This is a genomic window from Mycobacterium sp. 2YAF39, from assembly GCF_052114565.1.
Lineage (GTDB): Bacteria > Actinomycetota > Actinomycetes > Mycobacteriales > Mycobacteriaceae > Mycobacterium.
The window spans coordinates 225,487-280,887 of record NZ_JBFREZ010000006.1 but is presented as its reverse complement, the minus strand read 5'-3'; the positions used below and the strand labels follow the sequence as shown (position 1 = coordinate 280,887).

The 55,401-nt window shown below is 66.4% G+C and carries 60 protein-coding genes and 1 tRNA gene (2 of these 61 cut by a window edge); 30 read left to right on the top strand and 31 right to left on the bottom strand.

Features of this window, described 5'->3' with window-relative positions:
• A protein-coding gene (gene egtE, locus AB4Z42_RS19100) for an ergothioneine biosynthesis PLP-dependent enzyme EgtE (RefSeq protein WP_442010773.1) crosses the window boundary here: on the top strand, positions 1-746 show its 3' portion. The gene continues 388 nt to the left of window position 1, outside the view; the window shows 746 of its 1,134 coding nt (coding positions 389-1,134); its start codon lies beyond the left edge, outside the window; its stop codon occupies positions 744-746.
• Here the strand turns inward: egtE and AB4Z42_RS19095 are convergent.
• Genes AB4Z42_RS19095 through AB4Z42_RS19085 form a run of 3 tightly spaced genes read right to left on the bottom strand, consistent with a single transcriptional unit; the run spans position 723 to position 3,415 of the window.
• On the bottom strand, positions 723-1,142 hold the full coding sequence (locus tag AB4Z42_RS19095; protein ID WP_442010772.1) for a hypothetical protein: 420 nt from the start codon (positions 1,140-1,142) through the stop codon (positions 723-725). The genes egtE and AB4Z42_RS19095 overlap by 24 nt on opposite strands.
• Positions 1,143-1,156: 14 nt before the next feature.
• Positions 1,157-2,644: a glutamate--cysteine ligase gene (locus tag AB4Z42_RS19090; protein WP_442010771.1), complete on the bottom strand. Its 1,488-nt coding sequence runs from the start codon at positions 2,642-2,644 to the stop codon at positions 1,157-1,159.
• 9 nt (positions 2,645-2,653) lie between these two features.
• On the bottom strand, positions 2,654-3,415 hold the full coding sequence (locus tag AB4Z42_RS19085; protein ID WP_442010770.1) for a class I SAM-dependent methyltransferase: 762 nt from the start codon (positions 3,413-3,415) through the stop codon (positions 2,654-2,656).
• 99 nt (positions 3,416-3,514) lie between these two features.
• Between AB4Z42_RS19085 and glpK the strand changes: the two genes are divergently transcribed.
• Both glpK and AB4Z42_RS19075 read left to right on the top strand, forming a co-directional pair.
• Complete coding sequence (glpK, locus tag AB4Z42_RS19080) at positions 3,515-4,981, top strand: glycerol kinase GlpK (RefSeq protein ID WP_442010909.1); 1,467 nt, start codon at positions 3,515-3,517, stop codon at positions 4,979-4,981.
• A gap of 65 nt (positions 4,982-5,046) precedes the next feature.
• Positions 5,047-5,880: a class II fructose-bisphosphate aldolase gene (locus AB4Z42_RS19075; protein ID WP_442010769.1), complete on the top strand. Its 834-nt coding sequence runs from the start codon at positions 5,047-5,049 to the stop codon at positions 5,878-5,880.
• 12 nt (positions 5,881-5,892) lie between these two features.
• Here AB4Z42_RS19075 and AB4Z42_RS19070 read toward each other — a convergent pair whose 3' ends face one another.
• Complete coding sequence (locus tag AB4Z42_RS19070; RefSeq protein ID WP_442010768.1) at positions 5,893-6,678, bottom strand: DeoR/GlpR family DNA-binding transcription regulator; 786 nt, start codon at positions 6,676-6,678, stop codon at positions 5,893-5,895.
• Between the two features lie 97 nt (positions 6,679-6,775).
• On the opposite strand from AB4Z42_RS19070, the gene AB4Z42_RS19065 reads away from it, so the two are divergent.
• The 9 genes from AB4Z42_RS19065 to AB4Z42_RS19025 are packed head-to-tail and all read left to right on the top strand — an operon-like array spanning position 6,776 to position 16,704.
• Positions 6,776-8,101, top strand: a complete 1,326-nt coding sequence (locus tag AB4Z42_RS19065) for a D-tagatose-bisphosphate aldolase, class II, non-catalytic subunit (RefSeq protein ID WP_442010767.1) — start codon at positions 6,776-6,778, stop codon at positions 8,099-8,101.
• A complete protein-coding gene (locus AB4Z42_RS19060; RefSeq protein WP_442010766.1) occupies positions 8,098-9,231 on the top strand; it encodes an SIS domain-containing protein in 1,134 nt (377 codons plus the stop codon). Before AB4Z42_RS19065 ends, AB4Z42_RS19060 begins: the two co-directional genes overlap by 4 nt.
• A gap of 2 nt (positions 9,232-9,233) precedes the next feature.
• Positions 9,234-10,211 carry an N-acetylglucosamine kinase gene (locus AB4Z42_RS19055; protein WP_442010765.1) on the top strand — a complete coding sequence of 326 codons (978 nt, stop codon included), beginning with the start codon at positions 9,234-9,236 and terminating at the stop codon, positions 10,209-10,211.
• A 7-nt stretch (positions 10,212-10,218) separates the two neighbouring features.
• Positions 10,219-11,178 carry a DMT family transporter gene (locus tag AB4Z42_RS19050; RefSeq protein WP_442010764.1) on the top strand — a complete coding sequence of 320 codons (960 nt, stop codon included), beginning with the start codon at positions 10,219-10,221 and terminating at the stop codon, positions 11,176-11,178.
• Positions 11,175-12,494 (top strand): alpha-galactosidase, encoded by a 1,320-nt coding sequence (gene melA, locus AB4Z42_RS19045; RefSeq protein WP_442010763.1) that lies wholly within the window; start codon positions 11,175-11,177, stop codon positions 12,492-12,494. Before AB4Z42_RS19050 ends, melA begins: the two co-directional genes overlap by 4 nt.
• 11 nt (positions 12,495-12,505) lie before the next feature.
• On the top strand, positions 12,506-13,789 hold the full coding sequence (locus AB4Z42_RS19040) for an ABC transporter substrate-binding protein (RefSeq protein WP_442010762.1): 1,284 nt from the start codon (positions 12,506-12,508) through the stop codon (positions 13,787-13,789).
• 7 nt (positions 13,790-13,796) lie between these two features.
• Entirely contained in the window at positions 13,797-14,687 is an 891-nt protein-coding gene (locus tag AB4Z42_RS19035) for a carbohydrate ABC transporter permease (RefSeq protein ID WP_442010761.1), read from the top strand.
• On the top strand, positions 14,684-15,592 hold the full coding sequence (locus AB4Z42_RS19030) for a carbohydrate ABC transporter permease (protein ID WP_442010760.1): 909 nt from the start codon (positions 14,684-14,686) through the stop codon (positions 15,590-15,592). Before AB4Z42_RS19035 ends, AB4Z42_RS19030 begins: the two co-directional genes overlap by 4 nt.
• Positions 15,593-15,594: 2 nt before the next feature.
• The gene (locus AB4Z42_RS19025; RefSeq protein ID WP_442010759.1) at positions 15,595-16,704 is read left to right on the top strand and encodes an ABC transporter ATP-binding protein; all 1,110 of its coding nucleotides are present in this window, start codon (positions 15,595-15,597) and stop codon (positions 16,702-16,704) included.
• 7 nt (positions 16,705-16,711) lie between these two features.
• On the opposite strand, the gene AB4Z42_RS19020 is transcribed toward AB4Z42_RS19025, so the two are convergent.
• The 5 genes from AB4Z42_RS19020 to AB4Z42_RS19000 all read right to left on the bottom strand — a co-directional run bounded on the left by AB4Z42_RS19020 (position 16,712) and on the right by AB4Z42_RS19000 (position 20,331).
• Positions 16,712-17,590: an oxidoreductase gene (locus AB4Z42_RS19020; RefSeq protein ID WP_442010758.1), complete on the bottom strand. Its 879-nt coding sequence runs from the start codon at positions 17,588-17,590 to the stop codon at positions 16,712-16,714.
• Positions 17,591-17,636: 46 nt separating this feature from the next.
• The gene (locus AB4Z42_RS19015) at positions 17,637-18,347 is read right to left on the bottom strand and encodes a PadR family transcriptional regulator (RefSeq protein ID WP_442010757.1); all 711 of its coding nucleotides are present in this window, start codon (positions 18,345-18,347) and stop codon (positions 17,637-17,639) included.
• A gap of 92 nt (positions 18,348-18,439) precedes the next feature.
• Positions 18,440-18,670: a hypothetical protein gene (locus tag AB4Z42_RS19010; protein ID WP_442010756.1), complete on the bottom strand. Its 231-nt coding sequence runs from the start codon at positions 18,668-18,670 to the stop codon at positions 18,440-18,442.
• A gap of 41 nt (positions 18,671-18,711) precedes the next feature.
• Positions 18,712-19,677 carry an AraC family transcriptional regulator gene (locus AB4Z42_RS19005; RefSeq protein ID WP_442010755.1) on the bottom strand — a complete coding sequence of 322 codons (966 nt, stop codon included), beginning with the start codon at positions 19,675-19,677 and terminating at the stop codon, positions 18,712-18,714.
• A 27-nt stretch (positions 19,678-19,704) separates the two neighbouring features.
• Positions 19,705-20,331, bottom strand: a complete 627-nt coding sequence (locus AB4Z42_RS19000; RefSeq protein WP_442010754.1) for a TetR/AcrR family transcriptional regulator — start codon at positions 20,329-20,331, stop codon at positions 19,705-19,707.
• An 88-nt stretch (positions 20,332-20,419) separates the two neighbouring features.
• Here AB4Z42_RS19000 and AB4Z42_RS18995 point away from each other — a divergent pair, with 88 nt between their 5' ends.
• Positions 20,420-21,079, top strand: coding sequence for a DUF998 domain-containing protein (locus AB4Z42_RS18995; RefSeq protein ID WP_442010753.1), 660 nt, complete (start codon positions 20,420-20,422; stop codon positions 21,077-21,079).
• Between the two features lie 75 nt (positions 21,080-21,154).
• The gene (locus AB4Z42_RS18990; protein ID WP_442010752.1) at positions 21,155-21,649 is read left to right on the top strand and encodes an anthrone oxygenase family protein; all 495 of its coding nucleotides are present in this window, start codon (positions 21,155-21,157) and stop codon (positions 21,647-21,649) included.
• A gap of 6 nt (positions 21,650-21,655) precedes the next feature.
• Here AB4Z42_RS18990 and AB4Z42_RS18985 read toward each other — a convergent pair whose 3' ends face one another.
• Both AB4Z42_RS18985 and AB4Z42_RS18980 read right to left on the bottom strand, forming a co-directional pair.
• Entirely contained in the window at positions 21,656-22,621 is a 966-nt protein-coding gene (locus AB4Z42_RS18985; RefSeq protein ID WP_442010751.1) for a YVTN family beta-propeller repeat protein, read from the bottom strand.
• A 17-nt stretch (positions 22,622-22,638) separates the two neighbouring features.
• The gene (locus AB4Z42_RS18980) at positions 22,639-23,526 is read right to left on the bottom strand and encodes an RDD family protein (RefSeq protein WP_442010750.1); all 888 of its coding nucleotides are present in this window, start codon (positions 23,524-23,526) and stop codon (positions 22,639-22,641) included.
• A 27-nt stretch (positions 23,527-23,553) separates the two neighbouring features.
• On the opposite strand from AB4Z42_RS18980, the gene AB4Z42_RS18975 reads away from it, so the two are divergent.
• Positions 23,554-24,546, top strand: a complete 993-nt coding sequence (locus AB4Z42_RS18975; RefSeq protein WP_442010749.1) for a stage II sporulation protein M — start codon at positions 23,554-23,556, stop codon at positions 24,544-24,546.
• Here AB4Z42_RS18975 and AB4Z42_RS18970 read toward each other — a convergent pair.
• The 5 genes from AB4Z42_RS18970 to AB4Z42_RS18950 are packed head-to-tail and all read right to left on the bottom strand — an operon-like array spanning position 24,543 to position 29,877.
• The gene (locus tag AB4Z42_RS18970; RefSeq protein WP_442010748.1) at positions 24,543-25,865 is read right to left on the bottom strand and encodes a DUF58 domain-containing protein; all 1,323 of its coding nucleotides are present in this window, start codon (positions 25,863-25,865) and stop codon (positions 24,543-24,545) included. The genes AB4Z42_RS18975 and AB4Z42_RS18970 overlap by 4 nt on opposite strands.
• Positions 25,865-26,857, bottom strand: a complete 993-nt coding sequence (locus AB4Z42_RS18965; protein ID WP_442010908.1) for an AAA family ATPase — start codon at positions 26,855-26,857, stop codon at positions 25,865-25,867. The genes AB4Z42_RS18970 and AB4Z42_RS18965 overlap by 1 nt, the downstream gene beginning before the upstream one ends.
• On the bottom strand, positions 26,851-28,014 hold the full coding sequence (locus AB4Z42_RS18960) for a DUF4350 domain-containing protein (protein ID WP_442010747.1): 1,164 nt from the start codon (positions 28,012-28,014) through the stop codon (positions 26,851-26,853). Before AB4Z42_RS18960 ends, AB4Z42_RS18965 begins: the two co-directional genes overlap by 7 nt.
• Positions 28,011-28,664 (bottom strand): DUF4129 domain-containing protein, encoded by a 654-nt coding sequence (locus AB4Z42_RS18955; protein WP_442010746.1) that lies wholly within the window; start codon positions 28,662-28,664, stop codon positions 28,011-28,013. The genes AB4Z42_RS18960 and AB4Z42_RS18955 overlap by 4 nt, the downstream gene beginning before the upstream one ends.
• Before the next feature lies 1 nt (position 28,665).
• Positions 28,666-29,877 carry a glycerophosphoryl diester phosphodiesterase membrane domain-containing protein gene (locus AB4Z42_RS18950; RefSeq protein ID WP_442010745.1) on the bottom strand — a complete coding sequence of 404 codons (1,212 nt, stop codon included), beginning with the start codon at positions 29,875-29,877 and terminating at the stop codon, positions 28,666-28,668.
• A gap of 73 nt (positions 29,878-29,950) precedes the next feature.
• Between AB4Z42_RS18950 and AB4Z42_RS18945 the strand changes: the two genes are divergently transcribed.
• From AB4Z42_RS18945 to AB4Z42_RS18935, 3 genes are read left to right on the top strand one after another with little or no spacing between them, the layout of a single operon-like run.
• Positions 29,951-30,424, top strand: a complete 474-nt coding sequence (locus AB4Z42_RS18945; protein ID WP_442010744.1) for a GatB/YqeY domain-containing protein — start codon at positions 29,951-29,953, stop codon at positions 30,422-30,424.
• A gap of 36 nt (positions 30,425-30,460) precedes the next feature.
• Complete coding sequence (locus AB4Z42_RS18940; protein WP_442010743.1) at positions 30,461-31,447, top strand: LLM class F420-dependent oxidoreductase; 987 nt, start codon at positions 30,461-30,463, stop codon at positions 31,445-31,447.
• Between the two features lie 10 nt (positions 31,448-31,457).
• Positions 31,458-31,613 carry a hypothetical protein gene (locus tag AB4Z42_RS18935; RefSeq protein WP_442010742.1) on the top strand — a complete coding sequence of 52 codons (156 nt, stop codon included), beginning with the start codon at positions 31,458-31,460 and terminating at the stop codon, positions 31,611-31,613.
• A 3-nt stretch (positions 31,614-31,616) separates the two neighbouring features.
• Here AB4Z42_RS18935 and AB4Z42_RS18930 read toward each other — a convergent pair whose 3' ends face one another.
• Positions 31,617-32,288, bottom strand: coding sequence for a phosphodiesterase (locus tag AB4Z42_RS18930; protein ID WP_442010741.1), 672 nt, complete (start codon positions 32,286-32,288; stop codon positions 31,617-31,619).
• 125 nt (positions 32,289-32,413) lie between these two features.
• On the opposite strand from AB4Z42_RS18930, the gene AB4Z42_RS18925 reads away from it, so the two are divergent.
• Complete coding sequence (locus AB4Z42_RS18925) at positions 32,414-33,109, top strand: HemK2/MTQ2 family protein methyltransferase (RefSeq protein ID WP_442010740.1); 696 nt, start codon at positions 32,414-32,416, stop codon at positions 33,107-33,109.
• Positions 33,110-33,162: 53 nt separating this feature from the next.
• Entirely contained in the window at positions 33,163-33,330 is a 168-nt protein-coding gene (locus AB4Z42_RS18920) for a CDGSH iron-sulfur domain-containing protein (protein ID WP_442010907.1), read from the top strand.
• On the opposite strand, the gene AB4Z42_RS18915 is transcribed toward AB4Z42_RS18920, so the two are convergent.
• The 6 genes from AB4Z42_RS18915 to ponA2 all read right to left on the bottom strand — a co-directional run bounded on the left by AB4Z42_RS18915 (position 33,310) and on the right by ponA2 (position 40,767).
• A complete protein-coding gene (locus AB4Z42_RS18915; protein ID WP_442010739.1) occupies positions 33,310-34,329 on the bottom strand; it encodes an iron-containing redox enzyme family protein in 1,020 nt (339 codons plus the stop codon). The two genes, AB4Z42_RS18920 and AB4Z42_RS18915, sit on opposite strands and share 21 nt — an antisense overlap.
• 5 nt (positions 34,330-34,334) lie before the next feature.
• Positions 34,335-35,711 (bottom strand): FAD-dependent oxidoreductase, encoded by a 1,377-nt coding sequence (locus AB4Z42_RS18910; RefSeq protein WP_442010738.1) that lies wholly within the window; start codon positions 35,709-35,711, stop codon positions 34,335-34,337.
• A 107-nt stretch (positions 35,712-35,818) separates the two neighbouring features.
• Positions 35,819-35,892 (bottom strand) — tRNA-Pro (locus AB4Z42_RS18905).
• Between the two features lie 257 nt (positions 35,893-36,149).
• Positions 36,150-37,256 (bottom strand): PLP-dependent cysteine synthase family protein, encoded by a 1,107-nt coding sequence (locus tag AB4Z42_RS18900; RefSeq protein ID WP_442010737.1) that lies wholly within the window; start codon positions 37,254-37,256, stop codon positions 36,150-36,152.
• Positions 37,253-38,209 (bottom strand): metallophosphoesterase, encoded by a 957-nt coding sequence (locus tag AB4Z42_RS18895; RefSeq protein ID WP_442010736.1) that lies wholly within the window; start codon positions 38,207-38,209, stop codon positions 37,253-37,255. Before AB4Z42_RS18895 ends, AB4Z42_RS18900 begins: the two co-directional genes overlap by 4 nt.
• A 74-nt stretch (positions 38,210-38,283) precedes the next feature.
• Complete coding sequence (ponA2, locus tag AB4Z42_RS18890; RefSeq protein WP_442010735.1) at positions 38,284-40,767, bottom strand: transglycosylase/D,D-transpeptidase PonA2; 2,484 nt, start codon at positions 40,765-40,767, stop codon at positions 38,284-38,286.
• Between the two features lie 298 nt (positions 40,768-41,065).
• Here ponA2 and AB4Z42_RS18885 point away from each other — a divergent pair, with 298 nt between their 5' ends.
• Entirely contained in the window at positions 41,066-41,422 is a 357-nt protein-coding gene (locus AB4Z42_RS18885) for a WhiB family transcriptional regulator (protein ID WP_442010734.1), read from the top strand.
• Here the strand turns inward: AB4Z42_RS18885 and AB4Z42_RS18880 are convergent.
• Both AB4Z42_RS18880 and AB4Z42_RS18875 read right to left on the bottom strand, forming a co-directional pair.
• A complete protein-coding gene (locus tag AB4Z42_RS18880; RefSeq protein WP_442010733.1) occupies positions 41,419-42,546 on the bottom strand; it encodes an ArsA family ATPase in 1,128 nt (375 codons plus the stop codon). The genes AB4Z42_RS18885 and AB4Z42_RS18880 overlap by 4 nt on opposite strands.
• A 31-nt stretch (positions 42,547-42,577) precedes the next feature.
• Complete coding sequence (locus AB4Z42_RS18875) at positions 42,578-43,597, bottom strand: ArsA family ATPase (RefSeq protein ID WP_442010732.1); 1,020 nt, start codon at positions 43,595-43,597, stop codon at positions 42,578-42,580.
• Between the two features lie 48 nt (positions 43,598-43,645).
• Here AB4Z42_RS18875 and AB4Z42_RS18870 point away from each other — a divergent pair, with 48 nt between their 5' ends.
• Genes AB4Z42_RS18870 through AB4Z42_RS18860 form a run of 3 tightly spaced genes read left to right on the top strand, consistent with a single transcriptional unit; the run spans position 43,646 to position 45,043 of the window.
• The gene (locus AB4Z42_RS18870; protein WP_442010731.1) at positions 43,646-43,807 is read left to right on the top strand and encodes a hypothetical protein; all 162 of its coding nucleotides are present in this window, start codon (positions 43,646-43,648) and stop codon (positions 43,805-43,807) included.
• On the top strand, positions 43,804-44,259 hold the full coding sequence (locus AB4Z42_RS18865; protein WP_442010730.1) for a RidA family protein: 456 nt from the start codon (positions 43,804-43,806) through the stop codon (positions 44,257-44,259). The genes AB4Z42_RS18870 and AB4Z42_RS18865 overlap by 4 nt, the downstream gene beginning before the upstream one ends.
• 7 nt (positions 44,260-44,266) lie before the next feature.
• Positions 44,267-45,043, top strand: coding sequence for an MBL fold metallo-hydrolase (locus tag AB4Z42_RS18860; RefSeq protein WP_442010729.1), 777 nt, complete (start codon positions 44,267-44,269; stop codon positions 45,041-45,043).
• Here AB4Z42_RS18860 and crp read toward each other — a convergent pair.
• On the bottom strand, positions 45,040-45,714 hold the full coding sequence (gene crp, locus AB4Z42_RS18855) for a cAMP-activated global transcriptional regulator CRP (protein ID WP_014210546.1): 675 nt from the start codon (positions 45,712-45,714) through the stop codon (positions 45,040-45,042). The genes AB4Z42_RS18860 and crp overlap by 4 nt on opposite strands.
• 127 nt (positions 45,715-45,841) lie before the next feature.
• Positions 45,842-46,132 carry a hypothetical protein gene (locus AB4Z42_RS18850; protein WP_442010728.1) on the bottom strand — a complete coding sequence of 97 codons (291 nt, stop codon included), beginning with the start codon at positions 46,130-46,132 and terminating at the stop codon, positions 45,842-45,844.
• A gap of 208 nt (positions 46,133-46,340) precedes the next feature.
• On the opposite strand from AB4Z42_RS18850, the gene nth reads away from it, so the two are divergent.
• The 4 genes from nth to marP are packed head-to-tail and all read left to right on the top strand — an operon-like array spanning position 46,341 to position 49,676.
• Complete coding sequence (gene nth, locus AB4Z42_RS18845; protein WP_442010906.1) at positions 46,341-47,021, top strand: endonuclease III; 681 nt, start codon at positions 46,341-46,343, stop codon at positions 47,019-47,021.
• A 21-nt stretch (positions 47,022-47,042) separates the two neighbouring features.
• Entirely contained in the window at positions 47,043-47,684 is a 642-nt protein-coding gene (locus AB4Z42_RS18840) for a TlpA family protein disulfide reductase (protein WP_442010727.1), read from the top strand.
• Between the two features lie 16 nt (positions 47,685-47,700).
• Complete coding sequence (locus AB4Z42_RS18835; RefSeq protein ID WP_442010726.1) at positions 47,701-48,474, top strand: NUDIX hydrolase; 774 nt, start codon at positions 47,701-47,703, stop codon at positions 48,472-48,474.
• A gap of 14 nt (positions 48,475-48,488) precedes the next feature.
• Positions 48,489-49,676, top strand: coding sequence for an acid resistance serine protease MarP (gene marP / locus AB4Z42_RS18830; RefSeq protein ID WP_442010725.1), 1,188 nt, complete (start codon positions 48,489-48,491; stop codon positions 49,674-49,676).
• Here marP and AB4Z42_RS18825 read toward each other — a convergent pair whose 3' ends face one another.
• The gene (locus AB4Z42_RS18825) at positions 49,677-50,624 is read right to left on the bottom strand and encodes an alpha/beta fold hydrolase (protein ID WP_442010724.1); all 948 of its coding nucleotides are present in this window, start codon (positions 50,622-50,624) and stop codon (positions 49,677-49,679) included. It abuts the gene before it with no gap.
• Entirely contained in the window at positions 50,624-51,151 is a 528-nt protein-coding gene (locus tag AB4Z42_RS18820; RefSeq protein ID WP_442010905.1) for a phage holin family protein, read from the bottom strand. The genes AB4Z42_RS18825 and AB4Z42_RS18820 overlap by 1 nt, the downstream gene beginning before the upstream one ends.
• A 198-nt stretch (positions 51,152-51,349) precedes the next feature.
• On the opposite strand from AB4Z42_RS18820, the gene AB4Z42_RS18815 reads away from it, so the two are divergent.
• Complete coding sequence (locus AB4Z42_RS18815) at positions 51,350-52,003, top strand: serine protease (RefSeq protein WP_442010904.1); 654 nt, start codon at positions 51,350-51,352, stop codon at positions 52,001-52,003.
• On the opposite strand, the gene acs is transcribed toward AB4Z42_RS18815, so the two are convergent.
• On the bottom strand, positions 52,000-53,967 hold the full coding sequence (gene acs, locus AB4Z42_RS18810) for an acetate--CoA ligase (RefSeq protein ID WP_442010723.1): 1,968 nt from the start codon (positions 53,965-53,967) through the stop codon (positions 52,000-52,002). The two genes, AB4Z42_RS18815 and acs, sit on opposite strands and share 4 nt — an antisense overlap.
• 126 nt (positions 53,968-54,093) lie before the next feature.
• On the opposite strand from acs, the gene AB4Z42_RS18805 reads away from it, so the two are divergent.
• On the top strand, positions 54,094-54,879 hold the full coding sequence (locus tag AB4Z42_RS18805) for an oxidoreductase (protein WP_442010722.1): 786 nt from the start codon (positions 54,094-54,096) through the stop codon (positions 54,877-54,879).
• A gap of 349 nt (positions 54,880-55,228) precedes the next feature.
• Here AB4Z42_RS18805 and AB4Z42_RS18800 read toward each other — a convergent pair whose 3' ends face one another.
• Positions 55,229-55,401 carry the 3' portion of an HAD-IB family hydrolase gene (locus tag AB4Z42_RS18800; protein ID WP_442010903.1) on the bottom strand. 685 nt of this gene lie beyond the right edge of the window, so only the last 173 of its 858 coding nucleotides appear in the window; its start codon lies beyond the right edge, outside the window — the gene reads right to left on this strand; it ends in the stop codon at positions 55,229-55,231.

The following is a 55,401-nucleotide window of genomic DNA, read 5'->3' as shown; positions in this document are numbered from 1 at the left end:
ACGGGGAGGGCAGGCTCGACGTCGACGCTGCGGCCAAGGCGCTGGCCGCCGACCGCCCCGCCCTGGTACACCTGACGACGCTGGCCAGCCACCGCGGCACCGCTCAGCCGATGGCGGCACTGGCCGGCGTCTGCCGGGACCTGGACCTCGCGCTGGTGATCGACGCGGCGCAGGCGTTCGGTCATCTCGATTGTGCCGTAACACCTTCCGCGATCTACAGCTCGTCGCGTAAGTGGGTGGCCGGTCCGCGTGGTGTCGGATTTCTGGCGCTGCGGGCCGATCTGGCGCAGCGTCTTCGGCCGCGACTTCCCCCGCCGGAATGGGGTCTCGAGTTGCCGGTGATGGAGAGCATCGAACAGGGTGAGGCCAATGTGGCTGCCCGCATTGGCTATTCGGTGGCCCTCGGCGAGTATCTGGCCGCCGGACCGGTACAGATCGGCGAACGGCTGGCCGAGGTCGGCAGGATGACCCGTGCGGCGCTCGCCGACGTCACGGGATGGCGAGTGGTCGAGGCGGTTGATGAGCCGACGGCGATCACCACGTTGGAGCCCGTCGGCGGCGCCGATCCGCAGCAGGTACGTGCGGTGCTGATCGCCGAGCACGGGATCGTCACCACCTACGCCGAAACGTTGCGCGCCCCGCTCGAGATGACGTCGCCGGTACTGCGGGCCTCGCCACACATCGACGTCACCGTCGAGGAACTCGAGCAGTTCGCGCGCACGCTAGGCGGACTTGCGCACCAATAACGTTGCGCTGTAATCGGTGAGCGGGGGCGAATCGTCGGGAGTCTGCGGATACGGGTCGAGGTTTTTCAGCTCGATCGTGTAGTCGCCCACCGGGGCCGTCAGTATGCCCTGCCCTGGTGCGGGATTTGTGTTGAACTCAAATGTCGTCGACGCGCCCTGTCCCTGCTGCGCGACGAGCGCGATGCGCGCCTGCCCGGTCCAGAAACAATTGACCTGCTTCGGGCAGCGTGAGTCCTCGAGTACGTCGATGAAACGCAGGCGCAGATCCGTGTCGCGGATCGCGACCTCCTGGCCACCGTGCAGAACGAACTCCTGATCGAGCCCGGATTCGATCGGATCCGCCTGTGCCGCCTGGCTCTGGCACCCCAGCAGCGTGAGCGCCAGCAGCGCGATCACGATCCAGGCCCTGCTCATGGGCCATCCCAGAGGTGTACGGGTTCATTGCTGTGCATACGTTCACAGTAGAGCCGCAGCATCTCGGCCAATGCGTTTGGCCGGGACAGGCCGCGCTGTTGCAGCGCCTGCACCGCCGCGACCTGCCAGGTGGATCCGTTGTTGCCGGTCTTCGCGCGGCCCTCGATCACTCCGAGATAGCGGTCGCGCACGTCGCCGGCGACCTCCCACCGTCGCAGCCCCTCGTCGGCCATCGGCAGCAGCTGCCGCAGCACCAACTCGTCCGGCGTCACCTCACCAAGGCCCGGCCAGTACAACCGTGCATTCATCCCGTGCTTCGCGGATTCGACGAAATTGTGTTGGGCCGCAGCAAAACTCATCTTCGTCCAGATCGGCCGGTCGTCCTCGGCCAGCGTACGCAGTACGCCGTAGTAGAACGCGGCGTTGGCCATCATGTCGACCACGGTCGGTCCCGCGGGCAACACCCGGTTCTCTACGCGCAGATGCGGACGGAGGACCCCGTCCTGCTCGACGATGTCGTATACCGGGCGGTTCCACCGGTAGATGGTGCCGTTGTGCAGCCGCAGCTCGGCCAGCCTCGGGGTGCGACCCTCGGCCAGCTCGCGGATGGGGTCCTCGTCGGACAACTCGGGCAGCAGCGAAGGGAAGTAGCGGACGTTCTCCTCGAACAGGTCGAAGATCGAGGTGATCCAGCGTTCCCCGAACCAGACCCGCGGGCGCACGCCCTGCGTCTTGAGCTCGTCGGGCCGGGTGTCGGTGGCCTGGGCGAAGAGTTCGATGCGGGTCTCGGCCCACAGCTGGTGACCGAAGAAGTACGGCGAGTTGGCGCCCAGCGCCAGCTGCGGCCCGGCCAGCACCTGCGCCGCGTTCCAGTTGTGTGCGAAGTCGGCGGGGGACACCTGCAGGTGCAGTTGCATGCTGGTGCACGCGGACTCCGGCGCGATCGACTCGGTCTGCAGGCTCAGCCGTTCGGGCCCGCCGATGTCGATCAGGATGTCTTCACCGCGGGCGGTGAAGATCGAATCGTTGAGCGCCTGATATCGGGTCGACTCGCTCATCCACCGGCCCGCTAGGTGTTCGGGCATCAGGGTGGGCAGGATCCCGACCATCACGATGTGCGCATCGTGACCGTTGGCCTTCGATTCGGCCGCGTTGAGGCTGGCCCGCACCTCGGCCTCGAGTTCCAGCGCCGCACGGCCGGGCAGACGGCGCGGCGGAACGTTGAATTCGATGTTGTAGGCGCCCAATTCGGTCTGGTAGGCCGGGTCGGCGATCGACGGCAGGACCTTGGCGTTGTTCATGGCGGGCTGGTATGCGGAGTCGACGAGGTTGCACTCGATCTCCATGCCCGTCAGCGGGCGTTCGAACTCGAAACTGGATTCCTTCAGCATGGTTTCGAAGACGTCGAGGCACTGCTGCACCTTGCGCCGGTACTCGCGGCGGTGCGCGCGTGAGTACTCGGTGTTCTTCACTTCTTCGCCCACGATCCGAGCCTATCGGCGGGCGGCCACCACAACTTGCGGATTCATCAGTCCGCCGCGCAGTTCGATGTCGATCGATGGATCGGCGTGTGCGGCCAGCGCACGCAGCGCCGACGGGCTGTAGCTGCGCAGCGAACTGATGACGCCGTCGTGCACGAATGGGACGAACGCGGCGAACGGCAGCATCGTCGCGAGCCGGATGAGGTGCAACGGCGCTGGCGGTCTGGGTAGATCGATGATCACCAGCTTGTCGGCTGCCCGCGTGCCTTCGGCGATCACCCGTGACGCCATCGATGGGGGCAGGTGGTGGAAGGACAGCACGAAGACCGCGAGGTCGAAGTGGTGGTCGGGCGCGTCGATGGCGGTGGCGTCCATTTCACGAACCGTCGCTCGGGGGTTCTCGCCCAGATCGCTTGCCGCCATCGCGGCCACCGAGGAGGTGTCGATGTCGGTGACGGTGAGTTCGGCGGTGGGGTGCCAGTCCAGCAGTTTTCGCGACAGACCGCCGTGGCCTGCACCGAGCTCGAGGATCTTGGGGTCGGGGACGTCGGCGACCTCGTCCATTGCGATCTGGGCGAACTTCTCGGTGTTGCGGAAGAAGTCGCCGGACCATTCCAGGGCACGGATCACGCTGCGCTTCACGCGGTCGTCCACATCGTCGCGGTCGATGTATTCCAGCCGGTCGGTCTCCAGCAGCCGGTCCAGGCACGACGCGTTCGGCCCGCCGCGGGGCATGCGGTCAATGTCGACGATCGGTCTGCCCATATAGACCATGATGGACGATTGCAGAGCCGTCCGGAGGGAGCACGAGGTTTGGCTGAGATTCGCGAATTCATAGCCGCCATCGACCAGGGCACCACCAGCACCCGGTGCATGATCTTCGACCACGACGGCGCCGAGGTGGGCCGTCACCAACTCGAGCACGAGCAGATCCTGCCCAAGGCCGGCTGGGTCGAGCACAATCCCGTCGAGATCGCCGAACGCACCGCGTCGGTCGTTCAGTCGGCGCTGAACAAAACCAACCTGTCGGCCACCGACCTGGCGGCGCTGGGCATCACCAACCAGCGCGAGACCTCGCTGGTCTGGAACCGCAAAACTGGACGGCCGTACTACAACGCGATCGTGTGGCAGGACACCCGCACCGACCGCATCGCCTCCGCGCTGGACCGCGACGGTCGCGGCGACGTGATCCGGCGCAAAGCCGGTCTGCCGCCCGCGACCTACTTCTCCGGCGGCAAGCTGCAATGGATCCTGGAGAACGTCGACGGTGTGCGCCGCGCCGCCGAGAACGGAGACGCCATCTTCGGCACCGCGGATACCTGGGTGCTGTGGAACCTCACCGGCGGTGCGCGTGGCGGTGTGCACGCCATCGACGTCACCAATGCCAGTCGCACGATGCTGATGAACCTCGAGACTCTGGACTGGGACGATGAACTGCTGTCGTTCTTCGACATTCCGCGCCAGATGCTGCCCGAGATCAAGCCGTCCTCGTATCCGGATGCCTTCGGCGTCACCCTGGAGGACGGGCCTGTCGGCGGCAAGGTGCCGATCACGGGCATCCTCGGCGACCAGCAGGCCGCCATGGTCGGCCAGGTCTGTCTGGAAGCGGGGGAGGCCAAGAACACCTACGGCACAGGTAATTTCCTTCTGCTCAACACCGGTGAGAAGATCGTGCGTTCGGAGAACGGACTGCTGACCACGGTGTGCTACCAGTTTGGTGACGCGAAACCCGTTTACGCACTTGAGGGTTCGATCGCGGTGACCGGCTCAGCGGTGCAGTGGCTGCGCGACCAGCTCGGCATCATCAGCGGTGCCTCGGAGAGCGAGTCGCTCGCGCGTCAGGTGGAGGACAACGGCGGCGTGTACTTCGTGCCCGCGTTCTCGGGACTCTTTGCGCCGTACTGGCGTTCGGACGCGCGCGGCGCGATCGTCGGATTGTCGCGGTTCAACACCAACGCGCATCTTGCGCGCGCGACACTCGAGGCCATCTGCTACCAGAGCCGCGACGTCGTCGATGCGATGGAGGCGGACTCGGGTGTGCACATGGAGGTGCTCAAGGTCGACGGCGGCATCACCGCGAATGATCTGTGCATGCAGATCCAGGCGGACGTCCTCGGCGTCGAGGTGGTCAAGCCCGTCGTCGCCGAGACAACCGCGCTCGGCGCCGCATATGCGGCAGGGCTCGCGGTCGGGTTCTGGGAGAACACCGACGATCTGCGGGCCAACTGGCAGGAGGGCAAGCGCTGGAGTCCGGCGTGGAACGACGAGCAGCGCGCGGACGGCTACGCGGGGTGGCAGAAAGCCGTCGAGCGCACGCTGGACTGGGTCGACGTCGAGTGATTTCGGCGTGCATAGTCACGCTGAGCGAGACGTAGCACGCCGAAATCACAGTCAAGGAGCTGCACATGCCGATCGCCCGAACCGCCGATCTCGTCGCAGCCGCACATCGTGCGGGCTCCGGGCTTGCCGCATTCAACGTCATCACTCTCGAGCACGCCGAAGCCATCGTCGCCGGCGCCGAACGGCGCGACAAGCCTGTGATCCTGCAGATCAGTGAGAACGCGGTGAAGTTCCACCGCAATCGTCTGGCCCCCATCGCCGCCGCCGCCATTGCCGTGGCCGACGCGGCAACCGTTGACGTCGCCGTGCATCTCGACCATGTCGAGGACGAGGATCTTCTGCACGCGTGCGCGGACGTCGGCGCCACGTCGGTCATGTTCGATGCCTCGCAGCTGGAGTACGAGGCCAACGTCGCTGTCACCAAAGCCGCTGCGCAGTGGGCACATCGACACGGTTTGTTCCTGGAAGCCGAACTGGGTGAGGTCGGCGGTAAAGACGGCGCCCACGCTCCCGGCGTGCGCACCGATCCAGACGAAGCCGCCGCGTTCGTCGCGGCCACCGGCGTCGACGCGCTCGCCGTCGCCGTCGGCAGCAGCCACGCGATGTCCGACCGCACCGCCACCCTGGACTTCGACCTCATCGCACGCCTGCGTGCGGCTGTACCGGTTCCTCTTGTGCTGCATGGCTCTTCGGGTGTCTCGGACATCGATCTTCGCAGGGCAGTCTCAGCTGGCATCACCAAGATCAACATCGGCACTCTCCTCAACGTGCGTTTCACCGCCGCGGTGCGGGCGCACCTGGACGCCGACCCGAACGTCAACGACCCTCGCCGGTATCTCGCCCCCGCACGTGATGCGGTCACCGACGCGGTGGCCGCGATGATCACCGCGATCGACTGATCGGCGACGGCGTCAGTCGTCGCCCACCTCGACCACGTGGACGTCGACGCCTGCCGCACCGATCTGCTGCAGTTGATGCGGATCGGCCGTCGAATCGGTGACCAGGTGGTCGATCTCGCTGAGCGCCACCATCTTTGCGAGCGTGACCTTGCCGATCTTCGAGCCGTCGACGGCGACGATCACCTGTTGCGCGTTGAGGGCCATCGCGATCGCGGTGCGGGCCTCCGCTTCGTCGAATGTGGTGGCGCCGACCTCGGCGGACATACCGTCGGCGCCGAGCACCGCGGTGCCGACGTTGATCACCTGGAACGCATGCTCGGACATCGGGCCCACCGCTTCCAGCGAGTTCGCCCGTACCAGGCCGCCGGTCGCGATGACCTTCATGTGCGCGTCGACGGCGCAGTCGGCCGCGATCGTCAGCGAGTTCGTCACGATCGTCATCTGAGGGCGGCCCTTGAGCGATCGTGCGACTTCACCGGTGGTGACGCCGCCGGTCAGCGCAACCGCCTGCGGACCGGCGGGCACCAGTGCCGCCGCGTGCGCAGCGATCCGCCGTTTGATCGCGATCATCCGGTGGTCGCGCAGGCGCACCGGAATCTCGCTGCCGCTGGGGTCGAGCGCCCGGGCCCCGCCGTGCGTCCGCACCAGCAGCCCCTGCTCCTCGAGTTCGCTGAGGTCTCGACGAAGCGTCGCGGCCGACACTCGCAATTCGGCGCGCAGCACCTGCGAATCGACTTCACCGCGGCCGCGTAGAAGTGACAGCACCTCGCGCATCCGATCGGTGCGCCTGACCGACATACGGCGACTCCTCGAAATCCGGGTCAAACGATCAGTTTTAGTGATCGCTTGACGGCTATCTATTGCGCACTATGAGCGAGCTTCCCATGATCGACAAATGTTGCAAGTGTCCGGTCAGCGGGTCAGCTGGCTGGCCGATACCGTCCTCCGCCACAAGGCCGGCGACGCCGTCGGTGTCTACTCCGTCTGCTCGGCTCACCCCACTGTGGTGGAGGCCGCCATCGTGCAGGCCGCGGCAGACGACAGCTCCGTCCTGATCGAGGCCACCTCCAATCAGGTCGACCAGTTCGGCGGCTACACCGGCCTGCGTCCGCCCGAGTTCCGCGACCTCGTGCTCGGTATCGCCGACCGGTGCGAATTCCCGCGCGACCGCGTCATCCTCGGCGGTGACCATCTCGGCCCGAACCGCTGGCAGCGCGAAACCGCCGACGCCGCAATGGAAAAGGCCGATACCTTGATCGCGGCCTACGTGGCGGCCGGCTACGCGAAGATCCACCTTGACTGCAGCATGTCCTGCGCCGACGACCCGAAAGTCCTCGACGACGAGGTGGTCGCACAGCGCACCGCCCGCCTGATGCGCATCGCCGAGGACACCGCGCACAACGCCGGGGTGGGCGCCCCCATGTACGTCATCGGCACCGAGGTGCCGGTCCCCGGCGGCGCGCATGAAACCCTCGACGCCCTCACCCCGACGCCCGCCGACCGTGCCCGCCGGACCATCGCCGCGCACCGCGCCGCGTTTGCCGCCCAGGGCCTGGAGGCCGTCTGGCCCCGCGTGATGGCGCTGGTGGTCCAGCCCGGCGTCGAGTTCGACCACCTCCACGTCATCGACTACCGGCGCGACGCCACCGTCGAGTTGCGGCGCGTCCTCGACGACGAGGAACACCTGGTCTTCGAAGCGCACTCCACCGACTACCAACGGCCCGCGCAATTGCGGGAACTGGTCGAGGACCACTGGGCCGTGCTGAAGGTCGGCCCCGGCCTGACCTTCGCGATGCGCGAAGCGCTGTTCGCCCTCGCCCTGATCGAGAACGAGCTCGTCGGTCGGCCGTCGCGGTCGAATCTGATCGAGGTCATCGAGCGACGGATGCACGCCAACCCGGAGTACTGGCAGGGTTACTACGAGGGCGATCCGCAGACCCAGCGGACCGCCCGCAGCTACAGCTTCAGCGACCGGCTGCGCTACTACTGGGCCGACGACGAGGTCGACGCCGCGCGCCGGCGCCTGCTGGAGAACCTCGACCGCGTCGGTATTCCGCTGCCGCTCATCAGTCAGTTCCTGCCCTATCAGTACGACCGGATCCGCGCAGGCGTGCTCGAGCCCGTCGCCCAGTCCCTGGTGATCGATCGCATCCGGGACGCGATGCGGCCCTACGCTCGCGCATGCCTGAGCAAGGCCGACACCACTGGAGACAATCGATGACCAGCTCCCCGCTCGCCCAAGAAGACGGTGGCGCAACGATTCTCGAGATCGGGCAGCAGCCCGATGTCTGGCGTGAGGTCGCACAGCGCACCGACACCGCGGTCGAGGAGTTCCTGCGCGAGCTCACCGGCCGCCCCGACATCCGTGTCATCCTGACCGGGGCGGGCAGCTCCGCGTTCATCGGTGAGATCGCGGCTCCCGCGCTGCGGCGCCAGCTCGGGCGTCGCGTCGAAGCGATCCCGACCACGAGCATCGTCGCCAGCCCGCTCGACTACCTGGAGCCGCAGACCCCGACGCTGATGGTGTCGTTCGGCCGGTCGGGCAACAGCCCGGAGAGCCTGGCCACCACCGCGCTTGCCGACGAACTCGTCGATGACATCAGCCATCTCGTCCTCACCTGCGACCCCAAGGGCGAACTCGGCCACACCCACGAAGGGCGTGCCAACTCGCGCGTCGTCTACATGCCGGACCGCGCCAACGACACCGGGTTCGCGATGACATCGAGCCTGACGTCGATGCTCCTGACCTGCCTGCGTCTGCTGGGACCCGCCACCGCGGAAAATGGAGAGGCGCTGGCCGCCGCTGCGGAGCACGTTGCAGGCCTGCAGTCCGACATCAAGGCCCTCGCCCAGACCAAGAAGCAGCGGTTCTTCTACCTCGGCAGCGGGCCGCTCGCCGGACTCGCGCGCGAGTCGGCGCTGAAGATGCTCGAGCTCACCGCCGGGGAGGTGGTCACCTACTTCGACTCCCCGCTGGGCTTCCGGCACGGGCCGAAATCCGCGCTCGACGGCGACACGCTTGCCGTCGTGTACGTCTCCACCGACCCTTACACCCGGCGCTACGACCTCGACATCGTCGCCGAGATTCGCGCGCAGCTCGGCCGCGACGCCGTCACGGTGATCAGCGCGGAGCCGGTGCCCGACAGCCACGGTCCGGCCGTGGTCCTGCCGGGCCTCGACGGTTTGGACGAGGCGCTCATCGCCCTGCCGTATCTGGTCTTCGCGCAGTACCTCGCGTTGTTCACATCGCTGGAACACGGTAAGACGCCCGACAATCCCTTCCCGTCCGGAGAGGTCAACCGCGTCGTGCAGGGCGTAACCATTTATCCGATGACGAAGAGCGGAGGGTAGCGATGGCCCGCTATCTCGGGGTCGACGGCGGCGGTTCGAAGACGGCGTTGGCGCTCATCGATGACGCCGGGCATGTCGTCGCGCGCGCGACCGCACCGACCTCCTACTACTTCAACGACGGCTTCGACATCGTCGAAAAGTCTCTCGCGCAGGGCGTTACGGATATCTGTACGCAGGCGGGCATCACTCCCGCAGACATCGATGCAGCGTTCTTCGGGCTACCCGGCTACGGCGAGGCGAGCGGTGACATCGAGCAACTCGATGCCGTGCCATCCGGCGTGCTCGGCCATGACCGGTACAGCTGTGACAACGATATGGTCTGCGGCTGGGCCGGTTCACTCGCCGGCGAGGACGGCATCAACGTCATCAGCGGAACCGGGTCGATGACCTACGGCGAACGCCAAGGCGTCGGCTACCGCGTCGGCGGCTGGGGTGAGCTCTTCGGCGACGAGGGATCGGCGTATTGGATTGGTGCACAGGGGCTCAACGCCTTCTCGCGCATGAGCGACGGCAGGCTGCCGCACGGCCCGCTGCATCACATGCTGAGGGAGCGCTTGGATGTCGGCGGTGACCTTGACGTCGTCAGCCTGGTGATCGACACATGGAAGGGCAGCCGCAGCCAGATCGCCGCGCTCGCCACCACGGTCACCGAGGCCGCGGACGCGGGCGACGAGGTCTCCAAGCGCATCCTGTCCGCAGCGGTCGACGAACTCGTCACGCTCATCGAAACGACCCGCACGCTCGTCAAGTTCACCGACCAGGAAACCGTGCCGGTGTCCTACTCGGGTGGAATGTTCAAGCACGAGGGCTATCTAGATCTGTTCGTCACCGCGTTGCAGGGCGCTCAAGCCACGTATGACCTGCAGCGTCCGAAGCTCGACCCGGCGGTGGGCGCCGCGCTATACGCCGCCAAGCACAGTGGGCATCCGTTGAGTTCGGACGCCGTGCAACAACTTTCCGAAAGCGATTCTTCGAGGTGAAGTCATCATGACCACGACACCGACCACAACGCGGACCCGTAGCTGGATCTTCTACGCCGCCCTGCTCATCCTGTTCTGGGGTGTCTGGGGTGCGTTCTCCGCCCTGCCCGCTACGAAGTACGAATATCCCGACGAGATGATCTACAGCATCTGGGCGCTCACCATGCTCATTCCCGCCGCGTTCATCCTGCGTGGTCAGAAGTGGGATCGCCGCCCGGCTGCAACGATTTACGGCCTGCTGATCGGGCTCACCGGCGCAGGCGGCCAGCTGATCCTGTTCCAGGCACTGACGATGGGTCCGGCCTACCTCATCTTCCCGATCATCTCGATATCCCCCGCGATCACCGTCCTGATGGCAATGGTGCTGCTGCGCGAACGGCTCAAGCCTCTGGCGATCGTCGGCCTCGTCTTCGCGCTGGCGGCCATCGTGTTGTTCACCATCACCGGCGGCGAAGCCGAAGAGTCGAAGGGTCCGTGGCTACTGCTGGCGATCCTGATCTGCATCGCGTGGGGCGTGCAGGCCTACTTCATGCGCAAGACCGCGACCATCGGCGTGAACGAAGCCACCACATTCGGATGGATGACCATCAGCGGGCTGCTCCTCATCCCCGTCGCGCTGATCATGGTCGGCGGCCTTCCGACCGACTTCCCTTGGCAGGCACCCGCATTGACGGCCGTCACGCAGGTGCTCAACGCGGTCGGCGCGCTGTTCCTGGTGATGGCCCTCGCCCGAGGAAAGGCCTCGATCGTCGCGCCGACGACGAATGCGCTGGCGCCTGCGCTCACCGTGATCATCTCGCTGATCGCCTACCAGACCCTGCCAACGCCCTACGGCGCGATCGGCATCGTGCTCGCGCTCGTCGGGTCGACGCTGATGGTCTACAGCGACGAGAAGCGCGGCGAGGATCTCACCGAGGCCGTCGTCGCAGGCACACCCACATCGACGGAACGCAAGGCGGTGCAGTGAAACCCACTGTCGTCATCGTCGGCGCGGGCAGCGTCGAATTCACCCGTGAACTGCTCGGCGACATCCTGTCGTTCCCCGAGCTCAGCTCGACGCGGGTGGTGCTGCACGACATCGACGCCGAGCGACTGGAGACGGCGGAGGCGATCGCCCGAGCCACCGCCAGCGCGGCCGGTGCCGACCCCGAGATCGTCGCGGTAGCCGACCGTCGCCGCGCACTCGACGGCGCCGACTACGTCATCAACGTCATCCAGGTCGGAATGCACGAAGCGACGGTGCGCGACTTCGAGATACCCGCGCGCTACGGACTGAACCAGACCATCGGCGACACCATCGGTATCGGCGGAATCTTCCGCGGCCTGCGGACCTTCCCTGTCCTCGCCGGCATCGCCCGCGACATGGCCGAGGTGTGCCCCGACGCCTGGCTGCTGAACTACACGAACCCGATGGCCATGAACATCTCGTACCTTCACGCGGTCGCCCCGAAGCTGAAGGTGCTCGGCCTATGTCACTCCGTGTACTGGACGATGGTCGGCCTCTGCGAGCTCATCAACGTGCCCTACGACGACCTCTCCTACTGGTCGGCAGGTGTGAACCACCAAGCCTGGGTGCTGCGGTGGGAACGCGGCGGGGAGAACCTCTACCCGCTGCTCGACGAGCGCATCGCCGCCGACCCGGAACTGCGCAGACGCGTCCGGGTCGACATGTACCGGCGGCTGGGCTACTACCCGACCGAGACCAGCGAGCACAGCAGCGAATACGTCGGCTGGTACCTGCATGACCCCGCCGAGATCGAGCGGCTACGGATCAACGTCGGCGAGTACGTGTCGATCAGCGAAGCCAACCTGGCCGAGTACCAAAGAGTACGAACGGAATTGGCGGACGCACACGAACTTCCGATCGACACCGGCTCCACGGAGTACGCACCGCAGGTGATCCACTCGCTGGAGACCGGAACACCACGCGTCATTTCGGCCAACGTGAACAACGACGGACTGATCACCAACCTGCCCAACGGGGTCGCCGTCGAGGTGCCTACGTTGCTGGACTCGCTCGGCGCACATCCCATGAAGGTCGGGGACCTCCCGCCGCAGTGCGCGGCACTCAACCGCGGATTCCTGGGCCCGGTGGACCTCACGGTGCGTGCCGCGGTCGAGGAAGACCCGCGCCTGGTGCGCGCGGCGGCCATGGTCGACCCGAACACGGCCGCGACGCTCACCGTCGATCAGATCTGGGACCTGTGCGACGAACTGACGACCGCGCACGGTGACCTGCTCCCGTCGTCACTGCGCACCCGCGCCCGAGATATCGCCAACTGAGGAGTGTCACCGTGATTCGACGTAGGTTGTGCATCGCACTGATCGCCGTCCTTGCACTCGTACTCGCCGCATGCGGTGGCGGGGGCGGCGACGAGGCATCCGGCCCAGTCGAGATCACGGTGTGGCACGGTTACCAGGACACCGAAGGCGAGGCCTTCAAGGGCCTGGTCGCCCAGTACAACAAGGACCATCCGGACGTCAAGGTCTCTGAGTTGTATTCGTCCAACGACCTTGTACTGCAAAAGGTTTTGACAGCGGTGCGGGGTAACAGTGCGCCGGATGTGGCCTACATGTTCGGGTCGTGGGCGCCGAACATCGCCAAGATCTCCTCGCTCGTCGACATGACCGACGAGGTGGCGAAGCCCGACTGGAAGTGGGACGACTTCTACGAGGCCGAGCGCAAAGCCGCGACCGTCGGCGACACGGTCGTCGGCGTACCCGCACTGGTGGACAACCTCGCCATCGTCTACAACAAGAAGCTGTTCGCCGACGCGGGTGTCGAGCCGCCGAGCCCGAACTGGACGTGGGACGACTTCCGCGCGGCGGCGAAGAAGCTGACCGACCCCGCGAAGGGGCAGTACGGAACGCTCATTCCCGCCGACGGCAGCGAAGACACTGTGTGGCACTGGCTTCCGATGTTGTGGGAGGCGGGTGGCAGCATCCTGAATTCCGATAACACAAAGGCCGATTTCAACTCCGATGCCGGCGTCCGGTCGCTGACGACGCTGCAGCAGATGGCCGTCGAGGACAAGTCGCTCTACCTCGACACCACCAACGAGAACGGGCCGAAGCTGATGAACAGCAGCAAAGTCGCGATGTTGATAACCGGTCCGTGGGATCTCAGCCAGCTCTCCGACATCGAGTACGGCGTGCAGGTGATGCCCACCTATCCCGCTTCCAGCGGCGGACATCAGACCATCGCGGGCCCCGACAACTGGGTGATGTTCGACAACGGCGACAGGCGCAAGCAGGCCGCCATCGACTTCGTGAAGTGGCTGACGGCGCCCGAGCAGGTCAAGAGGTTCTCTCTGGAGACCGGTGATCTTCCTATCCGCATGTCGGTCGGCGACGACAGAACGGTGCTCGACGAGCTCAACAAGAACGTGCCGGGCACCGCGGATTTCGTGGAGAACCTGAAGAACGTCCACACGGTGCGGCCTCAGGTCGAGCAGTATCCAGCGATCTCCGAAGCGCTCGGCCAGGCGATCGTGTCTGTCATGCTCGGCAAGGAGCAGCCCGCGGATGCGCTGAACTCCGCAGCCCAGGCCGCTGACGCAAAGCTGGCCGAGAAGTAGGGAGTCGATGCCTGCACTTCTTCGGCGGCTGAGCCGCACAGACTCCGTGTCGGGATGGGCGTTGGTGAGCCCGGCGGCCATCCTGATCGGCATCTTCGGCCTGCTGCCGGTGCTCATGTCGCTGCAGTTGTCGTTCCAGAAGTCCGACCTGCTCAGCGACGAGACGCCATGGGTCGGCTTCGACAACTACAAGAAGCTGGCCGAGGATCCGGTCTTCCTCGAGTCGGTCAAGCACACCATCGTCTACACCGCGTTGTTCGTCCCGGGCACGATGCTGATCGGTTTATTCATCGCCGCTGCGCTGAACCGCTCGGTGCGTTTCATCTCGGTGTACCGGACGGCCGCCTACATCACCATGGCGGTGTCGACGATCTCGCAGGGCATCATCTTCCTGTGGCTGACCGACCGCGACTATGGTCTGATCAACGCGGCGTTGAATGCCGTGGGTGCACCGTCGCAGCCATTCCTGGCGTCGCCGTCGCAGGCGCTCTACGTGATCGTGGCGATGACCATCTGGGGCTGGACCGGTTTCTCGGTCATCGTGTATCTGGCTGCGTTGCAGGGTGTTCCGCCGGAGCTGCATGAAGCGGCAGCGATTGACGGGGCGTCGGCGTTCACCCGGTTCCGCACGATCACGGTGCCGTTGCTCGGGCCCGCGAACCTGTTCATGGTCGTCTGGCTGACCATCAATGCGCTGCAGCTGTTCGACGAGGTCTACGTCACGACGCGGGGCGGACCGTTGCGCGCCACCACCGTCATCGTGTACTACCTGTGGGACCGCGCGTTCGTGCAGTTCGACGCGGGGTATGCCGCGGCGATGGCGTACGCGTTGTTCGTCGTCATCCTGGTGGTCACCGCCGTCCAGTTCCGCCTCGCGCGTAGGCAGGTGCAGACATGACCGATACCGTCACGCCTGCGCCTCTCCGTCCCGCGCCGCTCGAGGACGCACCCGGTGGGCGCCGCCGGCTGCGGTTGCCCTTCAGCCCATGGCATCTCGTGCTCATCCCCATCACGTTCATCTTGATCTTCCCGCTGCTGTGGATTCTCGTCACATCGCTTGAGACGGAGGGTGAGGCGAACACCTTCCCGCCGGTGTTGTTCCCCGAATCGTTGCAGTGGGGCAACTACTCCGAGGCGTGGGCGGCAGCGCCGTTCGGGAGCTTCTTCATCAACAGCACGTTGGTGACGCTGGTGGTGTTGGTCAGCAATCTGATCGTGTGCAGCCTCGCCGGCTACGCGTTCGCGCGGGTCCGATTCCTCGGCCGCGGAGCGCTTTTCGTCACGTTGATGGCGACGCTTATGGTGCCGTTCCAGGTCACGATGATCCCGGTGTTCCTGATCGTCAAGTGGTTCGGCGACAACGTCTGGGACGGGCTGGGCATCGATCACATCGGCGCGCTGATGCTGCCGAACCTCGCGACGGCGTTCGGCATCTTCTTCCTGCGGCAGTTCTTCATGACCGTCCCCGTCGAACTCGAAGAGGCGGCCAGGGTCGACGGCACGTCGCGGATCGGGGTGCTATTCAAGATCATCCTGCCGCTGTCGCTGCCAGCGCTCTCGACGCTGGCCGCGCTCACCGTCCTGACGTCGTGGAACGACTTCCTGTGGCCGTTGATCGTGATCACGACGCAGGATCAGATGACGATCCCGTTGGGGCTCAGCTACTTCCAGGGTGCGCACCGCGTCAAATGGCCGTTGCTGATGGCGGCCAACGTGATGAGCCTGTTGCCGATGCTGCTCGTGTTCATCGGAGCGCAGCGATACTTCGTTCAATCGGTCGCAAGTACCGGGCTGAAAGGCTGAGCATGGCAGAAGTTGAGTTCCGCGACGTTACACGCCATTACCCGGGCGGCGTGGCCGCCCTCAAGGGTTTCGACCTGACAGTGTCGGACGGGGAGTTCCTGATTCTCGTCGGGCCGTCGGGGTGCGGGAAGAGCACGGCACTGCGACTGCTCGCGGGGCTCGACAAGCCGACCTCGGGCGAGATCAGAATCGGCGGCACCGTCGTCAACAACCTTGCGCCCGGCGGACGCGACATCGCGATGGTGTTCCAGAACTATGCGCTCTATCCGCACATGTCCGTCTTCCGCAACCTGGCTTACGGTCTACGGCAACGTAAGACGCCACGCGACGAGGTCCAGCGACGGGTACGCGAGACAGCCAAGCTCCTCGAGATCGATCAGCTGCTCGATCGCAAACCCGGTCAGTTGTCCGGCGGGCAGCGCCAGCGCGTCGCGATGGGTCGGGCCCTCGTCCGTCAGCCGCAGGCGTTCCTGCTCGACGAACCGCTGTCGAACCTCGACGCGAAACTGCGGAATCAGGTGCGCGGCGATTTGAAGCGGCTGCACCGTGAACTTCCGGTCACCTCGATCTATGTCACCCACGACCAGGTCGAGGCGATGACCCTGGGCGACCGGCTCTGTGTGATGTCGGGCGGCGAGGTGCAACAGATCGGCACCACCGACGACATCTACAACCGGCCGGCCAACACGTTCGTTGCGGCGTTCATGGGCAGTCCACCGATGAACCTGATTCCTGGCGCCGTCCGATCCGGGGTGTTGCACGTCGGAGGCTCAACCGTGACGGCGGTCTCCACGCCGGACGGTCCGGTGACGGTCGGGGTCCGGCCCGAGCATCTGCGGCTGCACGACCGCCACTCCGCCGGAATGCTGCCTGCGCGCGTCGACTTCGTGGAGCCGCTCGGCAGCCACGTCTTGGTCAACACGCTGGTCGATGTGCACGACGATGCAGGTGCGTGCGGGCCGGCACAGGCGCGGGTGATCGTTCAGGCGCCTGCGGGCACCGATTACGCCACCGGCACCCGAATCGGTCTCGAGGCGCCGCCGGAGCGAACGTACTTCTTCGACGGCGAGACCGGCGATGTCCGGCGTGACCGCGAGCGCATATCCCTCTGACGCGCTGTCAGGTGGCGGCGTCGAGCTGTCGTTTGGTGTCCTCGTCGAGTTCGATGTCGGCGACCGCCGTGTTCTCCTCGAGGTGCGCAACCGATGATGTACCGGGGATCAACAGCACGTTGGGCGCGACGGACAGCGTCCACGCGAGCGCAATTTGCGCAGGCGTGCGACCGAGTTTGGCCGCCTCGCTCTTGACGGCCGGATGGCCGAGCACGGGGTTGTCGGCTGCGAACGCCGAACCGAGCGGGAAGAACGGCACAAATGAAATCCCGCGCTCGGTGCAGGCCTCGAGTACCGTTTGCGACGTCCGGTCGGCGAGGTTGTACGCGTTCTGGACGGTCACGATCTCGGTGCGGCCCAACGCGATTCGCAGATGCTCGGGCACGATGCTGCTCAATCCGATGCCGCCGATCAGCCCCTCGTCGCGAGCCTTGATCATCGCGGTGAGCTGGCGATCGAACAGGTCCGTGTTGACCTGCGCCGGGGAGTTGGGGTCGGTGGCCTCGTCGTGGACACGGAGGTTGACCGCCGCAATGCGGTCGGTTCCCAGCGTCGTCAGGTTCTCCTCGATGGCGGCGCGCAGCTCGTCGGGCTCCTGTGCAGGCAGCCACGCCCCGGTGTCGTCGCGCTTGGCGCCGACCTTGCTCACCAACGCGAGATCGGCGGGGTAGGGGTGCAGCGCTTCACGGATCAGTTGGTTGGCCACATTTGGCCCGTAGAACTGCGAGGTGTCGATGTGGTTGATGCCCAACTCGATTGCGCGCCGAAGCACGGCGAGCGCCTCGTCGTGGTCGCGGGGCGGTCCGAAGACACCCGGACCGGGAAGCTGCATGGCGCCGTAGCCGACGCGCCCGACATTGAAAGAGCCCAGCGGGAAGGTTTGCATACACAATCCGTACACGCTTCCCGCCGGGCTTATTCCGGATGGTCGACTATTCGGCTTCGCCAAGGATGCCGTAGATCTCCCGACGCGCGTTGTTGACGATGTCGACGACGCGCTGCTGCTGCTCAGGTGAGGCGGCGTGCGCGGACTGCGCAACGGCTCCCATCAGCTGGCCAACGGCACTGCGCAGGCTGACGGCACCGGGGTCGGCGCCTTCGGTGATCTCGTCCCACGGAGCCGTCTCGATCTTCTCGGCGGTGGCACGGCCGTCGTCGGTGAGCTCGAAGAGCTTCTTGCTGCCCTCGGACTCGGTGGATACGAGCAGGCCCTCGTCGACCAGCAGTTGCAGCGTCGGGTACACCGAGCCGGGGCTCGGCTTCCACAGCTGCTGACTGCGTTCGTTGATCTCCTGGATCATCTCGTAGCCGTGCATCGGCCGATCGGTGAGCAGCTTGAGGATCGCGGCACGCACGTCGCCGCGCCTGCCGCGTCCGCCACGGGGGCCGCCGCGCCGGCCGCCACGGCCAAAGCCGGGTCCGAACCCGAATCCGGGGCCGCCGAAGCCGCCGCCGGGGCCGAAGCCGGGACCGAAGCCCGCGTCGCCGCGGTGGTCGCGGACGTGGTCGCGGAAATCGCGACGTGCTTGCCGACGCTGTTCATGCAGCGCACGGCGGTTTTCGGGAGTGAATCCGGGGCCGAAGCCGAAACCGAATCCGCGGCCCTCGAAGGGGCCCTGCGGGGGTGTGAATGGGGTGTTCATAGTTAATGTCCTTCATTTCGACAGGAAGCACGCTGTGCGCTTCCGATACGTTGACGATATATCGGAAACTATCGCGATGCAACGTCCAAATTTCAGCGGACGGCCGTGACGTCGACGGCCAAGTACTCGCCGATGGTGCGTGCGGCGGACCAATTGCCCGCGTGGACGGCCTTTTCGAGATCATCGGCCAGCGGACTGTCGGCGCCCAGTTCGGCCAGCCAGGCGGACACCGTCGTCGCGATCGCGTCCGCAGGCACTTCGACCGTGAGCCCAGGACCCAGGCGTCGGGTGACCCGGTAGATCGGCGAGCTCGGGCGCTGCATACCCGTGATTCGGAGGCGACGGGTCGCCGGATGGGCAATGACTACAGCGCAGAAGAACCCAACTCGTCGGTCGAAGGCGCCGCGTTGCCGCGGTGAGTGTTCGGGCTGACCCCGTACGCCCGCTTGAACGCGCTGCTCAATGCGAACGGTGTGCTGTACCCGACCTGGCGCGCGACCGCACCGATGGTCGCCTGACTCGAACGCAACAGGTCGGCGGCCAATGCCAGCCGCCAGCTCGTCAGGAACGCGATCGGCGGCTCACCGACCAGATCGGTGAATCTGCGCGCGAACACTGTCCGCGAACAGCCAACGGCTGCAGCCAAATTCGCCACCGTCCACGGATGCGCAGGATTGTTGTAGATCAGCTTCAGCGCCGGACCGACGACCGCGTCCTGCTCGGCATCCCACCACGTCGGCGCGTTGCCGTCGCGGCCGAACCACACTCGCAGCACCGCGATCAGCAGCACGTCGAGCATGCGATCCAGGTACGCCTCCTGGCCCGTGCCTTCGCAGCCCGCTTCGCGCGCCAGCAGGTCCACCAGGGGTGTGTCCCACTCGTCAGCCCGGACGACCAGCACCGCGGGCAGCACGTCGAGAAGCCGGGCGCTCACCTCGCTGCGTCCCTGGTAGGCGCAGATCACCGATCGGGTCGCCCCCGAAAGGCTGTTGCCCCAGGTCCGTACTCCGAGCGACATCTCGAACTTCAGCGTCTCGCCCGACAGCGTCGTACAACGGTTACCCGGGTGGATCACGGCCATCGGCGCCGTCGACGGGTCGTCGGCGAAGACGTAGTGCTCGGTGCCGCGCGCCAACGCGACATCGCCGGGATGCAGCCAGAGGGTTCCGGCGCTCTCGCCGACGATCGCCGCGCTTCCGTGCGTCTGGCAGATCAATGTGAGCGGCGCATCGTCGCGAATGCTCAACGACCACGGTGGATCCATCATCATCCGCAAGACGAAGGCGCTTCGTGCTCGCACACCGTCGAGCAGGCCGACCACGGCGTCCACCGCTTGAGCCTAACGCCCTGCAGAGGCCTACCGGGGGCGGTAGCCGGCGAGGAACAAGTCGACGGCGGCCCGGACGTGCCGGTGTACGTCCATCGCCGCGAGAACCTGAGGCCCGCCGCGGAACAATGCCTCGTCAATACAACGCCCCACGAGGAGGAAGGCGAAATGCTCTGCGGCAATGGAGGGTTCAGGGACCGTCAGGAGACCCTTGGCGTGAAGCCGGCTCATGCAATCGGCGAACGCACTGAGCGTCCGCGCCGGTGCCTGCTCGTAGTACAGCGTCGCCAGCGCGGGCACCCGGTTGGCTTCGCCCACCACGAGTCGGCGCAACTGCACGACGGGCTCTGCGAGCACCGCCCGGAGGTAGTCCCCGCCCAGCTCGATGAGGTCTGCTTCCAGATCGTCGGTCTCGGCCAGTGTCGCAATCCGATCGAGAAACGGCGTCACCGTGCTGTCCAACGCCTCGTTCACGATCGCCAGCAGCAGTTCCTGCTTATCGCCGAAGTGTTTGTAGACCGTCTGCTTGGACACCTCGGCAGACGCGGCGATCTGGTCGACGCTGGTGCCCTGATAGCCGTTGGCGAGGAAAAGTGACTGACCCGCCGACAGGATGGTCGCGCGCTTACGGGCCGAACGGTTGAGCACCTCGGTCATGTGGCCTCCCCATTTCAGTACTGGACAGTCTAGTTCCGACCGCTTAGAGTACTGGACAGTCTAGTTTGATTCTAGTGGGAGAAACGCCATGACCACGACTGATTGTCCGCCATTGCCGACGCGGATCACCAAATCGCTGCTCGGCTATGGCGTCATCGCGGGCCCGATCTACGTCGTCGTCGCGGCGGCACAGGCGTTCACCCGCGACGGATACGACCCCACGAAGCACGCCGTCAGCCAACTGACGAACGGTGACCTGGGCTGGATCCAGATTGCCAACTTCCTGCTCACGGGCGCGATGACGATCGCGGCGGCGGTTGGTGTGCGACGCGCTCTTGGGCCGGGTCGGTTGTCCGCGTGGGCGTCCGCGCTGCTCGCCGCGTACGGGCTCGGTGTGTTCTGCGCGGGGATCTTCCGTGCGGATCCGTCGGACGGCTTCCCTCCGGGCACCCCGCCCGGGATGGGCGTCCTCAGTTGGCACGGGCTGGCCCACTTCACGGTCGCAGGACTCGGATTTCTCTGTCTGGTGGCGGCGTGCCTGGTGATGGGCTCATGGTTCGGGCGCCGGAATGAGGCAGCCTGGGCGTGGTACTCGCGTATCACGGGCCTCGTGTTCTTGGCGAGCTTCGTCGCGTTGTCCTCCGGATCGGGCGGAGCCGCAGCGATTTTGGTGTTCACGGCGGCGGTCGTCGCGGTCTGGGCGTGGTTGGCCGCGGTGTCGGTCAAGCTCTATCGGTCCGTCGATTAGGCGGCAGACGCGCGCGTATGAGGTCGGGACGCACAACGATGGCCCGTCCGCACCGTCGCCGGTTGACTTCGAGACATGAATTTCAGCCCCTTCGTGGTTCTCAGCTCACTCGCCGCGCTGGCCGCGGCCGCCGCAGGCGGAATGATGTACGTCTTCTCGACATTCGTGATGCGCGGTCTGGACCGCACCGGCCCCGTCGAGGCGATCACGGCGATGCGTGGCATCAATGTGGTGGCCAACTCGAATCCGCCCTTCCTGCTGGCGTATTTCGGTGCGACGATCCTGGCGCTGGTCGTCGGCGTCATGGCCGTGATCCAGATCGGCCGCCCGGGCAGCGGATGGATCCTCGCGGGCGCGGTCTTGGGAGTCCTCGCGGCGATCATCACGATGGCGTTCAACGTGCCACTCAACAACCACCTCGACACCGTGGACCCGAGCGGAGTGTCGGTCGTCGCCGCGGCCCGGGAGTGGCAGGCGTACCTGTCCACATGGACGGCGTGGAACCACGTCCGCGCCGCCGCCAGCATCGTCGGTGCCGCCTTGATGCTCGTAGGGCTGCGATACCGCTGAGGCGCACTACCGTTCGATCACCGAGACTGAGTTCTCCTTGAAGTTCACGACCCAGGCGGTATGGGTGGTCGGGTCCGCGGCGACGGTCTGCGGCCCATCGCCGACATCGACGGTGTCGGTGACTTTCCTGGACTGCGAATCGATCACCGACACCGTGCCACTGCCGTTGTTCGTGACGAAGACAGTGTGCGCATCGGAGTCGACCGTCGCCGCGGTGGGGCGGTCACCCACGGTGATCGTCTCCACGACAGCACGCTTGTCGAGATCGACGACCGACACCGAATCGTCATCCGCGTTGGGCACGAAGGCCCTTCGCGACGGCGGATCGATCGCGGCATCGCCCGGACCCTTGCCGACGGCGATGGTGTCGACGACCGCGGACTTGCCGGGGTCCACGACCGATATCGATGCCTCTCCCCGGTTGGCCACGTAGAGCAGGTGACTGTCGGGGTCGACGCCCATCTTGTCCGGAGAATCGCCGACCTTGATCGTTGCGGTGGTCTTACGGGTCTTGGCGTCGATCACCGAAACCGAATCATCTTGGGAGTTGGCGACATAGACGGTCTGAGTGTCCGAATCCACCTCGATTCCGTCCGGCCCGTTGCCGACCGCGATCGTGCCGGTGATGGCACCCGAGGCGATGTTCACGACCGACACGGTGTTGCCGCTGGTGACGTATGCGGTCTGAGTACTCGGATCGACGGCGACGAATGCGGGCGCCTTGCCGACCTTGATGGTCGCGGTCCTGGCGGCGGAGTCCAGGACGTACAGCGAGTCGTCACCGGTGCTGGTCACGTAGGCCTTTTTGGTCGTCGGATCCGATGCGACATCGGGCAGCGGTCCTGCGCCGATACGCAACGTCGTGGTGACTCTGGGTGCTCCGAATGGACCCTCGCCGGATTCACTTGCGCACGCCGTCAACCCGAAACCGAGCACCGCGACGGCGAATCCGACGCCGAAGACTCTGGACAAGCCTCCCCCTGGAGTTACTAGCTCGGCGGTGCGAATCCGCCGGGATCGGGTGATGCCGGTGGAATATGCTGTGGCGGAATCTGTTGCAGCGGTGCCTGGTACCCGCCATTGGGTGGCTGGGCCGCCTGCCACTGGGGCGGGGGCGCGAAAGCGGCGGGCTGCAAGCGAATCAGTTCTCTGCGATGACGTTCGGCCAGCACCGCGGCCAGCACCAGTTGCGGTGGTGCGCCACCAGGTGGCGGCGGAGATATCTGGGCGACGACGTCGGCGGTGATCCGGTACGCCATCTGGTCACGCATCTGGGGATCCAATTGTGATGCGCGGGAGAGGAATTGGCGCGCCAGCTCCGCCTGCTCGGGCCGCAGCCCGGATAGCTGCAGGCTAGACGCCCACCATGCGAGCTGCGGTGGCATGGGGGGCGGCGGCGACATCCGTGGCGCGCGTTCGCTGATGACCAGGGTCCCGGCGAAGACGTCGCCGATGCGCTTACCCTTCGAGGACGCCAGGCTGCAGATCACGGCGGGACCGCCCGTGAACATCCAGATTTCAATCACGCCGGCCAGCGAACGAAACAGCGCCTGACGAAAGCGTTCCGGGCCGCCGTCGTCGGAGACGACCCGCAAACCCAACGCCATCTTGCCCAGCGAGCGGCCACGAGTGCTGGCCTCGAAGGCGGCTGGATACCCGACGATCGTCAGGACGGTGAAGATGATCAGAATCGCACCAGAGAGGGCCGGGTCGAGCTGCGTGAGCGTGGCCGCCCACAGGACCACACCGATGATGTAGGCGATCATCACCACCGTGACGTCGATGATCGCCGACAGTGCGCGGACCGGCAGCTGGGCGATCTGAACGTCCAGGACCACCGCGTCGCCGGTCACCACTGGTTCTTGCTGGCTGACCATCCCGCCAACGCTACTAGGATTCCTGGGGTGGATGTCGACGCGTTCGTGGTGGCGCATCGTCCGACGTGGGAGCGGCTGGAGCAGCTGCTCAAACGGCGTCGCAAGCTCACGGGCGACGAGGTCGACGAACTCGTCGATCTTTACCAGCGGGTGTCGACCCACCTGTCGATGGTGCGCAGCGCGTCGAGCGACGCGATCCTCGTCGGGCGTCTTTCCGGTCTGGTGGCGCGGGCACGCTCGGTGGTGACTGGCGCGCATTCACCGCTGTGGAGCGAGTTCATCAGGTTCTGGACGGTGTCGTTTCCGGTGGTCGCGTATCGCGCGTGGCGGTGGTGGCTCGGGACGGCGATCGTGTTTCTCTTCGTCACCGTGCTGATCGCGTTGTGGGTGTCGGGCAACCAAGAGGTGCAGTCGGCCATCAAGACACCAAGCGAGATCGAGCAATTGGTGAACCACGATTTCGCGGAGTATTACAGCGAGAATCCCGCCGGATCGTTCGGGTTGCAGGTGTGGGTCAACAACTCCTGGATCGCCGCCCAGTGCATCGCGATGGCCATCCTCGGCGGCATCCCGATCCCGTACATCCTCTTCCAGAACGCCCTCAATGTAGGTGTCATCGCCGGATTCATGTTCGACGCGGATCAAGGCGGCGTCTTCCTCGGACTGCTCGTACCGCACGGGCTCATCGAACTTTCGGCGGTTTTTCTCGCCGCGGCCGTCGGTATGCGGGTCGGCTGGTCGGTGGTGTCGCCGGGTCACCGGCCGCGTGGACAGGTATTGGCAGAGCAGGGCCGCGCGGTGGTCGCGGTCGCGGCGGGTCTGGTCGTCGTGTTACTGGTGGCCGGGCTGATCGAATCGCTCGTGACGCCGTCGCCGCTACCGACGTTCGCCCGTATCGCCATCGGCGTGGCCGCCGAGGCCGCCTTCCTCGCGTACGTGATCTATTTCGGCCGCAGGGGCGTGGCTGCCGGGGAGACCGGCGATGTCAGCGATGCGCCGGATGTGGTGCCGACCCGCTAGAGCCGCCCGGTGGCCTTCATCGCGAGATAGTGATCCGCCAGTTCGGGAGCCAGTTCCTCTGGAGGCGCATCGACGACGTCGACCCCTGCCGCCCGCAACCGGGACGCCATCGAGCGCCTGTCGTTGCGCGCACGTTCGGCCGCCGCTGCGTCGTAGACCTCGGCGGCGTCCGAGCGGCCGGCCGCAAGGGTCTGAACGCGAGGATCGGCGACGGCGGCGAGCAGCACCTGATGTTTGGCGGACAGCTGAGGCAGGACCGCCATCAGTCCTTCGTCGAGGGCGGATGCGTTCAGGTCGGTGAGCAGCACCACCAGTGCGCGGCGGCGAACGCGACGCTGCACCGCGGCGACCATCGCCCTGGCATCGGACTCGATCAATGCCGGTTCCAGCGGCGCCATTGCGTCGACAAGTTGTGCGAGAAGTTCGGTGCGAGAGGCGTTGAAGAGCCCTGCCCGGGTGACCCGGTCGTGGGCGAGGAAGTCGACGTGATCGCCCGCCCGCGATGCGAGCGCCGCCAGCAGCAGTGCCGCGTCCATGGACCAGTCCAGCCGCGGCCAGCCACTGGGGTCGTTCGCGGTGGGGTCGACGCCGACGCGGCCCGCCGACGTACGTCCGGTGTCCAGGACGATCACCACTCGGCGGTCCCGTTCGGGCCGCCACGTCCGCACCACGACGTCCGATCGCCGGGCGGTGGCACGCCAGTCGATCGAGCGCACATCGTCGCCGACGACGTATTCGCGCAACGAGTCGAACTCAGTGCCCTGACCACGGATCAGAACTGGCGTATTGCCTTCCAGCTCACGGAGTCTGGCCAGCCTCGACGGGAGGTGCTTGCGGGACAGAAACGGCGGAAGGATCCGGATCTGCCATGGCACCAGGTGTGAGCTCTGCCTGCCCGCGAGCCCGAGCGGCCCGACCGAGCGCGCCGTCACCAAGGCCGACTTCTGGTCACCTCGTCGCACCGGCCGCAGCCGGGTGACGAGCTGAACCTGTTGTCCAGGAGCGATATTCACGTCGTGCATCCGCGGCTCGGCTCGCGCGCTCGGCGACCACGCATCGCGGACCAGACCCTTGAGTCGCCGTTGCCCCGAATTCTGCACCGCCAGGACCGCATCGACGGGCTGTCCCAGCCTGGCCGCGGTGTCACCGGAGCGCGCGAAGACCAGCCGACGGGCGCTCGCGGCCAGGGCCACGTCGAGCGCCACCGCGGCGGCGAGCGCACCGGCCAGAATCGCGAACGCGATCGCCGGCCAGGGCGAAAACGCCACCGGCAGTACGCAGATGAGTGCGATCAGGCCGGCGCGGCCGGTGAGGATCACTAGCGCGGAACTGGCACGGCCGCGAGAATGCCGTCCAGCACGCCGTCCGGATTGGCGCCTTCGAGTTCTGCCTCGGGCCGTAGCTGGATCCGGTGCCGCAACGTCGGCCGCGCCATGGCCTTGACGTCGTCGGGGGTGACGTAGTTGCGCCCCGAGAGCCACGCCCAGGATCTGGCCGTGGCCAGCAGTGCGGTCGACCCGCGCGGCGACACCCCGAGCTGCAGTGACGGGGAATGCCTTGTGGCGCCTGCGATGTCGACGATATATCCGAGCACCTCGTCGGCGACGAGTACCTGTTGCACGGCGGCGCGTGCTGCGGCCAACTCTGCAGGCCCCGCGACGGGCCGCACCGCGGACAGGTCCCGCGGGTCGAAGCCACGCGCATGCCGGTCGAGGACCATGATCTCCTGGTCCCGCGGCGGGAGGGGAACGTTGAGCTTGAGCAGGAACCGGTCGAGCTGTGCTTCCGGTAGCTGGTAGGTGCCTTCGTACTCGATCGGGTTCTGTGTCGCTGCGACGATGAACGGGTCGGGCAGCTTGCGCGGTTCGCCTTCGACGCTGACCTGTCGTTCCTCCATGGCCTCCAGCAGCGCGGCCTGCGTCTTGGGCGGGGTCCGGTTGATCTCATCGGCCAGAAGGAGATTGGTGAAGATCGGGCCGGAGCGGAACTCGAATTCGGCGGTACGCGCGTCGTATACGAGCGAACCGGTGACATCGCCCGGCATCAGGTCGGGGGTGAATTGAACCCGCTTGAACTCGAGTTGCAGCGCGGCCGCGAGGGTACGCACCAGCAGGGTCTTGGCGACGCCAGGCACTCCTTCCAGCAGCACATGGCCGCGGCACAGCAGCGCGATCACCAGTCCGCTGACCACAGCGTCCTGACCCACGACCGCCTTGCCGATTTCGGTGCGCAGCGACAACAGCGCTTGTCGCGCCGAATCTGCCGGTGCCGGGGCGCCGGTGGGCTGAGGTGTGCGTGGCTGAGTCACGATTGTGCGACCTGCCTTTCGATGTTGTCGAGTTCACGGGCGAGGTTGACCAAGTCGTCGTCGCTGTGCGGCGGCGGGCCGAACAGCGTGTGCGCCAACATCTGCGGATGGGTTCCGCACCGTTGTGCCACCGCGGCGACGATCGCGGGCGGCTCAGCGTTGTTGGAAAGGCCGAGCCGGGGCAGCATGCGCTGCAGTGTGGCGGTGCGCAGCGCATCCGCCGCGCGGTCACGGGCGCGTCGGGATCGGTACAGCCTGCCGCGGCCCTCGACGGTCTCCGATGCGCGCACCACGACGGGCATTCGTTCTGCGACAAGTGGACCCAGCCGCCTGCCCTTCCACAACGCAACGAGCGCGACCGCAAGACACAACTGCAAGACGATCCACTGCACCGCAGGGGGAATCAAGTCGGCGACGTCGACGCCGGCATCGGATTCGCCGCCTTCGCGCTGCTGCGGCGCGTACCAGATCACCCGCGGATTGGTACCGGCCAGGTTCATGGCGAGGGCGGCGTTGCCTGCCGTCAACAGTTCGCCGTTGGTCATGAAGTCACCGCTGCCGACGACCGTGACAGTGCGGCCGTCGTCTGAGTAGCGGACAAGCGCTCCGCCGTAGCAGCTGGTGATCGGGAAATCGCCAGTCGACTCGAACTTGTCGCTCACGCCGAATTGAACCTCGCCGGCCCGCGTGGCTTCCCGCAGGTCGCAGTCCGGCGAGGAACCGCCGAAGGAAAGTGACCCGGCGCCCTCGACGCGCGGGGCCAGCGCCTCACGGGTGCTCGATGTCGGCGATACCAGGAGGCGGTCACCGGGTAGGTCGCTCAGTCGCTGCAGCACATCGGTGTCGAGCAGCTGGAATGTCTGCAGCACAACGATGAGTGTGCCTGGCCGCGCGGCACGTTCGACCGTTCCGATGTCCGGCGCCTCGACGACATCGACGCCGCCCTCGCGCAGCAGGGTGACCAGTGCGTGTGCACCATCGCTGGAGGTGGACGTCGGATCCATCGGGCCGCCGGGCCGAGGTGCGGTCAGATAGGTGGTCAGTGTGGCGATTCCGATGATGACGATCAGCGCCACCAGCACCCATCTCGCCGCGCTCCATCGCTGCTTCAGCGTGGGCCCGACCGCCGAAGGGGGTTGTGCCGTCAGCGTGTTCGTCACCGCAACTCCGCCCAGTCGGCAGGCGCGGCCGCGACAGCGGCGGCGTCGCCCAAGGCCTGGGTGTGGAATCTCAGGTGATCGTCCAGGTCGGCGATCATCCGGTAGGCGGGTTCCGTTCCCGGCACATCACCGTAGGTGACGTCGTTGAAAGAGCCTGCAGCCCGGGTCAATTCGGTAGCGAGCGAAGGTAAGGCCTTACCCGCATCGCGCGCGAGCTCGGTGGCGGTCCTGCCCGGGATGGCGTCCAGCACCCCAGCGTCCTCCAGTTCGCGGGCGACGGCTCGCAACCGGTGGCGGATCGCCGCCGCCCAATTACCCGCGGCAGCTTGCTGTTCGGCGGTGGCCCGGTGCTCGGCGGCGCTGAGTTCGTGTTCGCCGAACAGCGCATAGCCGCTGCCCCGGTTGGTCCGCATGGTGCGCCGTGCGATCCGAATCGCGACGACGATCGCGATCACGAGAAGTATCAACAGAATCGAAAGGGTGAACCAGCCGCCGGGGAGCTTGGAGCCGGCACTGGCGAGCCGGTAGAACAGTTCGTTGAGCCACTCGATGAGGCGTTCGGTCAGGGACGGCCTGGGGTAGATCGGTTTTTGCAGTTCGCGTTGCGCGGCTTCGTGAGCGGCATCGCTGTCGATGTCTATCGTCGGCACGTCAGGCTTGGCGGGTCAGCCACAGATGGTCAGTGGAATCGGATGGTGACGCCGCACCGTATGCGGCGCCGGTCTGCAGTACGAGGTCGAACGCCTCGGCGCGAATCCGCCTGTCGGTGTAGAGCAGCACGATGACGCCTGCAACGAACGGGGCGGTGATGATCTGGGCGATGACGCCGCCCACGGACAACAGAACGAATGCCAGCAGCGTCGTCGCGGTGGAGGACCCCGTCATCAGCAGCAGCTGGCCGCCGAAGCTGAACGGGATCGTGACCGCACCCGCGATGAACTGCACCGCGATCGTGGCGAGAAGCCGGATACCGAACACCCGCCAGAAATCGTTCTTCACCAACCGGTACGACCGCTCGATCGCGGCGAAGACGCTGAGGCGTTCGAGCACGATCAGCGGGGGCGCGAAGCCCAATATCACCCACAGGTAGACCAGTGCGGCCACCAGCACCATGCCCAGCGGGATGCCGACGACCACCGCGGCCACGGCGTTGGCCGCGGTCCCGACCACGAAGATCAGGCCGACGACGACAACGACCAGCACCGCCGCGCCCAAGGCTTCCAGAAGCGCCAGGCCGATCAGCGCCCAGAATCGTCCTTTGAGTCGTTGCCACGCCTCACCGATGGAGATACCGGCGCCGAAGACGGCACGGCCGACGACGACCGTCAGCATCCCGCTCAGCAGGATCGCGGTGAACCAGGTCGCCGCGCCTCCGGCGAGGCTCGACAACGACGAGCCGAGCAGGATGCCGGTCGGCACTTCCTCACCGGAGAACGACCCTGCCAGTTGGCCCGTGGCGGCGAGCGGTCCCACCGAGAGCGCGAGCGCCACGAGCTGGGTGGCGATGACGACGATGGTGGTGAAGCCCAGCGTCGCTTTCGGGTTGGCGCGGATGTAGGCGACGGCGCCGTTGAAGATGTCGGTCAGCGTCAGGGGACGCAGCGGGATGACGCCTGGCTTCAGCACGGGCGGCATCAATGCGGCACCGTATCCGTATCCCGGCGGCGGAGGTCCGTAACCCGGCGGCGGGTAACCGGGTGGCGGATAACCCGGAGGCGGTGCGTAGCCGGGCGGGGTGCCGTATCCCGGTGGCGGCGCATAGCCCGGTGAAGGGCCGTATCCCGGTGGGGCACCGTAACCCGGCGGTGGATAGCCCGGCGTCAGCTGCCCGGCCATACCGGGTTGGCCGGCGTCGGTGCTCATGGCCACCATCCTGTCGATCACTCTGCGAATTGACAAACATCTCCAAGCAACCGGCGCAGCGTAGGTTTGCGGCATGCCCGAAAAGCCAGAACTCAAGGAGCGGCTGCGCGCTGACCTCACCGCGGCGATGAAATCGCAGGACAAGCTGCGGACCGCGACGCTGCGGATGCTGCTCGCCGCGATCCAGACCGAGGAAGTGTCGGGCAAGGGGCCGCGTGAGCTGTCCGATGCCGACGTGATCAAGGTGCTGTCCAAAGAAGCCAAGAAGCGCGCGGAGTCGGCGGACATCTACACGCAGAACGGCCGTGGTGAGCTCGCGGCCAACGAGCACGCCGAGGCGCGCGTCATCGACGAATACCTGCCGACTCCGCTCAGCGAGGGCGAAGTGGCCGACGTCGTCGACACCGCCATCGCCCAGGTGGCCGAGGAGATCGGGGAGCGCCCCGGCATGAAACAGATGGGCCAGGTGATGAAGGCCGCCACTGCGATCGCCGCAGGTAAGGCAGATGGCTCCCGGCTCTCTGCGGCGGTCAGGGCCAGGTTGTAGCCGTTTCGGCCTCCGGCACCCGGGTACCCGGGAGCCATGACGCGTTTCGGCTACACCCTCATGACCGAACAGAGCGGACCTAAAGACCTTGTCCGTTATGCCGTTTCGGCCGAACGTGTCGGTTTCGACTTCGAAGTTTCGTCCGATCACTACTTTCCCTGGCTGTCATCACAAGGGCACGCGCCTTATGCGTGGTCGGTGCTCGGTGCGGTCGCGCACGCGACGGAGCAGGTCGAGCTGCTCACGTACGTCACCTGCCCGACGATGCGCTACCACCCTGCCGTCGTCGCACAGAAGGCCGCCACCACTCAGATCCTCGCCGACGGCCGGTTCACTCTCGGGCTGGGCAGTGGCGAGAACCTCAACGAACACGTCGTCGGCAAGAGCTGGCCGACGGTGGCCCGGCGACAGGAGATGTTGCGCGAGGCCATCCAGATCATCCGCGAGTTGTTCACCGGCGAGCTGGTCGACTGGAAGGGCGAGTACTTCGAAGTCGACTCGGCCCGGCTGTGGGACATTCCGGAGACGCCGGTCGGCATCGCCACCGCGGTCTCCGGGGAGCGTTCGGTGGAGATGTTCGCGCCGCTGTCCGATCACCTGATCGCGGTCGAACCGAACAAGGATTTCGTCGACGCATGGCATGACGCCAGGCGCGCGACCGGGTTGCCCGGCGAGGTGCGGGTCATCGGCCAGATCCCGATCTGCTGGGATCCGGACCGCGATGCGGCGATCCGTCGCGCGCACGACCAATTTCGTTGGTTCGGCGGCGGGTGGTCGGTGAACGCCGACCTGCCCACGACAGCAGGCTTCGACGGTGCCACCCAGTTCGTCCGGCCCGAGGATGTCGCCGAATCCATTCCGTGCGGCCCGGATCTCGATGCCATCGTGGATGCGGTGCGCGAGTACTGGGAAGCGGGATTCACCGATATCGCCCTCGTGCAGATCGGGGATGACGGTCAGGATCGGTTCCTCAAGGAAGCGGCCGGATCACTGTTGGAGAAGCTGAGAAGCGAATCAAACTGAAAGGCGAAATATGCCGAAGGGCAAGGGAATCTACGACGACGAGCGCGACGACGAGTCGAAGCAGGGCGGGCGTCCCGGCCCGACCGACGAGGGCGGTGAGGGAGGAATGGCGACGCGCGAGCAGGCGCCGGACGTCGCTGATACCAGGGGAGAGCCGACCGCCTGACGATTACTGCGCGTTGCGTCCCTCGCGGCTGCGTCGATACGCGGCACGCCGGAAGTCGGCGAGCCAGCGGGGCAACGGCTGAACGTCGCAGTCACGGTGCAGTGTGGGATCGAAGGCGATGTCGTCCTGGCTCGGGTCGACGTGGCGAAGGGTCAGCCGGGCCAGCGGCTTGAACTCGCCTCTGCCTGCAGCCTGCTCGATGTCGAATTCGATTCCGTGGGAGTTGATTTCGGATTCGATCGTGTCCAGCGCCAAATCGTGATTGTCGATGTCGGAGACGAGTCGGGCACGCAACCACCACACGCGGTCGCGGTAGCGCAGCGGCATGAGGCTGGAGAACGTGGCGCCGGACCACGAGGTGACCGGCGCGAGAACGAAGCGGCTATGTCCGAACGTCGATGCCAGGAGCACGTCCCATGGACCGCATGACCGCAGATCCTGCGGTGGTGGGATGCGAAACGCCAACCCCGCGACATCGGGCCGCCCGCCGGGAACACCGACCCCTTTCGACACCCGCGCGATGACGTCGCACGACCTCATCGGCAACCCGTCGCTGTCCAGCGCCGTCCGCTCCAGGACCCCCTCGGCGAGCACGCCGACCGGATGGAAGAGGCGACGGCCGCGAACCGCGGCGCCGACCCTGATGGGCAACGCTGTGACGTCAGAGAACTGCACGCGTGTGGTGTGCCCAAATGATTGCTCCGCAAACCTGCTCGGGGCGGTTTAGCGGCCCAGATACCGGGCATTAATTCACGGCACTGCTGCAGCGTCGCAGCGAACACCTATTGAAAGGGCAATGTGTGACAACCGCTTACACCGATGCGCCGGATGGATTGATCGCGTCGGCGGGCGTCTACGCCCCACAGGAAGACTCCCGATTCCTCATCGATGTGATGGAGAAGACCGGGTTGGCGCCCGGACGTCGGGTAGCGGACTTGTGTACCGGTAGCGGAGTGGTGGCGATTGCCGCAGGCGAGCAGAAAGCCGCGCAGGTCACGGCCTTCGACGTATGTCCGCGAGCCGTCCGGTGCGCGCGGATGAACGCCCTCGGCGCCGGCGTCGACATCGACATCCACCTGGGCTCATGGGCGCGCGCGACGGAGTTCGGCCCTTACGACCTGGTTGTCTGCAATCCGCCGTACGTCCCGAACAATCCCGACATCGCCTTTACGCCGGTCGCAGCCGACGTCGGGCCTGCGCGCGCCTGGGACGCCGGCGAGGACGGCCGACTCATCCTGGACCCGCTGTGCGCGGCGGTGCCGGACCTCCTGGCTCCCGGCGGTACCTTCCTGCTCGTGCAATCCGAGTTCGCGGTGCCGCGGAAGACCCTTGCCGCGCTGGCCGAAGCCGGGCTGGACGCGGAAGTGGTTGCATACCAGTGGATTCCGTTCGGCCCGGTACTGGAATCGCGGGCGGGATGGCTGGAGGACACCGGCAGGCTGGAATCCGGCAGGCGAGAGGAAGAGCTCGTCGTGATCAGGGCGGAAATGCCGTGACCGAACCCCAGACCGATATCCGCACGGTGCGCATCGTGCCGTCAGGGCCGTTGATGGTGCAGGGCCCGGTGCGCATCGAGATGCCCGACGGAACCGTCGTGGAATCCGACCGATTCATGGTCGCGATCTGCACGTGCCGCCGCAGCAAGGACTATCCGATGTGCGACACCAGCCACCGGTGCCGCCCGCGCACCAAGTCGTCAGCGCGGCCGTCGTCGTAGCGACGAGCGACCCGCTTCCCAGCACTCCATCAGATGGTCGGCGAGGCGGTCTTCGATGTGGTCCCGGGCCCTGATCCCGAACACCACGTCGGCCTCCAAATGGGGTTCACGCGCGATGAGATCGCCCACCACGTCGGTGCGCACCACCTGTTCGTGAACCGCGTCGGCCACGACGTGTTCGGCGTAGAACGTCACACACGCTTGCGGTGCGCCCATCCGCTCGAGCGCGTCGACCAGCCGTCGGGAACCGGGTGGAGACGTGATCTCGGTGGACGCGAAGTGACCGATCGCCGCACCACGTAGTTCCCGGTGCAGCCCGAACAGCGACATCAGGTTGATCGACGCCAGCGCGCCTGCCGGGACATCGTCGAGGTAGGCCAGATAAGACGCATCGAGCCCCGCGGCGTCCATCAACTCGGCATACAGGTGCTGGTGAACGCGATCACTGCGGCCCGCGCCGTACTCGTCGAACTCGATCGCGACGAAGGCCGCCTTCGCGGGTCCGCTGAGGCGCGGGATCGCCCACGCGTGGGGGTCGCCCTCCTTGAGGTGATACACCGAGCGGTGCACGAAGTACTCCTGCATCTGCTCCCAGGTGCCGTGGTCACGCAGGTAGTAGGAGGGGCCGGAGCCGTCGGCCGGCTCTCTGGACAGTGCATCCATCTCCGCGGCCGCGCGGTCATCGGGCGTGATGTCACCGACGTCGCGCCGAACCGCGTCCAGGAAGACTTCCTCCAGACGCCCACGCAAGAGCAGCAACCCCGGATTCCATTCCCAGCGTGGATTGACCGAGCGAAATCCGCGGTAGTGCAGCTCGTAACAGACGCAGAGCGCGAGTTGTAGATCGAGTCCGTACGGGTCCGCTTCGTAGATGGGAACGTCGATCGATCGCATCTGCAGAGCGGGGCGCCGATTGGCAAGGATGTCCAGGATCGTCGCCGATACGGGTCCGGCAGGACGAGGCAGGGCAGGTTCGACCAGAGTCGATGGCAAAGTCACCGTGTCTAGATTCCCGGGCCCACGCCGGTCAAACCACCAGTGGTTGCCTTGGGGCGACTGCCGATAACGCGGCGCAACACGGAAGGACGCAGCAGGGCGGTGATGATCCGGTCAAGGAGCTGGATCGTCCGGTAGATCGTTTCGGCGACCACCACGTCGGTCGTCGCTGCGCCGTAGACCCTGTCCATGCCGAGGCCGACCAGTTTCTGCAGGTGCAACCGCCAGTCGTCGGAGGGGATGACCGTGAAGTCGAAGAATCTGTTGCCCCACCAAATCGGTGACAACTTCCTGGCCGAGGCGCGAAAGAAACGGTGACTCAGGCGATCGCCACCGGTGGCCAGGCACTTCTGCAACGCTCTCGCCTGGAATGCCGCCGACGTCATCCCCTGACCGAAGACAGGATTGAAGCTGCAGATGGCGTCGCCCATCACGAGGTAGCCCTGCGGAAACCTCTTGAGTTTGTGATAGCGGCGCCAGGTACTGGCGGGGTACCGCTGCACGGACACCTCGCCGATCGCCTCTCCGGCGCGCAGTGCTGCCGCGACGTGCGGGGGCAGGAACTTCTCCGCCGAATCGAGAAGCTCAGGCAGGTCGGTGGCTGTTCTATGGCCGGCCAGTCCGATCATCGTGACGATCACCGTGCTGTTCTCGTTGGCCATGAGGCCGGCACCGACTGGGCGGTCCAGCGTCGGAAAGTCGAGGACGACCTTCTCGGGAAGGGTTCCGGGCAGCACCCGGAAGAATTGGCTCGAGTAGCTCAGCTGCACCGAGTAGCGGCGTTCGGCCGGCCGCCGGTAACCGTGGGCTTCCAGGAACGCCGGTGTGCGGGCGGAGCGGCCGGTGGCGTCGACGACCAAATCGCTTGTCAGCACCCGTTCCTGGCCCGTGGTGCGCTCGACCGCCCGTGCCCCCGTGACGTGGCCGGCGGTGTCGATGACCGGTTCCAAGACGTCGTGTCCGTCCATGAACGTGACGTTGGGGATCGACCGGACCCGCTGCCGGATCGTCGCCTCGAGCAAAGGTCGACTCGCGAAGAGCAACACCATGTCATCGGACCGGGTGAATCGCCCGGTTCGGCAGAAGACGCCGCCGTTGACGCTCATATGGAAATCAGCAGGGTCATCCGGTCTCTCGAGAACCACCGCCCCGGCGGTCTCGAGCTCGTCCAGAACATCCGGGAACAACTCGATGAGGAACCGCGTACCCGCGCTCAGCATCATGTGGAGGTGGTGGCCTTGCGACACCCCGCGTCGCTGAAAGACACCGTCGGGTAACTCATCACGTTCGACCACCGTGACGGATTCATAGAAATCCGCGAGCACCCTTGCGGCGAGTAGGCCGGCGAAACTGGCTCCGCAGACCACAGCGTGCCCGTTGCGCATGTCGCCCGGCCCTCCTGCGCCTGTGCCCGAAAGCTTCAGCACATACTGACACGGAAAAAGGCCCCGACCAGAAGAACTGGAAAGGGCCTCTCACCTGTTGACTTGAGTCGGGGTGGCGGGATTTGAACCCACGACCTCTTCGTCCCGAACGAAGCACGCTACCAAGCTGCGCCACACCCCGAGTGAAGCCACGACAGCCTATCGCACCGGCAGGACTGGGCACCAAACGGCGACGACCCGCGCTTGAGGCGCACATCACGACACGCCGAGGGATGCATCTGGCTTGTCGGTGGCGTTATGCACACTGACGGTAGAAACCGATTAAGTGAGGCGAGAAATGACCGGTCTCGGAGCTTCCATATATCTGGGATTCTTTGCACTCGCTGCGCTGTGGCTCTTCCTGACCTCCGACGGGCCGCTTACCGGCCGGTCCGACGATCAGGGCCAGCGCCCGGAGCGTTCGAATTCGACCAGGACCTCGGTCCACGCCGCGGGCTCCAGCCCGTGGCTGGTCAGCCACTCTTCGCAGAAGTAGGTGTCCGCATAGCGGTCGCCGCTGTCGGCGAGCAGAGTGACCACTGAGCCGCTGCGTCCTTCGGCGACCATTTCCGCAAGCACCCCGAACGCCCCCCACAGATTTGTCCCGGTCGACGGCCCGACCCGCCGTCCCAGCACCGAACTCATGTGCCACGCGGCCGCGACGGACGCCGAGTCCGGCACGACCACCATTCGATCCACCACCCCCGGCAGGAACGACGGCTCGACACGCGGTCGGCCGATGCCCTCGATTCGCGACGACAATCCCGTCACGACGTCGCCGCGCCCCTGTGCGTAGGAGGGGAAGAACGCGGAGTTCTCGGGATCGACGACGCACAGCCGGGTCGCGTGGCGGCGGTAGCGGATGAACCGGCCGAGTGTCGCACTGGTGCCGCCGGTGCCCGCTCCGACCACGATCCATTCCGGCACCGGGTGAGTCTCCGCGCGCATCTGCTCGAATATCGATTCGGCGATGTTGTTGTTTCCGCGCCAGTCGGTGGCGCGTTCGGCATTGGTGAACTGGTCGAGGTAGTGGCCACCCGTCTCCGCAGCCAGCCGCTCGGCCTCGGAATACACCTGCGACGACTCTGCGACGAAATGGCAACGGCCGCCTTGTGATTCGATCAGCGCGATCTTGCTCGCGCTCGTCGAGCTGGGCATCACCGCGATGAACTGAACACCCAGCAGGGCCGCGAAATACGCTTCCGACACCGCCGTCGAACCCGATGACGCCTCGATGACCGTGGTGTTCTCGTCGATCCATCCGTTGCACAGCGCGTACAGGAACAGCGACCGCGCCAGCCGGTGCTTGAGGCTGCCGGTGATGTGGGTCGTCTCGTCCTTGAGATAGAGCTCGACGTTGACGGTGTCGCACCAGGCGGCAGGCAGCGGATACCGCAGCAGATGCGTGTCGGCACTACGGCGCGCGTCGGCCTCGATCAGACGGACCGCGTTGTCCACCCACGCACGTGGCTGGCTACGGGTTGCAGATGATGCCTGCTCGCTCACCGCACCGAAACGCTCGGATGGGACTGACCCTCCCGGATGCCTTCGTAACTGCCGCCGATCGGGGCGGCGACCAGCGTCAGCAAGGTGGCCTCGGGGCGGCAGCAGAGCCGCACGGGTGCATACGGTGATGTCCCGATGCCCGCGGAAACGTGCAGCTGCGTGTGCGCGCCCCAGCGCGAGGCGCCCTTGGCCCGCGACCGGTCCAGGCCGCAGTTGGTGACCACGGCTCCGTAGAACGGCAGGCACAGCTGGCCGCCGTGGGTGTGGCCGGCCATGATCAGCTGATAGCCGTCGGCGGCGAAGCGGTCGAGCACGCGCGGCTCGGGTGAATGGGTCAGCCCCAGCCTCAGGTTCACCGCAGGGTTCGCCGGACCGGCGATCGTCTCGTAGCGGTCGCGCTTGAGGTGCGGGTCGTCGACGCCGGCGGCGGCGATCAGCAGACCGCCGACCTCGAACTCGCGCCGGGTGTGGGTCATGTCCAGCCAGCCGCGTTCGGTGAACGCCGCGCGGAGGTCCTGCCAGGGCAATGGCTCCCCGTGGAGGCGGCGTTGCGGATTCGTCACGTAGTTCAGCGGGTTCTTGGGCCGTGGACCGAAGTAGTCGTTGCTGCCGAACACGAACACCCCGGGCACCGAGAGCAGGTCGCCGAGTGCCTGAACGACCGCGGGGACAGCTTTGGGGTGCGAGAGATTGTCCCCGGTGTTGACGACGAAGTCCGGCTGCAGTCGGGCCAGCTCGCGCAGCCAGTCCTGCTTGCGGCGCTGCTGGGGGCGCATGTGGAGGTCGCTGATGTGCAGCACCTTCAACGGGGACGATCCCGGTGAGAGGACCGGCATCGTCACTTCGCGCACGGCAAACGCATTCCGCTCGATCAGCGATGCGTAGCCGACCCCGGCGACCAGCGAACCGGCCGTGACGACTGCGGATTTCTTCAGGATCGAAGAGGCGGGCATGCTGGAGAGCTTACTGCCAGCCAGCCGTTGCGACCGATTTCACGCGGGTCAGCGTGGGCCAAACCACAGCGCGATCACGGCGGCGGTGGTGGAGGCGGAAACCCTGGCGGCGGTGGTGGCGGGGGCGGCGGCGGCGGCCCGAGGACCGGCACTGTGATGGGCGGCAGCCCCGGAATCAGGACCACTGTCGACCCGACCGGCGCAGGAACGCCCGGGGGAGCGCCCGGCGGTGGTGGAGGGGGTGGCGGCGGGACGCCGTTGGAGATCTGGATCGTGATGATCGACCCGGGCACCGTCTGCCCGGCCGGCGATGTGCCCACCACCGCGCCGTACGGGGCGGTGCTGTTCACCGGCGTCGACTCGTTGGCGACCTGGAAGCCGGCGTCGCGCAGCCGCTGACGTGCGGTGCTCTCGTTGAGACCCGAAACGCTGGGCACCTTCGAACCGGGCGCACCGTCGACGTAGCGCGGATCGGTCGGCGGCAGCGAGACATCGCCGAAGAGGGTGGCGATCGGTTTCATCGCGGTGAACCACGTCCGGGCCGGCTCGTTGCCGCCGAACAGGTTGCCGTCACCGCCGCACTGCCGCAGCGGAAACGAGCACAGCGCGCCCGGTGCGGTCGAGTCGTCGTAGATGTAGTTGGCGGCGGCGTAATGGTTGGTGAAACCGACGAAGCTGGAGGAGCGGCTGGCCTCGGTGGTGCCGGTCTTGCCCGACATCGGCAGGTCCCAGCCAACCGATCCGGCCGACCCCGCCGCGGTGCCGCCGCCGGTGTCGTCCTTGCTCATCGCGTTGGCGAGCGTGTTGGCCAGGCCCTCGGGGACCACCTGTTCACATGTCTCGGTGGTGACCGAAACCGGCTTGCCGTCGCGGTCGATCACCTCCGCGATCGGGTTCGGCGGGCACCACATGCCGCCCGAAGCCAGCGTCGCCGCGACATTCGACAACTCCAGCGCGTTGACCTCGATCGGGCCCAGCGTGAACGAGCCGAGGTTCTGCCGTTTGACGAAGTCGGCGAGGCTCTCATTGCTGTCCGGGTCGTAGTCGCGGGCGGTTCCCGGCAGCGCGTAGGACCGCAGGCCGAGCTTGACCGCCATGTCGACCGTGCGTTGCACCCCTACCTGCGAAATCAGCTTCGCGAAGGCGGTGTTCGGCGACGTGGCCAGCGCGTCGGTAACGCTCATGGAGCCGCGATAGTTGCCCGCGTTCTGCACACACCATGTCGCGGGTGGGCAGCCCCTGGCGCCACCGCTGCCCAGCCCCTTGGCCTGGAACCGCGCCGGCGCGTCCAGCTGCGCGTTGATGCCCATCCCCATGTCCATCGCGGCGGCCGTGGTGAAGATCTTGAACACCGAACCCGCCCCGTCGCCGACGAGTGAGAAGGGTTGAGGCTGCATGGTCTCCCCGGCCTCGAGATTCAGGCCGTAGTTGCGGTTACTGGCCATCGCCAGCACCGGATGGGACTCCTTGCCCGGTTTGATCACGCTCATCACGCTGGCGACGCCGTCGAGGTCGGGGCTGGCGATCTCGTTGACCGCCGACTTCACCGGAGCCTGCACATCGGGATCGAGGGTCGTCTTGATCATGTAGCCGCCCCTGGCGACCTGGTCCTTGCTGATCCCGGCGCGCGCCAGGTATTCGAGCACGTAGTCACAGAAGAACGCGCGGTCACCGGCGGCGATGCAGCCACGCGGCAACTCCTTGGGCTGCGGCAGGACGCCCAGCGGCGTTTCCTTGGCTGCCCGCAACGCTGCCGCTTCTTCGGGAATATTCTCGATCATGGTGTCCAGCACCACGTTTCGACGGGCCAGCGCGCCCTCGGGGTTGGTGTACGGATTCAGTGTGCTGGTGGACTGCACCATGCCCGCCAGCAGTGCCGCCTGCTCCCAGTTCAACTCGGAGGCATTGACACCGAAATACGTCTGCGCGGCGTCCTGCACGCCGAATGCGCCGTTGCCGAACGAGACGAGATTCAGGTAGCGCGTCAGGATCTCCGGCTTGGTGAACGTTTTGTCCAGCGTCAGGGCCATCCGGATTTCGCGGAGTTTGCGGGCCGGCGTGGTCTCGATGGCCGCGCGCTTCTCCGCGTCGGTCTGGGCGATCACCAGCAATTGGTAGTTCTTGACGTACTGCTGCTCGAGCGTGGACCCGCCGCGGGTGTCGAGGTTTCCGGACAGATAACCCGAAAGGCCGGTGAGCGTGCCCTGCCAGTCCACGCCGTTGTGCTCGGCGAACCGCTTGTCCTCGATGGACACGATCGCCAGCTTCATGGTGTTGGCGATCTGATCGCTGGGCACCTCGAATCGGCGCTGGGTGTACAGCCACGCGATGACGTTGCCCTTGGCGTCGACCATCGTCGAGACCTGCGGCACTTCACCCTCGACCAACTGGGCAGAACCGTTGGCCACCACGTCGGATGCCCGGTTAGAGATCAGGCCGAATCCGCCGACCACGGGAAACATCAATGCCGCGAGGACAACGCTGGCCAGCACACAGCACCACGCGAGCTTGATCACCGCGACCGCCGGTGGCGGCGGGGACGGCGGGGAGTCCGGCATGCGTACAGAGTAACGAGAGGTTTCAGCTGGCAAAATTGGCGGATTCGAACGGTCGATTGCTGGGTACCACAAGGCCGTCGACCTGCGGCCGCGTCAATTTTCCCCACTGACGGCACGGTCGTCCCAAAAAAGTGGGCACGTACGTATTGCGCAGAAGCGCCCTGACCACTTAAGTTGTCCTGACAGTGCGATGCAGGTCACACTAGACCGGTGCACAGTGACGTAGATCGCAATAGCGCGAGCTACACCAGGGTGAGTACGCCGTCGTCGGGGGGCGGCCGGAACGAAGGGGAACGCTGTGTCCGGTATTAGGCCCGCTGCGCGAAGGACAAGCATGACCGCTACTGCCCCCAGTGTCGTCCAAGGCGCCGAGGCTGAGGCACGCATCGCATGGGTTTCACAAGCACGCTGCCGCCAGGCTGACCCCGATGAACTGTTTGTACGCGGGGCCGCACAGCGCAAAGCCGCAGTGATCTGCCGGCACTGCCCGGTGATCCTGGAATGCGGCGCCGACGCCCTCGACAACCGGGTGGAGTTCGGCGTGTGGGGAGGCATGACCGAGCGTCAGCGTCGTGCCCTGCTCAAGCAGCACCCCGAGGTCGTCTCCTGGGCAGATTTCTTCGCCGCCCAGCGCAAGCACCGCAGCGCTGTTTAAGCCGCGGTTTCGCCGGTGATCTGATCGGCGATCGCCTTCAACGCATCCAGATCGGATACGTCGAACGGCAATGACGGCACACCCACGATCGCCACATGTGGATTGGCGCCGGTGAAGCGAGACAGCAGCCGGATCTCCCGCTTGGACCTACCGGCGCGGTCGGAGTGAATCTGCAGCACCGCCGCGGGCACTGAGTCAGGATCCGCGGCCGCCAGGGCTGCCGAGGCCTCGTCTGCCTTGTCGGCATTCAGCGACGAAAGCATCGGATGGGTGCGGTTGAGGATCAGCCCGGACAGCGGCATGTGCTCCTGTGAGAGCCGGTCGATGAAGAACGATGCCTCACGCAGCGCATCGGGTTCGGCTGCGGACACCACGACGAACTGGGTGCCGCGCCGCTTCAGCAGTTCGTAGGTGCGGTCGGCCTTCTCCCGGAACCCACCGAACGTGGCGTCGAGCGACTGCACGAAAGCCGCTGCGTCGCCGAGCATCTGAGAGCCCAGCACCGTCGACAGTGCCCGCATCGCCAGACCCATCGCGCCCGTCACCAGCTTGCCGATGCCGCGACCGGGTCCAAGTAGCAGCTTCCAGAGCCGGCTGTCCATGAAGCCGCCCAACCGTTTTGGAGCATCGAGGAAGTCAAGTGCATTGCGGGACGGGGGAGTGTCGACGACGACGAGGTCCCACCGGTCCTCGGCGAGCAGTTGGCCGAGCTTCTCCATCGCCATGTATTCCTGAGTGCCTGCCAACGACGTCGCGACGGTTTGATAGAACTGGTTGTCCAAAATCTCTTGTGCGCGATCAGGTCCCGAATACTGGACCACCATCTCGTCGAAGGTGCGGCGCATGTCGAGCATCATCGCGTACAGCTCACCGCTGACCTCAGGGGCCAGCGGCACCCGCTGCGGCGTATTGCCCAGATCCTTGATGCCGAGCGCCTGGGCCAGCCGCTTGGCGGGGTCGATGGTCAGCACCACGACGGTGCGGCCGTATTCGGCGGCGCGTAACGCCATCGCCGCGGCAGTGGTGGTCTTACCGACACCGCCTGCGCCGCAACACACTATGACGCGGTTGGAAGTGTCGGACAGGATCGAGGCCATGTCCAGCGCGGGTGGTGTGGTACTCATCTACTTCTCCTGGTTGGTCCGATTCGCAAGCTCATCGGACGCCCTGATGGGCGAGCGCTTCGGCGAGTTCGTAGAGGCTGCCCAGATCCACGCCGTCGGAGATCTGCGGCAACTGCAGACGTGCGACGTCGAGCTCATCGAGCTGCTCGGCGCTCTCAGAGCGAGCCTTGATCCGGGTGGCGTGCTGAATCGTCTCGGTCAGCAATCCGGCGAAATCGGTATCGGACAACGTGATTCCCGCATCGCTCAACCCGGCGCGCACGGCGTCGGCGTCGATCACGCCCTCTGCGGCCTTGGTCAGGTCGTCGGGAGGAAGGTACGAGGGGATGTTGCGGTTGACGATGACACTGCCGATCGGCAGGCCCAACTCCTGAAGTTCGTCGATGGCTTCCAGCGTCTCCTGGATCGGCAGCGCCTCGAGCAGGGTCACCAGGTGGATTGCGGTGAGATCGGAGTGCAGCACCTTCACGACGCTTTCGGCCTGCGAATGCACCGGGCCGCCCTTCGCCAGTTGCGAGACCGCTTTGGTGACGTCGAGGAACCGGGCGATGCGGCCGGTCGGCGGCGAGTCCACGACGATCGCGTCGTAGACCGGGTGCTTACCCTTCTCGGCGCGGGTCACGATTTCGCGGATCTTGCCGGTCAGGAGCACGTCACGCAGGCCGGGGGCGATCGTCGTCGCGAACTCGACCGCCCCGATCCGCCGCATGGCACGGCCGGCGATACCGAGGTTGTAGAACATGTCGAGGTACTCGAGGAACGCCGCCTCGGTGTCGATTGCCAGCGCGTTGACGGTCCCGCCACCGTCTGCGGTGGCGATCTTGACCTCCTCGTAGGGCAGCGGCGGCACGTCGAACAGCTGCGCAATGCCTTGCCGCCCTTCGACTTCCACCAACAGCACCCTGCGGCCACCGGCCGCGAGGGCCAGCGCTAGTGCCGCGGCGATGGTCGACTTTCCGGTTCCGCCCTTGCCGGTGACGAAGTGCAGCCGCGCCTTGGTCAGGCGGGACGGCCAACCGACCGCGCTGCGGTCGTCAGAGGTGGTGCCCACCCGTGCATGCTAACCAAGTGCCGTTCGCTGCCCGATAAGCTCAGCCACATGAGCGAACCGACCCGCTGGGAGTACGCCACCGTTCCGCTGCTTACGCATGCGACCAAACAGATCCTTGACCAGTGGGGAGAAGACGGCTGGGAGCTGGTGTCGGTGCTCGTGGGGCCGACCGGCGAGCAGCACGTCGCCTATCTGAAGCGGCCTAAGTGAGTGTCTCGGCCAAGCTCGCCGAGCTGGGCATAGAGCTGCCCGACGTCGTCCCGCCGCTGGCGGCCTACGTGCCTGCGGTTCGCTCAGGCAATCTGGTCTACACCGCAGGCCAGCTGCCCATGGAGGCGGGAAGTCTGATCCGAACCGGCAAGGTGGGTGCCGAGGTCACGCCCGAGGACGGCAAGGCGCTGGCGCGGGTGTGCGCGCTCAATGCCCTCGCTGCGGTCCACTCGCTGGTCGGCATTGATTCGGTCACCCGGGTCGTCAAGGTGGTGGGCTTCGTCGCGTCCGCGCCCGGCTTCAACGGACAACCCGGCGTGATCAACGGTGCGTCGCAGCTGTTCGGTGACGTGTTCGGCGACGCCGGGGCGCATGCCCGCTCGGCGGTCGGAGTCTCCGAACTGCCGTTGGATGCGCCGGTCGAGGTCGAAGTGATCGTCGAGGTCGCGTGAGGTTCGCGTGACGCTGGAGCACCCCGCGTACAAGAAACTCCGTCGTGTGACGGAGACCGCGTCGGTGCTGCTGTGCGACAACCCCGGACTGCTGACGCTCGAGGGCACGAACACCTGGGTGCTTCAGGGGCCCGGCAGCGACGAGATCGTGATCGTCGACCCCGGTCCGGACGAGGACGAACACATCGAACTGATCGCTGGGCTGGGGAAGATCCCGCTGGTGCTGATCAGCCACAAGCACGAGGACCACACCGGCGCCATCGACAAGCTCGTCGAGCGCACCGGCGCGGTGGTCCGGTCGGTCGGCAGCGGCTTCCTGCGGGGCCTCGGCGGGCCGTTGTCCGACGGCGAGGTCATCGACGCGGCCGGTCTGCGCATCACGGTGATGGCCACGCCAGGGCATACCGCCGACTCGGTGTCGTTCCTGCTCGACGATGCGGTGCTGACCGCAGACACGGTGCTCGGCCGCGGTACGACCGTCATCGACAAGGAGGACGGCAGCCTGCGGCAGTACCTGGAATCGCTGCAAAGGTTGCGCGGTGTCGGACATCGGACGGTCCTCCCGGGTCACGGCCCGGATCTCGGCGACCTGGAAGCGGTCAGCGACATGTACCTGGCGCATCGGGAGGAGCGACTCGATCAGGTGCGGGCGGCGCTGCGCGAACTGGGCGACGATGCGACTGCGCGACAGATCGTCGAGCACGTGTACACAGACGTCGATGAAAAACTCTGGGACGCAGCGGAATGGAGCGTCCAGGCCCAGGTCGACTACTTACGTTCCTAGCGGGCGCGCCGAGCCAACCGCTCGCTGTCGGAGATGAGAACGCTCTTGCCCTCCAGGCGGATCCAGCCGCGGTGCGCGAAGTCGGCGAGCGCCTTGTTGACGGTCTCGCGCGATGCGCCGACGAGCTGGGCGATCTCCTCCTGCGTCAGGTCGTGCGTGACGCGCAGTGCGCCGCCCTCCTGAGTACCGAAGCGTTGAGCCAGCTGCAGCAGCTGCTTGGCCACACGGCCGGGCACATCGGTGAAGATCAGGTCGGCCAGGTTGTTGTTGGTGCGCCGAAGCCGGCGGGCCAGAACCCGCAGCAACTGCTCAGCGATCTCGGGGCGGTCGGCGATCCACGCCCGCAGTGCGTCGCGGTCCATCGACACGGCGCGCACATCGGTGATCGTGGTCGCGCTCGACGTCCGTGGGCCCGGGTCGAAGATCGACAGCTCGCCGAACATGTCCGACGGGCCCATGATCGTGAGCAGGTTCTCGCGGCCGTCCGGTGAGCGGCGGCCGATCTTCACCTTGCCGGAAACGATGATGTAGAGCCGATCGCCGGGTTCGCCTTCTGCGAATACGGTGTGCCCACGTGGGAAGTCGACGGGCTGCAATTGTTTGGTCAGCGCTGAAACGGCGCTGGGTTCGACTCCCTGGAAGATTCCGGCCCTCGCCAGGATCTCGTCCACGTTGCCCCTCTTAAGCTGTTGGCTGATATGACATTCGCAGGCCGACCTCTATTGGTTAGCGAGATCAGTCTAGAGGTAGGTCTGGCCGACGTTGTTGGCATTTAGCCTTCAGCGTGACCTGCCCACGCTACACACGATTCGGTTGCCGGGTCCGCTGAAATTCAGGATTCATCGCGCTCTGCACGTATACGCGCGCCGGCAAACCCGCGGTATCTGTGGGCGTGGTTGGGCCGTCGGGAATTGACCCGTGCCCGTGCAGGCGTCGATTCTGGCGGGCCAGGGCGCGGCTCATGCCGTCTCGCGCAAGTGTGTTGACGTCGTCGGCCTCGGCTTGTTCGAGAAACGTCGCCACGTCGCTCGCCGACACCGTGTCGCGGGACAGGCCCGTCTCGAGACGCTCGAGCGCGAAGGTTGCCATCATCAGCAACCCCGGAATGAGCGCCACGAGCAACCAAGACACAAGGCAGAAGTAAACACGGCCAAGGTCTCAGCGGGATTACGAATTGTCACCGGTCCGCACCGTCTCTGTCGGGGCCGCTGCGTACGCTGTTTTTGTGACCGTGCCCAAGCGTGCCCGCAAGAGAGACGGTGAGACCCGGCTCGGTCTCGTACGTCGGGCACGGCGAATGAATCGCGAGCTGGCACAGGCATTTCCACATGTGTATTGCGAGCTGGACTTCACGAATCCACTTGAGTTGACCGTCGCCACCATTCTGTCCGCCCAGAGCACCGACAAAGGGGTCAACCTCGCCACCCCCGCGCTGTTCAAGAAGTACCGCACGGCACTGGACTACGCGCAGGCCGACCGCACCGAGCTAGAGGAACTGGTCCGGCGCACCGGGTTTTACCGAAACAAGGCCAACTCCCTGATGCGGTTGGGGGCCGAGCTCGTGGCACGGTTCGACGGACAGGTGCCAGCGACACTCGAAGAGCTCGTCACGCTGCCCGGCGTCGGTCGCAAGACCGCCAACGTCATCCTGGGAAACGCGTTCGGAATTCCCGGTATCACCGTCGACACCCACTTCGGCAGGCTCGTCCGGCGCTGGCACTGGACCACAGAAGAGGACCCGGTGAAGGTCGAGCACGCGATCGGTGAACTCATCGAGCGCAGTGAATGGACCGACCTGAGCCATCGGGTGATCTTTCACGGCCGCCGCGTCTGCCACGCGCGCAAGCCCGCCTGCGGTGTCTGCGTGCTCGCCAAGGACTGCCCGTCGTTCGGCACCGGCCCGACCGACCCCCTGCTCGCGGCGCCATTGGTCAAAGGGCCCGAAACCGAACACCTGCTGGCGCTGGCCGGCCTCTAGGCCACCCTCCCCGCCACACCGATGCGTACCTCGACCCGTTGGACCATTGCGGTGGTGGTCGTGGTGGTCGCCCTCATTGCGGCCCTGTGGACTCAGCTGGGCGGAGATGCCTCCCAGCCCGGCTCGATCGGCAACGGCGCACCACGCGAGCGACGTGACGCGGACACCGCCGAGGCCCTGGCGGGACCTCGTGCCCGCGCCGACCTGGCGCCATGCCCGGCTCCCGGCGCGGGGGACGGCCCCGGCGCATTGCGCGGCATCGTTCTGGAATGCGTCGGTGACGGGTCCAGCGTCGATGTCGCGAAGGCCGTCGCAGGCCGGACGGTGGTGCTGAACCTGTGGGCCTACTGGTGCGCGCCGTGCGCCCGCGAACTCCCGGCGATGGCCGAATACCAACGGCGGGCCGGTACCGCCGTGACGGTGCTGACGGTGCATCAGGACGAGAACGAAACGGCGGCCCTGCTGCGGCTGACCGAGCTGGGCGTACACCTGCCGACACTGCAGGACGGCCGGCGTCGGATCGCGGCGGCGCTGAAGGTTCCCAACGTCATGCCAGCGACCGTTCTGCTGCGTCCGGACGGTAGCGTGGCCGCAATCCTGCCTGCGGCGTTCACCGACGCCGACGAGATTGCGGCCGCGGTAAAGCAGCGGATCGGCCCGTAGACGACGAGGAGCCCGGGTGAGTTGGGTCAGCGACGGCAGTGAGCTCGCTCCTGATGGCGCCCCACCGTGGCTCAAGCCGCTGGTAGACAACGCCAAGGACATCAAGCGCGCCTATCGGAGGCGGGTCCCGCCCGAGGTGCTGGCGATGGTGACCGCGGCGAACACCAAGGCGACCGTCACCGGAAAAGGACGCGATGCCGCGGTGCTGGTGTTGTTCTCCGGCCCGCCGGACCCCAAACCCGGAAGCGGCCCCGGTGAGGCCGACCTGCTGGTGACGGTGCGCGCGTCCACCCTGCGCCACCACGCAGGGCAGGCCGCGTTCCCGGGGGGAGCGGCCGATCCCGGCGATACCGGCCCGGTACACACCGCCCTGCGGGAGGCCACCGAGGAGACCGGGATCGACGCCGGACGGTTGCAGCCGCTGGCCACCCTCGAACGGCTGTTCATCCCGCCATCGGGTTTCCACGTGGTGCCGGTGCTCGCGTACTCACCCGATCCAGGGCCCGTCGAGGTGGTCGACGAGGCCGAAACAGCGGTCGTCGCCCGCGTCCCCGTGCGCGCTTTCGTCAATCCCGAGAACCGAATCATGGTTTACCGCAAGGAGAACACCCGCCGCTTCGCCGGACCCGCGTTCCTGCTCAACGAGATGTTGGTGTGGGGGTTCACCGGGCAGGTGATTTCGGCGATGCTCGATGTCGCCGGCTGGGCGCAGCCGTGGAACACCGACGACATCCGGGAACTGGACGACGCAATGGCGCTTGTCGGAACTGACGACGACGGTGCCCGTTAGGGTAGGGCCCAACCATGACATCGTCGCAGTGGCTCGACCTCGCCGTACTCGCTGTCGCCCTGATCGCCGCCATCTCGGGATGGCGGTCGGGCGCGCTGGGTTCGCTGCTGTCCTTCGTCGGTGTGGTCCTGGGCGCGGTCGCCGGTGTGCTGCTGGCCCCGCACGTCGTCGCCAACATCGACGGTCCCCGCACCAAACTGTTCGTGACGTTGTTCCTGATCCTCGCGCTGGTGGTCGTCGGTGAGATCGCGGGCGTGGTGCTGGGGCGCGCGGTGCGCGGTGCGATCCGCAACCCCGGGGTGCGGACGCTGGACTCGACGATCGGAGTGGCGCTGCAGATCGTCGCGGTGCTGGTCGCCGCGTGGATGCTCACCTACCCGTTGCAGACCTCAGATCAGCCCAACCTGGCTGCGGCGGTGCGCGGTTCGGTGGTGCTCAAAGAAGTCGACGACGTCGCGCCCCCATGGCTGAGGTCGGTCCCCAGACGGCTGTCGGCGCTGCTCGACACATCGGGGTTGCCGGACGTGCTGCAACCGTTCGGACGCACCCCGATCGTCGCCGTCGACGCCCCCGACGCCGCACTGGCCGCCGACCCTGCCGTCGCCGCGGCGCGGCCGAGCGTGGTGAAGATCCGCGGCGTCGCACCCGGATGCCAGAAGGTGCTGGAAGGCACCGGATTCGTCGTCGCGCCCAACCGGGTGATGTCGAACGCACACGTCGTCGCGGGTGCGGAAAGCGCCACCGTCGAGGTCGACGGAAGGACATACGACGCAACCGTCGTGTCCTACGACCCACAGGCCGACATCTCGATACTCGACGTGCCCGACCTGTCCGCCCCGGCGCTGCAGTTCGCCCAGGGTGAGGCAGCCACCGGAACCGATGCGGTCGTGATGGGCTATCCGGGCGGTGGCGATTTCGCAGCGACGCCTGCACGTATCCGCGAGACCATCGAACTCAACGGTCCTGACATCTATCGCAGCACCACTGTCACGCGGCAGGTGTACACCATAAGAGGTAGTGTGCGACAAGGGAATTCGGGCGGTCCGATGATCGACCGCAGCGGCCAGGTGCTCGGTGTGGTCTTCGGCGCGGCGGTCGACGATGCGGACACCGGCTTCGTCCTGACCGCCGAGGAGGTCGCGCGTCAGCTCGACAAGCTCGGCAACACGCAGCAGGTGCCCACCGGCGCCTGCGTCACCTGATCAGGACCCGTACGCCTGCGCGACGAAGCGCGACAACTGGTCGTTGACCGCGTCCGGAGCTTCCTCGTGGCCGAAATGTCCTGCGCCGGCGATGGATACGTAGCGGCCGTGCGGCGCATAGTTTTGCGTCCGGTACACGGGGTCGGCAAGCACATACGGGTCGGCGTCACCGCGAAGGTGTAACACGGGCACGTTGATCGGGCGACGCATCGAGCGCATGAACCGCCTGCCCTCCCCTCGGAACTGGCTGCGCACGGCCCAGCGCTGATACTCCAGCGCCGAGTGCGCAGCACCGGGGATCTGGATCGCCCGCCGCATGTAGGAGATCGTCTCGGAGAAGTCTTCGGAGGCAAGCCATTTCCCGGTCGATCGGCTGCGGACCAGCCGTTCGAGCTCCGCGGCGCCGTGACGTGTCAAGGATCGTTCGGGAAACATCGGGACCTGATAGCGCAGCATCCACGGCAACAGCGCCAGGCCCTGGTCGCGACGTGTCAACGCCGAGGCGCGTAGTGCGATCGGATGCGGCGAGCTGACGACCGCGATGGCCCGGACCACGCGCGGATGCAGCACCGCGGTCGCCCAGCAGACCAGTCCGCCGTCGGCATGACCCACCAGTGCCGCGGCGTTGTGGCCGAGCGCCCGAACCAGCCCGGCTGTGTCGCCGGCCAGGGTCCAGCCGTCGTACCCACGCGGCGGCTTGTCGCTGCCGCCGTAACCGCGCAGATCGACAGCCACCACCCGGGCGCCGGTCAGGCCCCGCAGCTGATGCCGCCATGACCACCAGAACGATCCGAAACCGTGCAGGAGGATGACCAGGGGCCGGTCCGTGACAGGGGTGGACGAGTCCTGGGACTGCGCCTCCACCACATGGAAGCGAATTCCGTTGGCGTGCACCTCGAGATGACGCCACGGACCGTCGATCCGAACGACCGACGGGTCAGGTCGCATTACCAGCCTGAGGGATCAGAGGTCGAGGCCGGCTTTCCCGCTTTACCTTCGCCGGTCGACTCGAGCGCCACGGCCTTGTCATGGCCCGGTGTCAGCGCCTCCGGGAGTTCCCTGACCGATTCGATGGTCTTCTGCGGCCCCCTGATCCGCCGCACCTTGAGCCAGCCGAGCAGCGCGAAGATCACGGTCACCACGACCATGACGCCGAACACGATCAGGAACGCCGCCCACCGCCACAACCAGGTGTCGAGCAGCTCAGCGGCGAAGAAGAAGAAAAAGAAGGTGGAGTAGAACAGCACCACCAGGGCGAGGATGAAGTAGACGCTGCCGGTGAGGCCCTTCTTCACGTCGCGGGTGATCTCGGCCTTCGCCAGCTCCACCTCGGCGCGCACCAGCGTGGACACCTGCGCGGTCGCGTCCTTGACCAGATCGCCGATGGAGGGGTCGGGTTTGGGGGCGTGCGGGTCGACCAGAGGTATCGAGGTCACGGTGGTCGGCACGCCATTCCTGCGATCGCTCACTGACAGTTCCTCCCCGCGTGAATATCGGTCGGAGTTCATGTTGCCATGTGGGGGGCGGCTAAACGATTCCGGCCGATCGTTAGACTGACAAGATCGAATGGAACGCAGGTCGGGCGACTCGAGGAGGTTTTTCACTTGAAGAGCAGCGCTCGCTGCCTGCGCATTCCAGTGATCATCGCGGCGTTGGTTGCCGCGTTCATTTCGATGTCCGCGCCTGCTCACGCCCAGGATCCCGTCACACTGGGCGGCGGTTCGGGTCTGATCATCAACGGCGACCACGGGGAGATGTTGTGCACTCTCACCGCGATCGGCAATGACAACCGCGGAAACCTGATCGGATTCACGTCGGCGCACTGCGGCGGGCCGGGTGCCCAGGTGGGCGCAGAGGCGGTGCCGAAGGCCGGTCCGCTCGGCACGATGGTCGCGGGCAATGAGGCGCTGGACTACGCGGTCATCCAGTTCGACCCGCAGAAGGTGCGCCCCGTCAACAACATCGACGGATTCCAGATCGACGGACTCGGCCCTGACCCGGCGCCCGGCGACATCGCGTGCAAACAGGGCCGCAGCACGGGTTACTCGTGCGGCATCACGTGGGGCCCGGGCAAAGACCCCGGCACATTCATCAACCAGGTGTGTGGTCAGCCGGGAGACTCCGGCGCCCCGGTGACGGTCAACAACCGGCTGGTCGGCATGATCCACGGCGCGTTCTCCGAGGAACTGCCCACCTGTGTGGTCAAGTACATCCCGCTGCACACCCCGGCGGTGAACATGTCGTTCAACACGCAACTGGCCGACATCGTCGCCAAGAACCGGCCCGGCTCCGGCTTCGTCCCGATCGGCGCCGCTCCCGCCGCCTAACTGTTGCCGGCGCGGATCGCCTCAAACACGCCGGGGTCCACCAGAGTTGACGTGTCACCGAGTTCGCGGCCTTCGGCGACATCGCGCAGCAGCCGGCGCATGATCTTGCCGCTGCGGGTCTTCGGTAGTTCGGGCACGACGTGAATCTCCCGCGGCCTGGCGATCTTGCCGATCTCCTTAGCGACCTGCTCGCGAAGTTCGGCGGCAATGTCGTCGTCGTCGCGATGCTTGGCATGCGATTCGAGGATGACGAATGCGCAGATGCCCTGACCGGTCGTCTCGTCGGAGGCCCCGACGACGGCCGCCTCGGCGACATGGGAGTGACCGACCAGTGCCGACTCGACTTCGGTGGTCGAGATCCGGTGTCCCGAAACGTTCATCACGTCGTCGATACGGCCCAACAGCCAGATAGAACCGTCGGTGTCGACGCGTGCGCCGTCGCCCGCGAAGTACCAGCCCTGCTTCTCGTATCGCGACCAGTACGTCTCCTTGTACCGCTCCGGATCGCCCCAGATGCCGCGAAGCATCGATGGCCACGGTTGGTCGAGCACGAGGTAACCCGTCACGTGCTCGGCCTCGTCGGCGCCGGGCACCAGCTCGTTGCCCTCCTCGTCGACGATGATCGCCGAGATGCCGGGAAGCGGCTGCATCGCCGAGCCGGGCTTGGTCTCGGTGACACCAGGAAGCGGGGAGATCATGATCGCGCCGGTCTCGGTCTGCCACCAGGTATCTACGATCGGAGTTCTGTTGCCGCCGAACGCATCCCGGTACCAGCGCCACGCTTCCGGGTTGATCGGCTCGCCGACCGAGCCGAGCAGACGCAAGCTAGACAGATCGTGGGCGTCGGGGTACTCGCGGCCCCACTTCATGAACATGCGGACCAGCGTCGGCGCCGTGTAATAGATGGTGACACCGTACTTTTCGATGATCTCGAAGTGCCGATGCTCATTGGGGGACGCCGGGGTGCCCTCGTAGACGACCTGCGTCGCGCCGTTGGACAGCGGTCCGTAGACGATGTAGGTGTGGCCGGTGACCCAGCCGATGTCCGCGGTGCACCAGTACACGTCGGTCTCGGGTTTGAGGTCGAAGACGTAGTTGTGCGTGAACGATGTCTGGGCCAGGTATCCGCCCGACGTGTGCATGATGCCCTTGGGCTTACCGGTGGTTCCCGATGTGTACAGCAGAAACAGCGGGTGTTCGGAGTCGAACGCCTCCGGTGTGTGCTCGGGTGATGCCGGTTCGACGGTGTCGTGCCACCACAGGTCGCGACCTTCGGTCCACGGTGTGTCAATCCCGGTGCGGCGCACCACAAGTACGTGTTCGACGGACTTCTGGCCTTCGCAGGCCTCATCCACCGACTCCTTCAGTGAGACCGCCTCGCCACGACGGAACTGCCCGTCGCTGGTGATCACCAGTTTGGCTTCGGCGTCCTCGATGCGGGCGGCCAGCGCGGTTGCGGAAAAACCGGCGAACACGACCGAGTGCATGATGCCAAGTCGCGCGCACGCCAGCATCGAGACGATCGCCTCGGGCAGCATCGGCATGTAGATCGCGACCCGGTCGCCCGCGACGAGACCCAATTCGGTGAGCGCGTTGGCGGCCTTGCACACGTCGGCCTGCAACTGCTCGTACGTGATGTCCCTGGTGTCGTCGACCGGCTCGCCCTGCCAGTGGATCGCCACCCGGTCGCCGTTGCCCGCCTCGACGTGGCGGTCGACGCAGTTGTAGGCGACGTTGAGCTTGCCGCCGACGAACCACTTCGCGAACGGCGCCTCCGACCAGTCCAGTACGTCTGTGAACGGGGTGTCCCAGGACAGGCGCTCGGCCTGCTTCGCCCAAAACGCCAGCCGGTCGGATTCGGCTTCGCGGTACATCTCCTCGGTCGCATTGGCCTGCGCGGCGAACTCCTCGGAGGGGGGATAGACGGACGGAACGTCGGTGTGCTTCGTCGAGGTGCCAGTCATATCTGTGAGCGTAGTCACCGAGGCCGATGATCAGAACGGCAAGTCACAGGCCGCTCCGCAGGCGGCGCGTGGTGCGGGCCGAACGTCGTGGCTGACGGGTCCAGCGGTCGACTAGCGTGTGCTGCCGTGACCGCCGCTCCCGACCCGCTGGCTCCACTGGCCCGGTTGCCAGGCGTGGCCGAGGCGTGTGCTGAAGCCTCCGACGCGCTGGGACGTGCGCATCGGCATCGCGACAATCTGCGCGGGTGGCCGGCGAACGCGGCCGAGGCGGCACTGCGGGCCGCGCGGGCATCCTCGGTCCTGGACGGTGGTCCCCTGCAGTTGTCCGAGTCAGGCCCAGATCCGATCCTCGCCGGTGCATTGCGGGTATCGGAAGCGCTTGAGGGCGGGGCGACGTCGTTGATCGGGGTGTGGCAGCGGGCCCCGCTGCAAGCCATCGCGAGGCTGCATGCGCTGGCGGCAGCCGATATCGCCGAGGACGAGGGGCTGGGCCGGCCGCGCGCGGATGCGGGCGTCGGCCGCCGGTTAGAGCTACTGGCGGACGTGGTGACCGGCGGCAGCCGGGGAGTGCCCGCGCCAGTGCTCGCCGCGGTCGTGCACGGTGAACTCCTGACGCTGGCCCCGTTCGGCACCGCCGACGGAGTGGTTGCCCGGGCGGTTTCGCGGTTGGTGACGATCGCGAGCGGATTGGACCCGCACGGACTCGGTGTGCCCGAGGTGTACTGGATGCGCCAGTCCGGCGACTACCGTGCGGCCGCGCGGGGCTTCTCGTCGGGCACACCCGACGGCCTCACCGCCTGGATCCTGCTGAGTTGCCGTGCGCTTCACGCCGGTGCACGGGAGGCGCTGGGCATCGCCGCCGGCCACGGGGAAGGCTCCCAGCAAAGTAAAGCGGGCGACGTTCCGAATTAATTCGGCTCGCCGCCCGCTAGCACGGACTCCGGTTACCATGCGTGCTCTTGTGGGTTGCGTGGGTGACCTCGGCGTCTTGTCGGTGCGCTTCGACTGCAACCCCACCCAAGGGGCCGTCGTGGCCGTCCGCTATCGCAATTACGCAGGCCCGCAACACTTTTGCCTATTCCGCGGCATGTGCTCCGCGTGGGTGCCGGGTTCCGTGCTGGGGAGCCTGGTTCGGGAGAACCGAGCCTTCTCTTCCGGCTCGGCCTTGGCCTTCCCAAGCTTCCGTGATTCCTTTGTACTCCGTGACCGGGGTCACAGCAAGGGGCAAATTCCGCGCGTCGCCAGATCGTTACGAGCCGGATCAGAACGCGAAGCGCCGCAACAACGAGTAGGTGAGCGCGCCGGCGGCCAAAGCGCTGATGCCGACCGCGGCGGTAGTTGCCATGGCGGCTCCGGAGGGCGCCGGAATGCGGTCGCGCAACGACACCGGCCTGGAGAACGTCAGCACCGGCCAACCCCGGCCCGCCGCTTCTT

Excerpts from the sequence above, each read along its gene's own strand:
- AB4Z42_RS19075 (WP_442010769.1), top strand. The coding sequence starts at position 5,047 with ATGCCGATCGCCCGAACCGCCGATCTCGTCGCAGCCGCACATCGTGCG.
- AB4Z42_RS19065 (WP_442010767.1), top strand. The coding sequence starts at position 6,776 with ATGTTGCAAGTGTCCGGTCAGCGGGTCAGCTGGCTGGCCGATACCGTC.
- ponA2 (WP_442010735.1), bottom strand. The coding sequence starts at position 40,767 with ATGCCGGACTCCCCGCCGTCCCCGCCGCCACCGGCGGTCGCGGTGATC.
- AB4Z42_RS18850 (WP_442010728.1), bottom strand. The coding sequence starts at position 46,132 with ATGGCAACCTTCGCGCTCGAGCGTCTCGAGACGGGCCTGTCCCGCGAC.
- AB4Z42_RS19020 (WP_442010758.1), bottom strand. The coding sequence starts at position 17,590 with ATGCAAACCTTCCCGCTGGGCTCTTTCAATGTCGGGCGCGTCGGCTAC.
- AB4Z42_RS19035 (WP_442010761.1), top strand. The coding sequence starts at position 13,797 with ATGCCTGCACTTCTTCGGCGGCTGAGCCGCACAGACTCCGTGTCGGGA.
- AB4Z42_RS19015 (WP_442010757.1), bottom strand. The coding sequence starts at position 18,347 with ATGAACACCCCATTCACACCCCCGCAGGGCCCCTTCGAGGGCCGCGGA.
- AB4Z42_RS18980 (WP_442010750.1), bottom strand. The coding sequence starts at position 23,526 with ATGGTCAGCCAGCAAGAACCAGTGGTGACCGGCGACGCGGTGGTCCTG.
- AB4Z42_RS19000 (WP_442010754.1), bottom strand. The coding sequence starts at position 20,331 with ATGACCGAGGTGCTCAACCGTTCGGCCCGTAAGCGCGCGACCATCCTG.
- glpK (WP_442010909.1), top strand. The coding sequence starts at position 3,515 with ATGATCTTCGACCACGACGGCGCCGAGGTGGGCCGTCACCAACTCGAG.
- AB4Z42_RS18920 (WP_442010907.1), top strand. The coding sequence starts at position 33,163 with ATGGTGCAGGGCCCGGTGCGCATCGAGATGCCCGACGGAACCGTCGTG.
- AB4Z42_RS18950 (WP_442010745.1), bottom strand. The coding sequence starts at position 29,877 with ATGAGCACCGACGCCGGCCAACCCGGTATGGCCGGGCAGCTGACGCCG.
- nth (WP_442010906.1), top strand. The coding sequence starts at position 46,341 with ATGAATCGCGAGCTGGCACAGGCATTTCCACATGTGTATTGCGAGCTG.
- AB4Z42_RS19025 (WP_442010759.1), top strand. The coding sequence starts at position 15,595 with ATGGCAGAAGTTGAGTTCCGCGACGTTACACGCCATTACCCGGGCGGC.
- AB4Z42_RS18995 (WP_442010753.1), top strand. The coding sequence starts at position 20,420 with ATGACCACGACTGATTGTCCGCCATTGCCGACGCGGATCACCAAATCG.
- AB4Z42_RS18910 (WP_442010738.1), bottom strand. The coding sequence starts at position 35,711 with ATGCGCAACGGGCACGCTGTGGTCTGCGGAGCCAGTTTCGCCGGCCTA.
- AB4Z42_RS19085 (WP_442010770.1), bottom strand. The coding sequence starts at position 3,415 with ATGGTCTATATGGGCAGACCGATCGTCGACATTGACCGCATGCCCCGC.
- marP (WP_442010725.1), top strand. The coding sequence starts at position 48,489 with ATGACATCGTCGCAGTGGCTCGACCTCGCCGTACTCGCTGTCGCCCTG.
- AB4Z42_RS19010 (WP_442010756.1), bottom strand. The coding sequence starts at position 18,670 with ATGCAGCGCCCGAGCTCGCCGATCTACCGGGTCACCCGACGCCTGGGT.
- AB4Z42_RS19060 (WP_442010766.1), top strand. The coding sequence starts at position 8,098 with ATGACCAGCTCCCCGCTCGCCCAAGAAGACGGTGGCGCAACGATTCTC.
- AB4Z42_RS18945 (WP_442010744.1), top strand. The coding sequence starts at position 29,951 with ATGCCCGAAAAGCCAGAACTCAAGGAGCGGCTGCGCGCTGACCTCACC.
- AB4Z42_RS19055 (WP_442010765.1), top strand. The coding sequence starts at position 9,234 with ATGGCCCGCTATCTCGGGGTCGACGGCGGCGGTTCGAAGACGGCGTTG.
- AB4Z42_RS18825 (WP_442010724.1), bottom strand. The coding sequence starts at position 50,624 with ATGCGACCTGACCCGTCGGTCGTTCGGATCGACGGTCCGTGGCGTCAT.
- AB4Z42_RS18935 (WP_442010742.1), top strand. The coding sequence starts at position 31,458 with ATGCCGAAGGGCAAGGGAATCTACGACGACGAGCGCGACGACGAGTCG.
- AB4Z42_RS18840 (WP_442010727.1), top strand. The coding sequence starts at position 47,043 with ATGCGTACCTCGACCCGTTGGACCATTGCGGTGGTGGTCGTGGTGGTC.
- AB4Z42_RS18990 (WP_442010752.1), top strand. The coding sequence starts at position 21,155 with ATGAATTTCAGCCCCTTCGTGGTTCTCAGCTCACTCGCCGCGCTGGCC.
- AB4Z42_RS18870 (WP_442010731.1), top strand. The coding sequence starts at position 43,646 with ATGAGCGAACCGACCCGCTGGGAGTACGCCACCGTTCCGCTGCTTACG.
- AB4Z42_RS19030 (WP_442010760.1), top strand. The coding sequence starts at position 14,684 with ATGACCGATACCGTCACGCCTGCGCCTCTCCGTCCCGCGCCGCTCGAG.
- acs (WP_442010723.1), bottom strand. The coding sequence starts at position 53,967 with ATGACTGGCACCTCGACGAAGCACACCGACGTTCCGTCCGTCTATCCC.
- AB4Z42_RS19070 (WP_442010768.1), bottom strand. The coding sequence starts at position 6,678 with ATGTCGGTCAGGCGCACCGATCGGATGCGCGAGGTGCTGTCACTTCTA.
- AB4Z42_RS18815 (WP_442010904.1), top strand. The coding sequence starts at position 51,350 with ATGTCCGCGCCTGCTCACGCCCAGGATCCCGTCACACTGGGCGGCGGT.
- AB4Z42_RS18895 (WP_442010736.1), bottom strand. The coding sequence starts at position 38,209 with ATGCCCGCCTCTTCGATCCTGAAGAAATCCGCAGTCGTCACGGCCGGT.
- AB4Z42_RS18940 (WP_442010743.1), top strand. The coding sequence starts at position 30,461 with ATGACGCGTTTCGGCTACACCCTCATGACCGAACAGAGCGGACCTAAA.
- AB4Z42_RS19050 (WP_442010764.1), top strand. The coding sequence starts at position 10,219 with ATGACCACGACACCGACCACAACGCGGACCCGTAGCTGGATCTTCTAC.
- AB4Z42_RS18880 (WP_442010733.1), bottom strand. The coding sequence starts at position 42,546 with ATGAGTACCACACCACCCGCGCTGGACATGGCCTCGATCCTGTCCGAC.